Here is a 57,671-nt window from a genome sequence, read left to right as displayed (position 1 = left end):
TCTTTTTCAGAAACCCCAAGCTCGCGTGCAACCGTTTCAACTTCACCTTGGTTAAACCAACCGAGGCGTTTTTTCGACTTACGCAAGTTAAAGAAGAGTTTGCGTTGCGCTTTGGTGGTCGCAATCTTAACGATACGCCAGTTACGCAATACATATTCGTGGATTTCAGCTTTGATCCAGTGAACCGCGAAAGAAACAAGGCGTACCCCAACTTCAGGGTTAAAGCGTTTTACCGCTTTCATCAAACCAATGTTACCTTCTTGAACAAGATCGGCTAAAGGAAGCCCGTAGCCAGAGTAGCCACGTGCCACATGCACGACAAAACGTAAGTGAGATAGAATCAGCTTTTTCGCCGCTTCAATTTCACCTTGGTAATGCAAGCGCTGCGCAAGATCTAGCTCTTCTTCAGCAGTGAGCATTGGGTAGCTATTTACTGAACGGACATAACTGTCTAAGCTGTCTTGAGTAACGACTGGATACATGTTTGACATTAGATTCCTCTTGATTTGCTTATCTACTTTAGATTTTCATCCACTTTTAGATTCTCATCCATTTTAGCACAGGATATTCTGAACCTAATTTTTTCAATCATCAAGACTTGAGAGTAAAATAATATCATCAAGTTCACAAATTTTAAGATTCTTTTACTTGAATTTACAGATCTATCACCCACATGGGAATTATTTGCGAATTTTTCAAGATTAAAATTAAAAAAAATCCCACATGATATGCATGCAGGATCTTCTATTTATATACAGCTATAGCCAAGATAATTGAAGATTTCGGCTATATTAAGCGGGTTCTATTTCTCTAAGATGACGACGCGCCGAAATATTTGCCGCAAACAAAGATAAAAATGCACCAAGCATTATCAATAAAACGCCTTCATTAAAATCTAAGCCGATTAAATTAAACGGACTGTCGTAAAGCGCGGCAAGATCGCGCACCGCATCTTGAACAAAGTAGGCAATTAATAATGTAAAACCCCACGCCATTGCCGACGCGATTAAGCCAATCCAAAACCCTGTATATAAATAAGGGCGTAGAATATAACGATCGGTAGCACCAATAAGCTTCATCACTTGGATTTCATCTTTGTGCGCTAAGATATTAAAACGTAGCGTGTTGCCGACAATTAAGAACACAGAAACCAGCATTAAACTGGCAAATGAGACGGCTACGACATACGCGACTTGTTTAATTGCATCCAAACGCGCAAACCAATCCTCATCCAAACGTACATCCGAGACGCTGTCTTGCTCAGTTAAACGCTGCGCCAGAGCTTGTGCCCCTTGGCTGTCTTGAAACTCAGATTTAGGCGTTACAACTAATACAGGCGGAAGAATATCCGCTTTAATTAAAGACATCGCCTTCATTAAGCCTGAATGCTTACTGATCTCTTCCAAACCTTGTTTAGCAGAAATATAAGTGACCTTATCGACATCTTGCCATGATTCGAGCTCATCTTTTAAGATCATCGTACGCGCTTCTGGCGTCCCTGCTTTAAGATAAACGCTGACCTCAGAGGCAGACTCCATACCATGCGCCACATGCGTCAGGTTTTTACCTGCAATATAAAAAGTTGCCGGCAATGCCAAAGACATAGACAGTACAATTAAAGTTAAAAAAGTACCAAAAGGTCGGCGCAAAAGATTATTAAATGAGTGTTTTGCATGGCGCCAATGGGTTTTAAAAAAACCTTCTGAAACAGGACGTTGTTTCATCGCCCCTTTTTTACTGGCCATAACGCTCTACCTCACTTAAAAAACCTTGATTCAATTCAAAACGACGATACTGCGGACGGCTTTCAACTAAATGTAAGTCATGGGTTGCTAGCAAGATGGATACCCCAGCACGGTTAAACTCTTCAAGCAAATGCAGCACCTGATAGGAGAGATCATGATCTAAGTTACCAGTTGGCTCATCGGCAAGCAGTAGAATTGGACGGTTGACCACAGCGCGTGCAATCCCGACCCTTTGCTGCTCACCACCTGAGAGTTGCATCGGAAAGCATTTGGCTTTGTTGAGTAACCCTACTTTATCTAACGCTGCATTGACGCGACGTTTGATTTCATTTTCATTGGTGCCTTCAATGCGCATTGGCAATGCGACGTTGTCATATACTGTGCGATCCATCAAGAGTCTGTGGTCTTGAAAAATCATGCCTATATTACGGCGTAAAAATGGAATATCACGACGGTGAATACGCGTCACATCATGCCCATTAAAGGACATTTTTCCATCCGTTGGACGCTCAAGCGCACAAATGAGCTTAAGTAATGTACTTTTACCAGCCCCTGAGTGACCGCCAAGAAAAGCCATTTCACCACGGCGTAAATGGAAATCGACTTTCTGTAAGGCTTGGTGTCCACCTCGATAGACCTTACTCACTTGTTGAAATTTTATCACTTGCTTGTCCTCAAATTCCCTGTATTGAACGGCTACGTATCGTCTCGACTAAACAATGCTTCAATAAAATCATGTGCTTCAAATGGACGCAGATCATCAATCCCTTCACCCACACCTATATAACGAATTGGGATCTTAAATTGATCAGCCAATGCGAAGATTACGCCACCTTTGGCTGTACCATCAAGCTTAGTTAGGTTGATCCCAGTAACAGGCGCGACTTCACTAAATAGTTTGGCTTGGCTAATCGCATTTTGTCCGGTTGCCGCATCAAGGGTTAGCATAATTTCATGCGGTGCAGATGCATCAATTTTTTGCATCACGCGCACAATTTTACGCAACTCTTCCATCAAGTTGCTCTTGTTTTGCAAACGCCCTGCAGTATCCGCGATCACAACATCAACATTACGTGCACGCGCCGCTTCAATCGCATCATAAATCACCGATGCGCTATCTGCGCCAGTATGCTGAGCGATCACAGGAACATCATTACGTTGACCCCAAACTTGAAGCTGCTCCACCGCTGCGGCGCGGAAAGTATCGCCCGCTGCAAGCATCACAGATTTACCTTGGCTTTGGAATTGCTTCGCCAGCTTGCCTATGGTTGTAGTTTTACCGACACCATTCACGCCAACCATTAAGATAACATATGGTTTTTTGCTCGTATCAATCACAAATGGTGATTCCACTTCAGCTAAGATATCGGCCATTTCTTGTTTAAGCAGACCATACAAGGCTTCGCCATCTTTTAAGTCTTGACGTGACGCTTTCTCAGTTAAATTTTCGATAATTTTAACCGTTGTATTCATGCCTACGTCAGCAATAAGTAATTGTTCTTCGAGTTCTTCAAAAAGATCCTCGTCAATCTTCTTACCTTTGAATAAACCAAAGAAACCGGCACCAATATTTTGACTTGTGCGTTGCAAGCTACGCTTTAGGCGCACAAAAAAGCTTTCGGTTGGCTTTTCTTGTTCCTTGATTGGCGCAGGCTGAGTTTCAACTTCTTCTGTCTGCGCTTGCGCTTCCACTTGGCTTTCTGATTCAAGCTGTGCTTCTTCTGCAGCTGTTTCTAATTCAGCTTCAATCTCAAGTTCTGATTCAGTGCGTTCTGTCGCCAGTTCATCAACCTCTATATCAGATTGATTTTCTTCAGTTTGTTCTTCTTTTTCTGGCGTTACTGGTGCATCTTGCTGTGCTTGGTTTGATTCTTGCTCTGCTTGGGCAGGCTTTTGCTCTTGGGCTTCTTCTTCACCAAAGCCAAGCCATGAAAGCAAGCCGCCTTTCTTTTTCTCTGTCATTAGAAATCCTAAAAATAGGTAATATAAGGTGTGTATATGTATAAAAATCAGTTCACTGCTTGCCTGAGTATATCAAAACAAATCCATCCATAAAAACGACAAAATATATCCCTTACATAAGTTTAAGGTGCTACAATTTGCCGCAAAATTCTATTTTACCTTATTATTTAATTTCGGTACTTAAAATCTATGCGCAAAGCTTCTTCTAAACAAGGTTCAAAACCTAAATCGTCTCAAGGATTTATCCGCATCATTAGCGGGTTATGGCGCGGCCGTAAATTACCGGTATTCGATGCCGAAGGTTTACGTCCTACGACTGATAGAGTCAAAGAGACCTTATTTAACTGGATTGCGCAAGATGTCGGTCATGCCAAATGCCTCGATCTTTTTGCTGGCTCCGGTGGTTTAGGCTTTGAATGTGCCTCAAGACAAGCTGACAGCGTATTATTAATTGAGAAAAACCCACAAGCTTACAAGCAATTAAACACAAATATCGCAACTCTCAAAGCAAATAATATAAAAGTGCTAAACCAAGATGCGTTAAGTTTTTTAGACACAACTCCCACTGAGTTTGATTTGGTCTTCTTAGATCCACCGTTTCATCAAGGTTTACTCGATGAGGCTTTAGTAAAATTAGAGCAAAATGGATGGCTTGCACCCGAGGCGAAGATTTATATTGAAACAGAAAAAAGCCTCACTCAAATCAATCTGCCATCCCATTGGCAGCTCTTGCGCGAAAAGACCGCGGGTCAAGTCTGCTATCGACTCTATCAAAAGGAAGAAGTATGAAAAAAATATTCTTAATGCTGGCGAAAATCTTCATGCTAGTGGTATGGGGTGTGCTACTGCTTAACCTTATTCAGCCATTTGCCGGTAGCATGCATATTGCCTTGAATGTAATGGGCATTTTTATGCTCTTGATGCACGGCTTACAAGTCTTGATGTTAACTAAACTTTCGGCGGGTCAAATCAGCTTAACCACTAAAGAAAAGCTCTCTATCTGGCTCTTTGGTTCGTTTGCGATGGCTGATCTAAAAGATAAAATAATGCAGCAAATTCAAGCCAAGAGCGCAGACAAAACAGACACCAAATAAAACGGCAGCTTATTTAGCAAAGTAAGGCTCTAAATGGCGCACTAAACTATCCCAATGCACGCTATAAAATATCAGTGCGCCAGCTGTCATCACAAACATCAGTACTAATGCAATCGCCCACACAAAGCGTCCCCCTCTTGGGGTGATTTCTTCTGCACATTCATCGCATAGCGTCAAAAATGCATCTAAGTCATCGAGTTCAAAAGACTCATCATTGGCAAGTTTATTGCGCGTGGTCGCGATATAACGTATATCTTTTAAAATTTTTCGCGGCAGTCTTTCTTCACAACTTGAAATTAACTCGTGTAAACCTTGCCCTTGCGCATGATATTGCTCGCGTAAGATCTTTTCTATATGGCGCGTTCGCAGTACAACCGCTTCAACCTGAGACATAATCCATTCCTCATTTTATACCCAAGCAATCCCACATACAGTCTAAAATGAGATAACTCGGGTATATATCATGGCTAAATAATCACCAAGTAACAAGGTATTTTATCCATGATTACAAAGCTTTACTTAAGTAAAAAATATATCAAATGACCGCAAGAAGCAGACTTTAGAGTGAGCCTCTTGAGGTTATTGAATATAAAACACTAAGGCAATAACCAACGCGTTTTAGGGCTGAGTGAAACCAACCAACTTGTGGTCAATGCACATGCACCACTCACCAAAATCCAAAGTGGGATCATTAGTGCTGGGTGTCCTTGATCTAAACCATAGTTTTTCACCGGCCACAAGAAAAGCGGATGCAAGATATAAATCCCTAAGCTATGGGTACTAATAAAGCCAATGATCTTCATCGCCTTTTCGCTCAAACCTTCGCCGTAATAGCGTCCAAGCATAAATACCATGCTAGCAATCGCCACTGTATTTAAGGTTTTATACGATAACCAGCGGCCAATCGTATATTCCCCCGCTTGTAAGCTGTTATAGGTCACCATACCAATAGTCGCTACAAGACCAATCACTCCGGCAATAACAAAGTATGTCAAAGTTTGTTTAGTATTAGGTGTTTTTTGATATAAAACATAACCTAAGAGTAAATAACCGCTATAAAGATAGTATTGGTTTGACCATGGTCCATCTATCTTGAAGAGGAAGAGTGCAGTGGTGAATAGCCAGATACCAACCAGTGCGTACAAGGCAGTATCATCTACTTTGCGCACCAAAATCTGGAAGAAAGGCACAAGTAGATAGAGCGGGATAAAGTAATAAAAGAAGCCAAGGTGGTAGTAAGTATCATGATGATAACTATTGGCGAGCACATCGCTTGCGACATCGGAATCAAAGCCTTGCGCGCTCCAACCGGACAGATAAGCATAAAACAAAGACCAGACAATAAAAGGGATCAACACCTTACCTAGGCGCCTTTGAACATAGTATTTGAGGTCAAACGGGCGAGTATCACTAAGCAGTAAGGCTCCCGAAATCAAAATAAACACAGGCACTGCCCAACGTGAAGCACCATTGACAGCAACGGCGGTGAACCATTGATCAAAAGGCAGCACACCTAAAGTATCACGATAAGGCGCCAAGACATGAATCGCGATCACTGCCACAGCTGCCACGCAGCGCAGTAAATCAAAAAAGAAGACGCGTTGTTTGGTCATATAAAATCCAAAATAAATAATGTGGTATAAAGGAGAATAAGCTTGTTAGTCGCTTGCAAACTAAGTCAACTAAATTAAATATTAGTTCATACTAATCCTTAACTTGATTATGCAGCAAACTAAATTCTTATTCAGCTTACTTGAATATATTTTGCGCAAGTTTCAAACAAAGTCTAATAAAACAGTGTATACTAAAAATAAGTCACAATGTTTATGTCCAACTAACTGATAATAAAAACAATGAATGATATTGAATCCAATTATAGCCAAGAAGTTAGTCTCGAAAATACACTTTTAAGTGCTGTTGGGCCTTTTTGGCAATCTCGAAACGAAGGCTTTATTCAAGGCGTCGATCAAAAACGCATCTTTTGGGTCTCGATGACCAATCCAAAACACACCAAAGCTCTATTTGTTGTAAACGGTAGAATTGAAAGTGTATGGAAGTATCAAGAGCTATTTTTCGAGTTCTACAAACAAGGTTATGATATCTATTCGTTTGATCATCGCGGACAAGGTTTATCGCAACGTTTGCATTCAGATCCTCACCTTGGACACGTTGAGCGTTTTGAAGATTATATTCAAGATATGCAGTCTGTGTTGGCGCATTTTGACCTATCAGGTTATCAACAACGATTTTTACTCGCTCACTCTATGGGTGGCGCAATCAGCGCAAGATGCCTTGAAACCAATCCAAAAATTCAAGCCCAGTTCGATGCTGTGATCTTCTCCGCGCCTATGTTTGGGATTAGCATGTCTTGGTATTTACGCCCAATTGCATATAAAGTGGCGCGAATTGCATCAAAACTAAGCAAAATACCTACTTATGCACCCGGACAATCAAGCTATAACGAGCGTCCGTTTACAGATAATCACCTCACTCAAAGCCAACCTAGATACCAAGCTTTTCGCGATCTTTACCAACAAATGCCTGAATTACAACTTGGTGGCCCAAGCAGTCATTGGGTTGGAGAGGCAATCAAAGCGGCAAAACTCTGTGTCGATGAAGCCCCTCAGTTAACCATCCCAACTTTATTGCTCCAAGCCCTTGATGACAGCATTGTGGATAACAAAGCACAAATAGCCTTTATGGATAATTTAGGCGCAGAACAATCTAAATTTATTCCTCTTGAATCTTCACGCCATGAAATTTTATTTGAATCAGATACGATTCGAGATATCGCACTGGATCACATTTTTGATTTTTTAGATAAGCAAAATAATCAAGCTCTCACACAGCAAGATGTTATGATGTAGAAAACCATAGTGATTTGATCCGTATTAATAAGTAGAGGCTTTATGTCAAACCTTGCGTTAAACCCTGAGCATATCCACATTGTTGCATCTGATCTAGATGGCACCCTATTACTGCCTAACCATCTCATTGGTGATTTCTCCAAGGAGACGCTCAAAAAACTTCACCAACAAGGGATGATTTTTGCCTTTGCTACTGGTCGTCATTGGGTAGATGTTTCGTCTATGCGTCAAGCAATTGATATTCCTGCTTATATGATCACTTCAAACGGTGCGCGTGTGCACACGCCAGATAACCAAGTTTTATATAGCAAAGACATCCCTGCGCATGTGGTGCAACCTATTATCAATCAACTCAAAGATGATCCGAATCTTCGCCTACATATTTATCGTAGCGATGATTGGCTGACCAACAAAGAAGATTTAATGCTAAGCAAGCACCATCAACAAACTGGTTTTGCTTACTCTATTTTTGATGTTAACAATGCCCCAAGCCAAGATGTTGCCAAGATTTTCTTCACAAATCCTGATCATGACTATCTTGTTGAATATGAAACCAAACTAAATCAAATGTTTGCGGATGATGTGGTGGTTGCTTTCTCAACTCCAACTTGCTTGGAAGTGATGGCAAAAGGTGTATCTAAAGGTGATGCCCTACTCGCGGTTGCGCAAACTTTAGGTAAAGATTTAAGTCACTGCCTTGCTTTTGGTGATGGCATGAATGATGTTGAGATGCTAAGTATGGCAGGCAAAGGTGTGCTGATGAATACTGCGCACTATAAAGTGAAGCAAGCATTGCCAAACACAGAGCAAATTGGCAGTTGCGCAGATGAATCTGTGGCGCACTACTTAGAAAATCAATTACTGAAAAACAATATTTAACCTTATCCATAACGATTTAGCAGCGACTCAAAATAATTCAAGGGTATAGATACTCTGCGCCAAGACAGGGTATACTAATTGCTAAATGAAAGGATATATTTAAAAGGAATCAAGATGAAACCTTCTCTATTGATAAGTGCTTTAAGTGCAAGTGTGATTCTTGCAGGTTGTTCAAGTACACCAGACTCTCCACAAGAACAAGCTACAGCAGGGATCCAACAGTTTGTTTTTCAAGGTCAAGTGACTAAAAATGAACAAGGTTATATGTTTAGCCCGTGTGGCAATAGCGACATTATGCCGCTCACATTTAGCAATGATAATGTGCGTGAAGATATTGAAGAACATATAGCCGATAATAAAGAGAAAGCGAATGGTGATTCTGGCTATTTGACTCAAATTGAAGCCTATATCAAGACTGGCGCAACCTATCAAGATCTTGGCATTACTGAAGATTCAACCGATGCTGACACAGCAGAAACAGCTCAAGAAGACTTAGGCGCTGTAGGCGGTAACATTGATGATACAGGTGAAACCTTTATCGGTGACTTGAATACACCAAATATCCAAGTTGTTGGCGCAGAAATCGCTAACATGAAAGTCGCGCCAAAAATGACTTGTCAGTTTGTGTATGAAGCTCAAAATGAAAATGACGCGCAATTTGTTGGTCAATATCAAGCAAACCTAGCAGCTGCCTCTTCACCAGGCCGCACCATTAGCCTAGCACTCAACCCTGATCATAGTGCAACTATGGTATTTGATTATCAAAACGATGAGCCAAGCATTATCGAAACAGGTTACTGGCAGGCATACACTGATGGTCGCGTAAACTTGATTATGACTAAGCATAACGATCGTAGCCTTGTCTCTGTGCGCACTTTCACCAAAGAAGATCAAACATTAACCGCTTACCAAGAATCGGTAAACGATCAAGTTTATTCATTTGGCTCTGAAGGTCTACACCTGACTGCTGTTGAAGCGGATCCAACTCAGGAACAAGCACCAGAAGGTGTTGCATCTGACAACTCAGCAGAAGATCTAGATACGATAGATGCAATGGAGTCTGATGCAAACGAGTGGGAAGAAACAGATGCATCAAATGATGCTGATGCTAGTGCATGGAAAATGTAGTCTCACATAAACGAAGCCGAGAACAAGCTGAGCCCTGCCCAAATTGCAGGCTCAGTTATCAATGCATTTGTGAACAAATCCCATCTATCTTAAGTGGGCAGGAAATCTTCTTGCTCACTCATCCCAATGAAACCGAGCGTGCCACTAACACTGGGCGCTTGGTCTTAGATTGCCTTGCTAATAGTTATTTTTGTCTGTGGCAAAGAAAACAGATCCCAGAAATTTTAGCCCAAAGACTACAAGATACGGCTTATAAATGTATTTTGGTTTATCCCAGCCCTGACGCGGTGACGATTGACGAGATCTTGCAAGAAACTCTCAGCCTTGAGACGAAAGCTCCAAGCCAAGAGTTAAAAATAGCTTGGATTATTCTAGATGCGACTTGGCAAGAAGCTAAAAAAATCTACAATAAAAGCCCGTGGTTACAAGCTTTACCTCAAGTAAAATTCACCCCTGAAAAAGACTCAAATTATAACTTAAGGCGCAATCAAGCCAGTGGTAATCTCTGCACCTGTGAGATAGTTAGCCATTTATTAGACCAAGTTGGTGAAAACCAAAATGCTCTCGAACTTGATGCTTATATGCAGACTTATTTAAAGCATTTTCAAGCAGATAGAAGTGGGCATCAACTCAAAACTTAAAGCTTATATTTGAGCCTTACACTAGCAATAGATCTTCAAGCTGGCTGATTTCAATATCTGGCAGACTGGTTGCACGGCGCTCGGAAATGCCTTGCACATAAGTTGAAATAAAACATGCGCTCATCCCCATTTGCTTCGCCCCTTGGACATCACTAATTAGATGATCGCCCACATGCAAAACATGTTTGGCAGGCATATCTAATCTTTTCAACGCAGTTTCAAACATATCCGGGTAAGGTTTCATCCGACCATCTTTACCAGCGCTCAACACTAAATCAAAATACGCCCCTAAACCAACCTTCTCAGGATTTAGGTTGCCATTGGTGATCGCAATTAGTGGATACTTAGCTTTTAATTGAGTTAAGACTTGGTGTGTTTTCTCTGGGACTTCTAATTTATGGCGCAGAATCATCACTTGTTGCATGGTTTGCGTGACGATTTCTTGGCAAAGCGAGTCGCTCAAACCAAGTTTTTTTAGCCCTAAATCTAAGCTAGTTTGACGCCACAAAGTCACATTATGTCTAAGCATGGGATCGCTTTGCAGCACTTGAAGTTTATACTCACGCCATTGCTCGGCGTTGATTTGGCTAGTTTGCGGATGCTTTTGCGCAAGCCAAGTTAACACTTCTTGCTCTAAGTTTTGAATAACCGGATGGTTATCATATAAGGTATCATCCAAGTCAAATGTCATGGCTTGGATGTTAGGTAATTGGCGATAAAAAGTAAGGCTCATAAAGGGGAAAACTCGTTTTGATTAAGATGACTTTTTCGCTCGCGGATGAGCCTTATCATAGACTTTAGCTAAATGCTGGAAGTCCAAACTGGTATAGATTTGTGTTGTCGAGATATTCTCATGCCCTAAAAGCTCTTGCACCGCGCGTAAATCTTGGCTCGATTCAAGCATATGGGTCGCAAATGAGTGGCGCAATTTATGTGGACTGATATGGCTCGAAACCCCTTGCTTGATCCCCCATTCTGCCATACGTTTTTGCACGTTACGTTGCGAAATACGCGTGCCAAGTTTTGACACAAACAAACCAGTTTCATCAGATTTTGCTAAACTTTGGCGCGATTTGAGCCAATGTTGCATCCAAATGACAGCTTTTCCAGAAAAAGGCACTTTACGTTCTTTGTTGCCTTTACCTATGACTCGAATTTCCCCTTGGCCAAGTTCGACATCCCTCACATCTAAATCAACCAATTCAGATAAACGCAAACCCGCGCCATACATCAGCTCCATCATGGCGCGATCACGTACGGCAAGTGGATCATCAAGATTAATCTCTAGCAGCTGATCGACTTCATCCACATCTAAGTTTTTTGGCAAGGGACGAGATTTCTTCGGCGCGCTGACCCCTTTTGCAGGATTAGCACTAAGCTCACCAGTTAAAATTAAAAAATCAAAAAAACTGCGTAACGAAGATAACGCAGTCGCAATACTGCTCGCTTTTAGACCCTGACGCATACCCTTGCCTGCCAACTGACGTACCCAAGCAGCATCAACCGATTGCCAGTTTTTAACGCCCATAGCTTGCAACTGCTGCGCCATCGACTCAAGCTGACGTTGATAGTTCTTTTGCGTATGCGCGCTCAAGCCACGCTCATTTTTCAAGTAAGCATAAAAAGCATCTAGCGGATCAGCAAGTTCAGGACATAAATCGTCGGCTTGGCTTGGTTTGGACATGCTACTTTCCTTGTTATCACGAGGTTATTATGTGAATGAATTTAGAGCTATAGCACTTAGAGTGATTGAACACCCGACATACTCGACACTCTTTGAGCCGGTAAGCCAATCTTATTCTGGCTTGCCAATAAATGCTCCAACACATACGCCGTCAAACGCGTCAGCTGCTCTAAAAACAAGGTATCCATACTTGGTCCAAAGTGGCTCGCATTCGGGTTATAAAAGCTCAATAAGCCGGCAAAATTTTCAGAATTTAATGGCAAAATTACACACGAACCTAATGTTTGTGTCGTTTGCATATTCAAACCAAATAACTCTTGCGCATCTTGCTTATTTAAGCGCCCTAAATAGGCATTCTTATCAGAGATCAAGCGCTGCATTACTCTTTGATAACAAAGCTGAGTGATCTGACAAGATTCGGGTAATTCCAAAGAATTTGGTTGTAAAATCTTTAAATGTGCGCTCATTTGCACTGAAGCTGCAAAACTTTGTAAAAGACTCAGCATTTCATCTAAATGACGCGCACTAAGCAAAGACTCTTGAAGTTTCATTAAATCAGCAAAAGTGCGCTCATTTTTACTCGCGATCCCAAGCAGAGCTGTGATCTCTTCTTCCAAATCAGCAATCCGAGATCGTAAGCCTGACATTTGCTTATGGGTTAAAGATGTCACCCCTAACTCCAATTCAGGCTCAAAAGGAGGCAATGCCAAAGTCGTTAGTAACTCAGGATGATGGGTAAAAAAATCCGGATGCTGAGATAAATACTCAGCAACCATTTGTGAATTTAAATCTGAGTTTTTAGATAAAGGATTGATTTTCGACACCTTTAATAATTCCTTTTAACAGCTCAACTGGCCATCATAAACATGTGCAACCGGCCCTGTCATATACAGAGGTTGATCATCACCTTGCCAATGAATTTTTAAATGTCCACCAGGAAGGTCAACTTTCACTTGCTCATCCAGAAGGCCTTGCTTGATCCCAACAGCAACCGCAGCGCAAGCACCAGTGCCGCACGCTTGAGTTTCGCCAACACCACGCTCATACACCCTAAGTTTAATATGGTTTCTGTCTAAAATCTGCATAAAACCAGCATTTACTCGCTCAGGAAAACGTTCATGCGACTCAACTTCCGCGCCAATGCTTTCAACTGGGTAATTGTCCACATCATCGACAACCGTGACACAGTGCGGGTTACCCATACTCACAGCGCCGCAGAACAAGGTGTGTTCACCGGCGCGTAGAATATAAGTTTTCTCAAATTGCTTTGCTTTAAACGGGATTTTGCTCGGTTCAAATTCAGGTTTACCCATTTGTACGCGAACTAAATCAGGGGTTTCGACATTTAAGACGATTTTACCTTTTTTAGTACTAACATTAATTTTGTACTTGTTGGTTAAACCTTTCAGGCGCACAAATTTTGCAAAACAGCGCGCACCATTGCCGCACTGCTCTACTTCACTACCATCAGCATTAAAAATGCGGTAGTGAAAGTCCGTATCCGGATCATAAGGCGCCTCAACCACCAAGAGCTGATCAAAGCCAACCCCTGTGTGGCGATCAGCGAGACGACGGATCAGATCTGGCGAAAAATACACATTCTGGGTGATACAGTCGACCACCATAAAATCATTGCCAAGCCCGTGCATTTTTGAAAAATGGAAGTGCATAATGCCTCATTATTTTTATATTATTCAGGTAATAAACTCTCAAGCGCCCATAAATCTTGTAGCTCTTCACGTTGGCGTACTAGGTGCGTTTGTGAACCATCAACCATGACTTCAGCTACACGCGTACGAGTATTATAATTCGAAGACATCACGAAACCATAGGCACCAGCAGAGCGTACAGCGAGCAAATCATCCGCTTCAATCGCCAATTGACGATCTTTGCCTAAGAAATCACTAGTTTCACAAATAGCGCCGACCACATCATAGGTTTGAGCTTGACCTTGGCGAGGAATAACTGGAATGATTTCCTGCCATGCTTGATAAAGTGCAGGGCGCATTAAGTCATTCATTGCAGCGTCGATGATCGCAAAGTTTTTGTGCTCAGTGTGCTTTAAAAACTCAACACGTGTTAACAACACCCCAGCATTAGCGGCAATCGCACGCCCTGGCTCAAAAATGAGCTCAAGATCTTGGTGATTCTCTAAACGCTCCATTAAAGCGGTCGCGTACTCTGAAGGTTGTGGCGGCTGCTCATCTTTATACACCACGCCTAAACCACCACCGACATCAAGGTGGCGAATATTAATGCCTTGAGATTTTAGGTTATCAATCAGGCTAAGAAGACGATCGGTTGCATCAATAAATGGTGACATATCGGTTAATTGCGAACCGATATGACAGTCAATACCGCGAACCTCTAAGTTATCTAAGCTATGCGCATATTGATACACACTTGGTGCACGCTCAAAACTAATACCAAACTTATTATCACGTAGCCCAGTTGAGATATAGGGGTGAGTTTTTGCATCGACATCTGGATTAATACGTAGAGAAATTGGCGCGATTACACCTAAACTTGCAGCAACTTGGTTTAAACGATCAAGTTCTGGTTCTGATTCAACATTAAAACACTTGATCCCAACTTCAAGGGCACGTTTCATTTCTGCAGGGGTTTTACCTAAACCTGAGAACACAACTTTTTTCGGATCACCGCCCGCGGCAATGACGCGTTCAAGCTCACCACCAGAGACAATATCAAAACCACTCCCAAGACGCGCAAGTACGTTGAGTACGCCGATGTTGGAATTTGCTTTGACGGCAAAACAAATCAAATGAGGGTGATCGGCAACCGAAGAATCAAACGCCTTCCAGTGACGTTCTAGTGTTGCACGTGAATAAACGTAAAGTGGTGTTCCATATTCTTTAGCAATCGCTTGTAATGGCACATCTTCGGCCCATAATTGACCATCTTCCTGATAATTAAAGTAATCCAATGTCTTCCCCTTTTCTTTTTCTTGTCAATTATTCGATATGAACAATGCCATCATCATTGCTTGGTTGCGCCTCTTGCGCAGCTTGAGTGTTGGTTGGTGTTTGCGCAGCGTCTTGGTTCACTTCTACATTTTCTGGTAAATAGAGAGATCCCGTTTGACCACACGCACTTAAAAGGCCTACGCTCAAGATGCATAAAGCTAGAATGTGTTTTTTCATTATCTATCTCGTGATTAATCTTTCAATACCCCATATAATCGCACCACATACAAGAAAAGCAACCATATATGACTGCAAAAAAACATATAACTGCAAAAAGGAAGCACGCACATGAATGATACCCAATTCCACCAACTCGTTGATGCACAAATGCAAGCCATTGAAGAGGCGATTGACGCATCCGGCGCAGATATTGATTATGATATTTCAGGTAATGTGATGACACTCGAGTTTGAAGATCGCAGCCAAATTATTATTAATCGTCAAGAACCTATGCATGAGATTTGGTTGGCATCTAAATCTGGTGGCTTTCATTTTAAACTCACTGATGAGAAATGGACGTGCTCAAAAACTGGCGTAGAATTTTTTGAACTGGTTAAAGCTGAGTGCGAAAAACACGCTGACGAGTCGATTGACTGGGAATAAGCAAAATTAACAATAAGCGCAAATAAAACTTGATTAAAAAATCAACACAAGTAAAATTTTGCGCCTCTTTCAAGACAAGACACACGTTAAACAATCTACAAGGTAAAACATGTTACACGAAACCCCAACTCAAGAATTAGATGCAATCGGACTGCGCTGCCCTGAACCTGTGATGATGGTGCGTAAAACCATGCGTAAGCTTGAGGATGGGGAAGTATTGAAAGTGATTGCTGATGATCCATCCACAACAAGAGATATTCCTAGCTTTTGTTTATTTATGGATCATCAATTACTTGAGGCGCAAACTGAGCAAGTACCTTATTCGTACCTGATCAAGAAAGGTATTTAATAAAATGCAGCAAAAACTGCCAAGAGCACAAAGAGTACCGCGGTAATTTTGTGGATCAAAGCCACTGGCAATTTATCGGCTGAAAGCTTGCCGATAATCACAACCGGTACATTAGCAAGTAGCATCCCGATTGTTGTGCCTAAAATAACCCAAGATAAAGCATCCGGAAATTGCGCGCCTAGCGCTGTGGTCGCCACTTGGGTTTTATCCCCAATCTCTGCAATAAAAAACGCAATAAAGCTCGCCACAAATGGCCCACGACTAGAGATTTCATCATCCTCGTCGAGTTTATCTGGGATCAAAATCCAGCCAGCCATCACTAGAAAGCTCACCACCAGTACCCAACGTAAAATTTCTGGCGTCAGTAGATCGGCAATCGCTACCCCAAGCCAAGCAGCTAACGCATGGTTAACTACAGTTGCAAAGAAAATAGCCGCGATAATCGGCACAGGTTTACGATAGCGACTGGCTAACATTAATGATAGAAGTTGAGTTTTATCGCCAATTTCGGCAAGTGCAACAGTTGCTGCAGAGATAAGTAAAACGCTCACGGCATCCTCTTAATAGGCAGGGAAATAAAAACCAAAAGACAAGCCTCGCTCCCTGCCGTCAGTTCACGATACTTGTCTAAGGTCTTGTCCAGCATATAACTTAAGTTATTGATATGCCTTGAACGCCATGATGATTTTGCATCAAGAATGTTGACGAACAAACTAAAGTGAATGGCTCACTTAGCAGACTACTCCCCAAAGACGCACAAATAGTATATAAATTAACGCTTCAAGGCAAATAAAAAACCCAAGACAGTGCACCATCTTGGGTTTGAAGTTAAATTACTTTGAATCTTATTGGCGTGGGCTGAGGTAAATCTCAACGCGACGGTTTTGCGCGCGGCCTGATTCCGTTGAGTTTGAAGCAATTGGGTTCGCTTCACCACGACCAGTGCTTGATAGACGGTTGCCATCGACACCGGTGCGAACAAGATAGTCACTCACGGCTGCAGCACGAACTTGCGATAAACGTAAGTTATAGTTCTCAGCACCCGTGCTATCTGTGTAACCAAACACATGCACATTAGTTTTTTCGTACTCTTTAAGCACAAGCGCAACACTATTTAACACTTGTTGCGCACGTGAACTAAGGTCTGTTTGATCAACGCCAAATGTCAGCTCGTTTGGCATATTAAGAATAATATCATTCCCTGAACGCGTCACACTTACGCCAGTTGAGCGAAGCTGTTGACGAAGTTTTGTTTCTTGCACATCCATGTAATAGCCAATACCACCACCGAGTGCAGCGCCAACGCCAGCACCGATCAATGCACCTTTGCTATCTCCAGCTAGTGCACCAATTGCTGCGCCGCCTAGTGCGCCAACACCAGTACCAATCGTCGCACCTGATGTTTCTTCTTCACCTGTGTATGGATTCACTGTAGTACAACCAGTCATAATTAAAGCGCCAGCAACCGCAAGGCATAGGCTTGATCTTAGTTTTGATAATTGCATTGTCTTATTTCCTGTGTCAGAGAGTTCCATGAATCTTTTCAATATATAAATATAAGCTTCTAATTTTCTTAAATATATATAATAAGTATGATTAAGTCTAAGGCATACACGACAAATTAGAGTAAAAATTTCTCTTGTTTTTGTAATTTTAAGTAAGGTCTAAATTGATTAGGTATTTTTATAAATTAAAAAAAAGTCGGTTAACCCCTACTCGACCTGTATGCATAAGGGTATACTGACAGGATTCAATAAATTTATTCACCAACAGAAGATTGCGCGAATTAAAACTATGCAAAAATACGACATTAAAACTTTTCAAGGCATGATCCTTGCTCTGCAAGATTATTGGGCCAATGTTGGTTGTACGATTGTTCAACCTTTAGATATGGAAGTCGGTGCAGGCACATCTCACCCTATGACTTGCTTACGTGCACTTGGTCCTGAGCCAATTGCAACGGCATATGTGCAACCTTCGCGCCGTCCAACTGATGGCCGTTATGGCGAAAACCCTAACCGCTTACAGCACTATTATCAATTTCAGGTCATCATCAAACCATCGCCTGATAACATCCAAGAACTTTACCTTGGCTCACTCGAAGCTTTAGGTATTGATACCCAAGTTCACGACATTCGCTTTGTTGAAGATAACTGGGAAAACCCAACGCTTGGTGCTTGGGGTCTGGGCTGGGAAGTTTGGCTAAACGGTATGGAAGTGACTCAGTTTACTTACTTCCAACAAGTTGGTGGCCTTGAGTGTAAACCTGTCACAGGTGAAATCACTTACGGTATCGAGCGTTTGGCTATGTATATCCAAGGCGTTGATTCTGTTTACGATCTTGTTTGGACTGATGGTCAACTTGGTAAAGTGACTTACGGTGATATCTTCCATCAAAATGAAGTTGAGCAATCAACTTATAACTTTGAGCACGCTGATGTGGACTTCCTATTTACCTTCTTTGATCAATGCGAGAAAGAATGTAAAGAGCTACTAGCGCTTGAAAAACCCCTGCCACTGCCTGCTTACGAGCGTATCTTGAAAGCTGGTCACGCATTTAACCTCCTCGATGCACGTAAAGCGATTTCGGTAACTGAGCGTCAGCGTTACATCTTACGCATTCGCGATCTGACTAAATCAGTCGCTGTGGCTTACTATGAAGCGCGTGAAGCTTTAGGTTTCCCTATGTGCCGCAAAGATGAGGAGAAATAAGATGGCGAAGAATTTCCTAATTGAACTTGGCACAGAAGAGTTGCCACCAACGCAGCTGCGCACTCTAGCTCAAAGCTTTGCAGATAACTTTGAAAAAGAGTTAAAAGATGCAGCCCTGACTCACCAAGGTATTGAATGGTTTGCAACCCCGCGTCGCCTAGCGTTAAAAGTAACAGACTTAGTTGAAGCGCAAGCAGACAAAATCGTTGAAAAACGCGGTCCTGCGATTGCTGGCGCATTTGATGCAGACGGCAACCCAACCAAAGCAGCGCTTGGCTGGGCACGTGGTTGTGGCATCGATGTAAGCGAAGCAGATCGCCTTAAGACTGACAAAGGCGAATGGCTACTGTTTAAGCAAGAAGTAAAAGGTGTCGCAACTAGCGAAATCATCACTTCACTTGCAGACAAAGCTTTAGCTAACTTGCCAATCGCAAAACCTATGCGTTGGGCAGACAAAGAAACGCAATTTATTCGTCCAGTTAAAACCCTAACTATGCTTTTTGCTGACGAGTTAATTGAAGGCGAAATTCTTGGCGTAACTTCTGCACGTGTTATTCGTGGTCACCGCTTTATGGGTGAGAGCGAGTTTGAAATTGCGCATGCTGATGAATACCCAGAAATTCTAGAGACGCGCGGTAAAGTTATTGCTGATTATGAGCGTCGTAAAGCTATTATTCTCAAAGATGCGCAAGCTGCGGCAACAGAAGTTGGCGGTGAAGCGGATCTTGAAGATGACTTAGTTGAAGAAGTCACCTCGCTAGTTGAATGGCCAGTTGTACTAACTGCTTCATTTGAACCTGAGTTCTTAAAAGTGCCTTCAGAAGCTTTGGTTTATACCATGAAAGGCGATCAAAAATACTTCCCTGTTTATGATCAAAACAAGCAACTTGTGCCTAAATTTATCTTTGTTTCAAATATTGAATCAAAAGATGTGCGTCACGTGATTGAAGGCAACGAGAAAGTTGTACGTCCGCGTCTAGCTGATGCTGAGTTCTTCTTTAACACTGACCGTAAGAGCAAGCTTATCGATCGCCTACCTCAACTTGAAACGGCTATCTTCCAAAAACAATTGGGTAGCATCAAGGATAAGACTGATCGCATCACAGAACTTGCAGGTTATATTGCACAAGCAATCAATGCAGATGTCGACAAAGCTAAGCGTGCGGGTCTACTTGCTAAATGTGACTTGATGACGTCTATGGTATTTGAATTTACCGACACTCAAGGCGTTATGGGCATGCACTATGCACGTCATGACGGAGAAGATGAAGAAGTTGCAGTAGCGCTAAACGAGCAATATATGCCACGTTTTGCTGGTGATGACTTACCACAATCAGATGTTGCAGCCTCGCTTGCAATGGCTGATAAGCTCGATACGATTGTAGGTATCTTCGGTATTGGTCAAGCGCCAAAAGGCTCTGATCCATTTGCTCTACGTCGTGCATCTTTAGGTGTGCTGCGTATTTTAGTTGAAAAAGGCTACAACCTAGACTTGGTTGACCTGATCGCTAAAGCAAAATCTTTGTTTGGTGACAAGCTAACGAATGCAAATGTTGAAACCGATGTACTTGAGTTTATGCTTGGCCGCTTCCGCGCTTGGTATCAAGATGCTGGCTTTAGCGTTGATATTATCCAAGCTGTACTTGCGCGTCGTCCAACCAAACCTGTTGATTTTGACTTACGCGTTAAAGCGGTTTCTCACTTTAGAAGCTTAGAAGAAGCAGAAGCACTTGCGGCAGCGAACAAGCGTGTGGGTAACATCTTAGCCAAGTTTGAAGGTGAACTACCAGCAAACATTGATGAGTCACTACTTGTTGAAGCGGCTGAGAAAGAACTGGCTCAAAGCTTAAATGCGCTAACAGCTAAAGTTAGCCCTGCATTTGAGCAAGGTGAATATCAAGCAGCGCTTGCTGAGCTTGCAACGCTACGTGGCCCTGTCGATAACTTCTTCGACAATGTAATGGTTATGGCAGATGATGAAGCATTGAAGCAAAACCGCTTAACGATGCTTAGCCAGTTGCGTGAACTATTCTTGAAGACTGCGGATATCTCATTGCTGCAAAAGTAAGCAATTACGAAATCTTAGCTTGAAGATATAGCAAGATAAGACAATAATCTAAGGCTCCACTTGAATCTCGATTCGGTGGAGCTTTTTGTTATCGCTTTATAAAAATAACCAGGCTTATTCTAAAGTTAATCCCAAGTCTGCCACAGAAATTCAAAGCAAAAGGTGTGGTATGTATGGAGAAAAGTGTTAAAAATACAGGATGTATTTTTCCAAGCGACCATGGATGGCTCGAGCGTCTTTTCGTAATACATAGCATTCCTTTTGCCTACCAAGTTATAAAAACAAGGATCAAAAATGTACTCAGCATTTGGAGAAAAATTTAACCGTTATTCAGGTATTACCCAACTTATGGATGATCTCAACGACGGCCTAAGAACCAAAGGCGCGATCATGCTCGGTGGTGGTAACCCAGCGGCAATCCCAGAAATGCTCGAGTATTTTAAACAAGCTAACCTAGAGATGCTTGAAGATGGCAGCATGCTCGATGCGCTTGCCAATTACGACTCACCACAAGGCAAAGATAGCTTTTTAAACTCACTTGCAGACTTATTGAAAGCTCAATATGGTTGGGATATTAGCGCGAAAAACATTAGCCTTTCCAATGGCAGCCAAAGTGCCTTTTTCTCTTTATTTAACCTGCTAGCAGGCACCCAAACCGACGGTTCACACAAGAAAATCTTATTGCCACTCGCGCCTGAATATATTGGCTATAGCGATGCTGGAATTGATGATGATATTTTTGTCTCAGTGCAACCTCAAATCGAGCACTTAGACAACCGCCTGTTTAAGTATCATGTGGATTTTGAAAAGCTGCATATTGATGACTCGATTGCCGCAATCTGCGCGTCACGCCCAACCAACCCAACGGGCAATGTGCTGACCGATGAGGAAATCCAAAAGCTAGATCAAATTGCCCGCGCGAACAATATCCCTTTGATTATTGATAATGCTTACGGCACGCCATTTCCAGATATCATCTTTGAAGAGGTGAAGCCTTTTTGGAATGACAACACAATTTTGTGCATGAGCCTGTCTAAACTTGGCCTGCCTGGCGTACGTTGCGGTATCATCATTGCCAATGAGTCTATTATCCAAGCAATTGCTAACGTCAACGGGATCATCAATCTTGCGCCTGCAAGTGTTGGCCCTGCGCTTGCCAACCATATGATCCAAAAAGGTGATTTATTAAGGCTAAGCAGTGAAGTAATTAAGCCTTTTTATCAACAAAAATCCGAGCAAGCACTCGAGTTATTGCAAGCGCACATCCAAGATCCAAGATTTAGAGTGCATAAACCAGAAGGTGCGATTTTCCTTTGGCTATGGTTTGAAGACTTACCAATTAGCACAATGGAGCTGTATCAAAGACTTAAAGCGCGTGGCGTGTTAGTGGTTCCGGGCGAGTATTTCTTCTTTGGTCTTGAAGATGCAGCCAACTGGCAGCACACCCAAGAATGCTTACGCATGAACTATGTGCAAAGTCATGAAGATATGGAAAAAGGTATTTTGATTATTGCAGAAGAAATAACAAAAGCTTATCAAAAAAATTAAAAATTTTATTAAGCATTAAGCTTAAATTTGCTTTAACATAGAAGGCACATAACCTGTGCTAATAAGAGTTATAACTCTATAGCAAAAGGGAAGTAAACCATGCGTGCTGTAACAGATTGATAGAAACTATTGCTGATAACTTTATGCCTAAAAAGCAGCCACTTTTAACTCAAGCAATAATTTTTATAACTAAGGATTTTTCATGACAGATTCAGTTTTCAGCATGGATACACTGACTCCCTTTTTGTTGATCTTGCTCGCCTGTTACATCCTTAAGTTCTCTTGCGATACCTTTGAGCAAGCAGCAGCTTACCTTGGACGTAACTTCCCCCCCGGCGTGAAAGGGGCAACCGTCAATGCGATCGGCTCAAGCATGCCTGAAATGTTTGTGGTGATCGCCTGTTTGTTCTGGTTTAACGATCCTCAACTTGTAATTGTCGCTTTAGGCGTCACCGCCGGCTCTGCTATTTTTAATGGCTGCGTGATCCCAGCGCTTTCGATTATCATGGCAAAAGATCAGCAAGGCCGCTCAGCACCTAGCATTCAATTAGATAAAAGAGCACTAAGTCGTGATATTTTCTGGGTTTTACTTGCAGAAGTAAGCTTAATTATTTGCCTTGGCTTCTCTAAGTTCACCTTGGGCATGGCACTATTGCTTAACCTTATTTACTTTGGTTATGCGCTGCACTTATATATCGACTCTAAAAAACATCACATCGATGAAGAAGATTATGAATATGAGGAAATCGAAGATAAAGGATTTTTAGGCAATCTAGTCACCTTTAACTTTAATGCGATACTTTTTTCTAATCATAGATTTACCTTAGTTAGAGCTTTAATTGTGCTGATGCTTGCGATTATCGTTATTTCTGGCGCTTCGCATATACTGGTGGAAGGAGTTGTGGGCAGTGCGCAGATTTTAGGTGTACCTGCATTTTTCTCAGGGCTAGTGTTTGGCGCAGCGGCGTCATCTGTGCCAGATCTTATTTTGTCAGTCAAAGATGCACAAAAAGGGGAATATGAAGATGCTGTGGCTAACCCACTCGCATCAAACACCTTCGATACCACAGTTGCCTTTGCTCTGCCTTTGTTGATGTGGTTTTTACTTAATGGTGTCGATAGTTTAACTATGCATCATGAAGGGGATAATCTAGTGATTTTGCGTTGGTCGATTGTTGGCATCACCGCAGCTGTGGCCGCAAGCTTGCTATTTAACTATAAAAATATCACTAAAAAAGTCGCTTACTTCTTACTTGCCATGTTTATTACTTGGGCTGCAAGTATGTATGTATTTATTCAGTAAAAAGTAACTTTAAAACCAATAGATTGAAGCTGCTGTTTGTCTTTACAGCAGCTTCAAGCATATATCAAGAAATTAAAATTAAGCTGATGTCTCGTCTAAATAACTCAAAACCCTTTTACCTGCTGATTGGGGATCTTCGTTAGCCAGTATTTTTAATTGGCGCTTCAGCTTTCCGAGCCCGACTAAACTAGCCATCAAACCTTGATCGCCAAGTCTTTCCCGATCAATTTCAAACCATAGCTCTAAGCTCTCGTTACTACGGTAAGCAATCATCTCAAGATGACGCCAACGACCTAAAAATATACCTTCTACAGGTACAAACTCAAACTCTTGGACAAACGGCAGTTCAAAGCCTGTCGCCGCTTCACATTCTACTTGGCGAATTCGTAAGCCTTCATCTTCAAGCGCAGTCAATACCCCATCAAATAGCGGATCAGGGCGCACTGTCAGCATATCCTTATCTTTAGGGTCGAGTGCATTGGCTATATCTAGGCCAGTTTCTAACCATACTTCAGAGTCGCCAACAGTAGTCGGAGTGTTCCATGGCACTTCTAAATCAACAGGGAAAACCTTGTCTTCACCTGGCTTAATTTCAAACGCATAAGGTAACTCCCAACTGGCAAGAACATAAATCTCTTTAACTTTAGCACTTGGATTTGGGCGATTTTCTTGATTGGTAACTTCAGCTAAATATTGACAGCAGAGCTTCATCTCAATGTTATCTATCTGCTGCGCGCTCGCCCCTCCATAAACATGCACATCAACATGCAAGGATTGGCCAGGCACTAAGGCGTCATGTTTTAAGATGGTATCAACCCTTGCTGCGCCAATGCCAAAGCTTGCTAAGGTTTTTTTGATAAATGACATATTGCCTCCTGCTGTATAAACCACTGAAATAAAACAGCGTATTTTTTTGTGTAAAAAACCGTCAAATTACTCGATCAAATAAATAAAGCACACTATAATAAGTCTTGTCGATATTTTAATCGCAGCTGATCAACACTAAGGAATACAGTGTTTTTTATTTAAAGTCTAGCTTTAACTAAACACCTGTCGATCAGTTTTACAGAGCAACGGAGATGCGCAACAATTTTTAGAGATATGTATGCGCCCAACACCATCAAGATCATTTACCGCTCGTAGCTGTGCTCGTCGTTCAAACGCAGTTTCTGCACCAAAACGCTCTAGCTTGACTGAAACAAATCTGGTTCAATCAAGCACACAAGCGAATTTAAGCGTAGAAACTAAGCTTGCACCACAAGTGCAAACAAGACTGCAAAAAGCAGCAGTTGCAGCTTAATGACTTGCTCTTCTAAAAAGCACAATCCCTCTCACAGGTGTTGTGCTTTTTTTATCTCTCGACATATCAAGCAGTAGTGTAAATTTGCCTATATTCTTTATCCCGCTTACTTAAATTTAGCACAAAAAAAAGCCTTGGGATGAATTTCCATCATACCAAGACTTTATTTATATCGGGTTTAACTATTTATTTCTTTTAGAAAAACTTAGCTTAAACATCCAAGTTTGCGACACGTAAGGCATTATCTTCGATAAACTTACGACGCGGCTCAACTTGGTCACCCATTAGCGTGGTAAATAACTCATCCGATGCTACAGCATCATCAATGGTTACTTGCATCATACGACGGGTTTCAGGATCCATAGTGGTTTCCCAAAGCTGATCTGGGTTCATCTCACCTAGACCTTTGTAGCGCTGTAGCGATAGACCACGGCGTGATTCACGCATTAACCATGCGAGCGCATCTTCAAAGTGACTCACAGCTTGCGTACGTTCACCACGTTTGATGAATGCGCCTTCGCCTAATAAATCATTTAAAGTCTCAGATAAATCAGCTAGTTTCTTGTATTCGCGAGAGTTAAGCAAATCAAGTGAGATCAGATACTCATGCATCACGCCATGGGTACGGACCACAAGCTTCACTAGGTTAATCTCAAGGTCAGCATGCTTCTCAATTTCTAAGCTGTATTGGCTCGCACCAACTTCTTTCGCATTGAGCTGCTCGACCATGCGCTCACCCCAAACTTTCACTTGGGCTTCATCATGGCACATTTCAGCAGTTAGGCGTGGCATATAGATGAACTCACGGATCATCGCATATGGGTAACGACGGCTCATACGGTTCACTAGCTTCATGCCTTCGTTATACTGAGTCACAAGGTTTTCAAGCGCTTCACCAGAAATCGCTGGCGCATCCGCTGTTACATGCAGCGCAGCATTTTCAACCGCCAACGCAGTTTGATAACGCTCCATCGCATCTTCATCTTTAATATATTGCTCTTGCTTGCCTTTTTTCACTTTATAAAGTGGTGGCTGAGCGATATAGATATAACCGCGCTCAATAAGCTCAGGCATTTGACGGTAGAAGAAGGTCAATAGTAGCGTACGAATGTGCGAACCATCGACGTCGGCATCCGTCATGATGATGATGTTGTGATAACGCAGTTTGTCTGGGTTATATTCATCACGTCCGATACCACAACCTAATGCTGTGATAAGGGTTGCCACTTCTTGTGAAGACAGCATTTTATCAAAACGTGCTTTTTCAACGTTTAGGATCTTACCTTTAAGCGGCAAGATAGCTTGGTTCTTACGGTTACGGCCTTGCTTCGCACTACCGCCCGCTGAGTCCCCTTCCACTATGTATAGTTCAGAAAGCGCAGGATCTTTTTCTTGGCAATCTGCAAGTTTACCCGGCAGACCAGCTAAGTCTAATGCGCCTTTACGACGAGTCATTTCGCGAGCTTTACGTGCCGCTTCACGTGCGCGCGCCGCATCGATAATCTTGCCACAAACGATTTTCGCTTCATTTGGATTCTCAACTAAGAACTCAGATAAACGCTCGTTCATTGCTGATTCAACCGCAGATTTCACTTCTGATGAAACTAGCTTGTCTTTGGTTTGGCTTGAGAATTTAGGATCAGGCACTTTCACTGATACAACAGCAGTTAGACCTTCACGCGCATCATCACCCGACGTTGCAGCTTTGGCTTTCTTCGAATAACCCTCTTTATCCATAAAGGTGTTTAAAGTACGAGTTAATGCAGAGCGAAAACCAGCTAAGTGCGTTCCGCCATCACGTTGTGGGATGTTGTTGGTAAAGCAGTAAACGCCTTCTTGGAAACCGTCGTTCCACTGCATGGCAACTTCAACTGTAATGCCGTCTTCTTCACGCGTGTTATCAAAATAGAAAACTTTTTGGTGAATTGGCGTTTTGTTGCGGTTTAAGTGCTCAACGAATGCACGGATACCACCTTCATACATGAAGTGATCAGATTTATCCGCTTCACGCTCATCATTTAACTTGATAGAGACGCCAGAGTTTAGGAAAGAGAGTTCACGTAGGCGCTTCGCTAAGATGTCATAAACAAAGGTAACGTTAGTGAAAGTTTCTTCGCTTGGCCAGAAACGGATTTTAGTCCCTGTTTCTTGTGTATCACCAATCACTGCAAGTGGCGCTTGAGGTTCACCGTGACGATAAGTTTGTTGATAAATATGACCACCACGTTTAATGGTTAGCTCAACTTTCTCAGACAGTGCGTTTACAACCGAAACACCAACACCGTGCAGGCCGCCTGATACTTTATAAGAGTTATCATCGAACTTACCACCGGCGTGAAGGACAGTCATAATAACTTCTGCCGCTGAAACACCTTCTTCTTCGTGCATTTCAGTTGGAATACCACGACCGTCATCGCTAACTGAAACAGAGTTATCTTCATGAATAGTGACGATAATATCATTACAATGACCGGCTAAAGCCTCATCGATTGAGTTATCCACGACCTCAAACACCATGTGGTGTAGGCCGGTACCATCATCTGTATCACCTATGTACATGCCCGGACGCTTACGTACTGCGTCGAGACCTTTTAATACCTTGATACTTGAAGAATCATAGCTATTTTCAGCAGCGGGGTTAGCCGCTTGATTTGTAGAATCGTTATTCGACATGAACTCTATCTCGCCTTAAATTATCCTTGTGCTATTTTGCCATGATCGACATAAAATAGCTTACTATTTTCGCATTGAATCTGAGCAACCTGCTCGCGCGTAATAGCACTAATAAAAACCTGTGCCTGTGCTTTGAGTAAGTAATCACTTAAACACTGGCGACGCATTTCGTCTAACTCTGAGGCAAAGTCATCAATCAAGTAAATACAATCTCGACCTGTGACTTGATGAAAATGCCCGCCTTGCGCAAGTCGTAGCGCACAAACCATTAGCTTGAGCTGCCCACGCGATAACACATCCTCAATTGGAGTTGCGTTTATTTTTAACCTAAGATCAGCTTTATTTGGTCCACTAAATGTAAAACCGAGCTGCCTGTCTCTTTCAAAATTCTTTTCGAGTATTTCTTGATAGGGAATATCTTTTGTCCAGCCTTGATAAATCCCAATTTTCAATTCAAATTCTGGCAAAAAATCTTGCACAATTTGCTCAATAAAAGGCGTCAACTCAGATACATATTCTTGACGCCAGTACGCAATATCTTCCGCCAATTTAGCTAATTCAAGATCCCAATATTTAAGCTCTTGATAACTCTGCGCCGTTTTTAATAACGCATTGCGCTGCTTCATTAAACGGCGAAAGCGATTCCAAGCTTCAAAAAATTGTGGCTGGGTATGAAACACGCCCCAATCAATAAAAGCACGGCGAAACTTAGGGCCTTCAGTCAATAACTCAAAACCTTCGGTATGAATTAATTGCAAAGGCAATACTTGTGCCAATTGCGAAACCTTTTGTCCACCTTGACCTGCAATTTTAACTTCGGTTTGGCCATCGCGTTGTTTTTTAAGCCCAAGCGGTAAATCATCCAATGTTACATCGCCAAATTTAGCGCCTTGTAGCCTTGCATGTACCACCAACTCAGATGCGTCATTTTGGATCACTCGCCCAGTTAAAGAGCTTTTAAATGAGCGCCCGTGTGCCAACATATAAATAGCTTCGAGCAAACTTGTTTTGCCGCTACCGTTGGCGCCCACAAGAAAGTTAAAACTTGGAGATAATGCTAAATCGCAACTTTGAATATTGCGAAAGTTTTGCACCATTAAACGAGTTAACGACATTTGATTATAATCGGATCGGCATCACCACATACATGGCTGAGTCGTCTTGAGTATTTTCAATCAAGGCACTCGCGTTGGCATCCGACATAGAAAAACGCACCGACTCACACTTCAAGGTGTTTAAAACATCTAGCACATAGCTCACGTTAAAGCCGATTTCCAGCGCTTCGCCTTCAAATTCAACATCTAACACTTCTTCTGCTTCTTCTTGCTCTGGGTTATTCGCCGTGATGCGCATTAAGCTGCCATCTAAATTGACGCGCACGCCTCTGAATTTTTCATTCGATAAAATTGCAGCACGTGAAAAAGATTGACGTAAGACATCGCAATCTGCGACTAAAGTCTTGGTTGTCGTTTGCGGCATAACGCGACGATAATCAGGGAAGCGACCATCAACTAACTTAGATGTGAAGGTAAATTGGTTCACATTAGCGCGAATGTTGGATTGGCCGATTTGAATTTCAACTTGCTCATCAGGCTGTTCAAGAAGTTTCATCAACTCTAACACGCCCTTACGTGGCACAATCACTTGTTTTGCTTCAAGTGGCTCAGCAATGCTAGTTTCTGCGACAGACATACGGTGCCCATCGGTGGCAACACTGCGCAACTTGTCGTTTTCAATCTCAAACAACATGCCGTTTAAATAATAACGTACGTCTTGGTTTGCCATTGAGAATTGCGTTTTCTCGATTAAGCGGCGTAATTCGCTTTGTGGCAGAGAAAAATTGCTATCACTTTGCCAATCTTCGATATTTGGAAAGTCATTGGCTGGTAAAGTTGCCAGAGAAAAACGGCTGCGACCTGATTTCATCATTAGACGATCACCAGTTAATTCAACAGAAATCTCGGCGCTGTCTGGTAAGCCGCGGCAAATATCGACAAACTTACGTGATGGTACTGTGACACTACCGGTTTCACAGTCTGCATTAAGTTCAAGTTTACATACGAGTTCAACTTCTAGATCGGTTGCTGTGATAAGGAGGTGATCTTGGGTCACTTCAAGCAATAAGTTGCTTAAAATAGGTAGTGTTGAGCGGCTACCTAAAGCACCAGAAACTTGTTGTAGAGGTTTTAAAAGTTGGCTACGTGGGATCGTAAATTTCATAGTAAACTCAAATAATAGAACTCGAAAAAATGAGTCTCGATTATACCTTAAAATGGCCTTTGTTTACTACTCTTAGCGTGCGAACTTGGAGATTATTGACAGGAAAAATGGGCTTTTTGAGGGATATAAAATAACCCAGCCGAAAAAGTTAAATTTTGCTCCACATCCTTGTGCAAGCTCAGCGTAGAAACGCTTAATTTTATGAAGATAAAGTACGAATCAAGTTAGAATAATCTTCTTTAATATCATGACTTTCTTCTCTTAATTCTTTGATTTTGCGACACGCATGTAAAACCGTCGTGTGATCGCGACCACCAAAGGCATCACCAATCTCTGGCAAACTATGGTTGGTAAGCTCTTTCGATAAAGCCATCGCCAGTTGTCTTGGACGCGCGACACTGCGTGAGCGACGCTTAGATAAGAGATCTGCAACTTTGATTTTATAATACTCAGCAACTGTTTTTTGAATATTATCAATTGTTACTAGCTTTTCTTGCAGCGCAAGTAAATCACGCAGAGCTTCACGCACGAAATCAATCGTAATTGAGCGACCAGTAAAGTTAGCATTCGCAATCACGCGATTCAATGCACCTTCAAGCTCACGTACGTTAGAACGTAGACGCTTAGCGATAAAGAAAGCGACTTCATCGGCTAAAGTGATTTGATGCTCTTCAGCTTTTTTCATCAAAATCGCGACGCGTGTTTCAAGCTCAGGCGGTTCAATCGCAACCGTTAAGCCCCAGCCAAAGCGAGATTTCAAGCGCTCTTCCACGCCGTTAATTTCTTTTGGATAGCAGTCCGAAGTTAAGATAATTTGCTTATTACCTTCAAGCAACGCATTGAAAGTATGGAAAAACTCTTCTTGGGTCTTATCTTTCCCGGCAAAGAATTGAATATCATCAATCAAAAGTGCATCTAGGCCGCGGTAATAACGCTTAAGATCTTCCATCGTGCCTTCATAAGTCGCTTTGACTATATCTTGAACAAAGCGCTCTGAGTGCATATAAGCAATTTGGGCATTCGGGTTATTGTCCACAATCGCATTGCCAATCGCATGCAACAAGTGGGTTTTACCTAAGCCAGTACCGCCATATAAGAATAATGGATTATAAGAAACACCAGGGTTATCTGCTACTTGCCTTGCTGCTGCGAGACCAAGTTGGTTAGATTTACCTTCAACAAAGTTTTTAAACTTATGCTTAGGGTTCACCTTAGAATTATGGTTACGCATAAAAGATGATGCTTGATCAGCTTTATTATTTGCATTATTCGCGTTGTTGCCCATTGGCATTTGACGTGGTGCTGCTGGCGCTGACATGTTTGAGCTTGGCTCAAGCGTAGGTCTAGCTTTTGGCGCAGGTGCAGACGTAGGTTTGCTCCCAACTTCAAAACGTAAGTTAGGAATATCATTACCACTTAATTTGCCTAAGTTTTCGGTAATCAGGTGTAAATATTTATCTTTCACCCAATCCAAGACAAATCGATTCGGCGCAAATAGGGTTAAGGTATTATCGCTAAGCTCAGCTTGAAGTGGTCGAACCCACATACTAAATTCTGTCGCTGGCAGCTCTTCTTGGAGACGTTGCGAACATTGCAACCAAAGTGAAGATGACACGAAAAACCCCATATAAGAAATGATCAAAGAAGATCAATTCTACATCTTTAAATTCAGGATCTCCAGCAATTGATCTCAAAAAAATGCATTTAGAACCGACTTATTCACAGTTTTAAGCCAAGATCCGCGTTTATTCCTCAGGATATCCTTAAAAAACGATCGCTTTTCCCCAAAAGTATTAAGATCCAAGCTCAAATATGTGAATATGATAAAACTTATCCCCAGAGATCTTTGTCGCAATTTAAACGCAAAAGAACTGTCTTTTTCTGTTTAATACTCAAAATCATTGGAGGTGTAGCAAGGCAGCAAGTTGATGAGACCCTGGGAACATATAAAAATATGTGACTAGGGCGACTCAGCGCAGCTAACGAAGCTACAATTTCAAGGATGAAGAGTATATGTTATATGTAATAACTTATAGTTATTAAGGTGCAAAATAGATTTCGCTTATCATACGCAAAAGATTTAAGAGGATATATTTATGAAAAAACTTTTTACCCAAATTTTAAGCGCAAGCATCCTAGCCTTTGGTATCTCAGGCGCTGTGAATGCAGCAGAAGCTGATTCATCGCTACCTAAAGAAATTAAAGTGGGTATGTCTGGCACTTATTATCCTTTTACTTATCAAGAAATGGGTAAGCTACAAGGCTTTGAAGTTGACCTTTGGGATGAAATCGCAAAGCGTAACGATATCAAAGTTGAATATACGACTGCGAACTTCTCAGGACTTTTTGGTCTTCTAGAAACGGGCCGTATCGATACCATTTCAAACCAAATCTCTATTACTAAAGAGCGTACAGATAAATATTACTTCTCAGAACCTTATGTGGTTGATGGGGTGCAAATCACTGTTAAAAAAGGCAATGATTCAATCAAGTCTGTGGATGATCTAGCTGGTAAAACTGTTGCCGTAAACCTTGGCTCTAACTTTGAAAAAGTGCTTCGTGCGTATGATAAAGATAACAAAATCGATATCAAAACTTATGACACTGGGATTGAGCAAGATGTTGTTTTGGGCCGCTCTGATGCGTTCGTGATGGATAGAATCTCAGCCCTAACGCGTATTAAGAAATCAGGCTTGCCACTGCAACTTGCTGGCGAACCTTTTGAAGTTATTGAAAATGCTTGGCCTTTCCTTAAAAATGAAAAAGGTGAGCAACTGCGTAACATGACCAATCAAACATTAGATGCGATGCGTGAAGACGGTACCTTAGCTAAAATCTCTGAGAAGTGGTTTGGCATGGACGTGACCAAGAAGTAATTTCACATCAATATATGTTTAATTCTAAGCCCACTCGTAGTAGTGGGTTTTTTTGTTATATAATCTTCTTTATCGGCATTGGGTGTGCTTAGATTATGGAACAAAGATTACTTGTGCAGGGATGTGCAAGTGATAGCGCTCATGGATGACTTGAGCGTCTTTGTGGAATAACTAAGCATAACCAAAGCAGCACATCACTTAATATAAAAGTAAAATAACTCTATGAATTTCGATTTTAACTACATGATCGCGTTATTTCCCTATCTGTTACCGTATTTAGGGACAACTATCTCCATGGCAATTTTAGGCGGCGTGTTTGCTTTAATTTTAGCGCTCATCATTGCGATGATCCGAGTCGCCAAACTGCCAGTACTAGACCAAGCTTGCCAAGTCTATATAAGCTTTTTCCGTGGCACGCCTTTACTGGTGCAAATGTTCCTACTTTATTATGGCTTACCACAAATTTTCCCAATCTTTACTGGGATTGATGCCTTTAGCGCAGCCGTGATTGGCCTGACGCTGCACTTTGCTTCTTATATGGCTGAAAGTATTCGCGCCTCTATTTTAGGAATCGATCGCAGCCAAATGGAAGCCAGTCTTTCTGTTGGTATGAACCAAATGCAGGCGATGCGCCGAATTATCTTGCCGCAAGCAAGTCGCGTTGCACTACCTTCTTTAGTTAACTACTTTATCGACCTTTTGAAATCGACTTCGCTTGCTTTCACCTTAGGGGTGACAGAAATTATGGCATCGGCGCAAAAAGAAGCCTCATCGAGCTTTAAGTTCTTCGAAGCCTTCCTTGCTGTGGCATTAATTTACTGGTTTATCGTGATTGTGATGACACAAGTGCAAAACCAAGCAGAGAAAAAACTAAATAAGGCCTATACCCGATGATCAAGATTCAAAACATCCACAAATCATTTGCTAATACCCAAGTATTAAAAGGCATAGATCTTGAAATCAAAAAGGGTGAAATTATTGTCGTGATTGGTTCCAGCGGCACAGGTAAATCCACCCTTTTGCGCTGCATTAATTTCTTAGAAACGGCTGATCAAGGCGTGATTGATATCGCTGGCAGCAGTGTGGATTGCAGCAGCGTCAAACCAAATAAGACCAATCGCCCAGATATCCTTGAGCTGCGCCGTAAAACAGGCTTTGTCTTTCAAAACTATGCTTTGTTTGCTCACTTAACAGCGCGTCAAAACATTGCTGAAGGCTTAGTCACGGTGCGCGGTTGGGAGAAAGCTAAAGCCCTTGCTAAGGCGCAGACGATTTTAGAAAGCATAGGTCTTGGGGATAAAGGCGATAGCTACCCTGCTGCGCTTTCAGGTGGTCAGCAGCAACGTGTTGGCATTGGTCGCGCCATGGCTTTTGAGCCTGAGCTGCTGCTCTTTGATGAACCAACCTCTGCGCTTGACCCGCAATGGGTTGGTGAAGTGCTGGCATTAATGAAGCGCCTCGCGCAAGATCACCAAACTATGCTAGTGGTCACCCATGAAATGCAATTTGCTCGTGAAGTGGCTGACCGCGTCATTTATATGGCAGATGGCGTGATTGTCGAACAAGGATCGGCGCAAGATATTTTTGAGACGCCAAAGAGTGAAAAACTCAAACAATTTCTTAATCAAGTGGGCGTGACAACTGCCGTTGAGAACATGAATATATAAAAGATCCTCAAGGATCATTGCACTTGATCTTAATTTGAGTATAATTCGCACCCATATTTATACATGTAATCGTTGACTAATCGCTCGTCAATGATTACAATTCCGCCTCTTTGCTTAAAGTTGGCTGAATAAGTTTTAGCTTGAGCTAGAGTTTATTCTTCATCTTTAAGATGCAAAGAACCTATAAACTACTGATCAGTAAAGGTAATTAACATGAAACGTACTTTTCAACCTTCGGTTCTAAAGCGCAAGCGTAGTCACGGTTTCCGTTCACGCATGGCGACTAAGAACGGTCGTAAAGTAATTAATGCACGTCGTGCAAAAGGCCGTAAGCGCCTTTCAAAATAATCTAGATTATTTTGATTAAGTGTACATTTAATCGGGAGTTACGTTTGTTAACTCCCGAACATTATCAACATGTCTTCCAGCAGGCTCACAGAGCAGGCTCTCCTCATTTCACCATTATTGCCCGAAACAACACGCTTTCTCATCCTCGCCTTGGATTAGCCGTTCCCAAAAAACAAATCAAAACCGCCGTTGGCCGCAACAGATTTAAACGTCTTGCTCGTGAGAGTTTCCGTTTGCATCAGCATCAACTGCCAAATAAAGATTTTGTTGTGATCGCGAAAAAAAGCGCGCAAGATTTGAGCAATGAAGAAATTTTTGAGCTATTTGATAAATTATGGCAGCGCCTATCTCGCCCCTATCGTGGTTAGCTATCGGCTTGGTTTACTTCTATCGTGGAGTAATTAGCCCCATTCTCGGTCCTAAGTGTCGATTTACACCATCATGTTCTGAATATGCGATTGAAGCAATAAAAGAGCACGGTTTTGTAAAAGGGTGTTGGTTATCTGGCAAACGTCTATTAAAATGTCATCCTTTACATGCTGGTGGATATGACCCTGTCCCACCTAAGCCTAATAAAAACGATAGAGATAAATAACAATGGATTCTCAACGCAATATCCTGTTAATCGCTTTCGTGTTTGTTTCTTTCCTTTTGTTCCAAGCGTGGAGCACAAAGGATGTTGAACCAACACCACAAGCGAGTGTGCAGCAAACACAGCAAGACACAAGTCTTCCTTCGGATGGCAATAACAATAATAGCTTAGATCCACTAGGCTCATCTGAGGCACCAGCAACAACTGCCTCGCAAAATCTTATCACTGTAAACACTGACGTATTGACGCTTTCGATCAATCCTGTGGGTGGTGATATTATTGAAGCTAAGCTAAATCAATATAACAACACGCTTGATTCTAAAGACCCCTTCATCCTTCTTAAAAACCAACCTGATCACACTTTCATTGCGCAAAGTGGTTTAGTTGGTCCTCAAGGTGTGGATGTATCAAGCTCTGAGCGTCCAACTTATCAAGTGGCTCAAACCGAGTTTAATTTAGCAGATGGTCAAGATTCACTTGTGATCCCTATGACTTACACTAAAGATGGCATCGAATATACCAAGACTTTCACGCTAAAACGCGACAACTACGCGGTTGACGTTAGCTATGACGTGAAAAACAACTCTGGTAAAACAGCGCAAGTTGGTATGTATGCTCACCTTCGTCAAAACATTCTTGATGACGGCGGCAACCTAGCTATGCCAACTTACCGTGGTGGTGCTTACTCAAGCGAAGACACTCGCTATAAAAAATATAGCTTTGACGACATGCAAGAAAAAGGCCTTAACATCCAATTAAAAGATGGTGAAGGTTGGGCTGGTATGATTCAGCACTATTTCGCTTCTGCATGGATCCCACGTCAAGCGCCGAATACAACCATTTACTCGCGTACTGTTGGTTCAAACCTTGCTGACATCGGTATTCGCCTACCAAACATCCAAGTTGCTGATGGCGCTGATGGCCAAATCAAAGCAACGCTTTGGGTCGGTCCTAAACTTCAAGATCAAATGGCTGCAACAGCAGAGCACTTAGAGCTTTCTGTTGACTACGGTTGGTTATGGTTTATCGCAAAACCACTGCACATGCTGCTTTCATTTATTCACTCTATTGTGGGTAACTGGGGCTTCTCTATCATGATGCTAACCTTTATCGTTCGTGGTGCTATGTACCCACTAACACGCGCGCAATACACCTCAATGGCGAAAATGCGTATGCTGCAACCTAAGATTGCTGCGATGCGTGAACGTCTAGGTGATGACCGTCAACGTATTAGCCAAGAAATGATGGAAATGTATAAGAAAGAAAAAGTAAACCCACTTGGTGGCTGTTTACCTATCTTCCTACAAATGCCTATCTTCATCGCACTATACTGGTCATTGATGGAATCGGTTGAATTGCGTCACGCGCCATTCTTCGGTTGGATTCAAGATTTATCAGCGCAAGACCCTTACTATGTATTGCCATTGCTTATGGGTGTGACTATGTTCTTCATCCAACGCATGAGCCCAACAACAGTAACGGATCCTATGCAGCAGAAGATCATGACATTTATGCCTGTCATGTTTACTTTCTTCTTCCTATGGTTCCCATCTGGTCTAGTTCTATACTGGTTGGTATCTAACATTGTAACTCTTATCCAACAAACTCTTATTTATAAAGGGCTTGAGAAGAAAGGCTTACATACGAAGAAAAGCTAGCAAAAGCTAATTAAGCTCTTTTCTGAGTAAAATCTAAAAACGATCATCAAGCTTGGTGGTCGTTTTTTTATTCTCAGGATTTACTTACAAAGATAATAGGATATATATCAGCGAAGCAAAGGTCTGAGGCACATGGATGTGCCGAATAAAGTGCCCATGGATGGCTTGAACGCCTTTGCGGAGTCGATATATACCTATTATCTCGGCACAAAACTAAGTTACAATATTAAAAAGACTCCATAATTCTCTAGGTTAAAATATGTCAGATACAATCGTCGCTCAAGCAACAGCGCCCGGCCGTGGTGGTGTAGGGATCATTCGCGTCTCTGGTAAACTCGCAGACTTAGTCGCGCAGCAAGTTCTCGGTCAAAGCATCAAACCACGTTATGCACATTACCTGCCTTTTATGGATGAGCACAACAAACAACTGGATCAAGGGATAGCGCTATACTTCCCTAACCCACATTCCTTTACTGGCGAAGACGTACTTGAACTTCAAGGACACGGTGGCCCTGTCGTGATGGACATGCTGATCAAACGTATCCTAAAAATTGATGGCGTGCGTGCAGCCCGCGCCGGTGAGTTCTCTGAGCGCGCTTTCTTAAATGACAAAATCGACCTTGCGCAAGCTGAAGCGATTGCCGACCTGATTGAAGCTAGCTCAGAAGAAGCCGCCAAATCAGCCTTAAACTCGCTTCAAGGTGAATTTTCAAACCGTATTCATAGCTTAGTGGAGTCCGTGATTGCGCTACGCATTTATGTGGAAGCTGCAATTGATTTTCCTGAAGAAGAAATCGACTTCTTATCCGATGGCAAAGTTGGTGGCGATCTAAATGCGATTATCGACAACTTAGCTGCGGTACGTCGTGAAGCGAACCAAGGTGCGATTATTCGTGAAGGCATGAAAGTAGTCATTGCTGGCCGCCCAAATGCAGGTAAATCTAGCCTGTTAAATGCTTTGTCTGGTAAAGAATCTGCGATCGTCACAGACATTGCAGGTACGACTCGTGACGTATTACGTGAGCATATTCATATTGACGGCATGCCGCTGCATATTATTGATACTGCAGGTTTACGAGAAGCTTCAGATGAAGTTGAAAAAATCGGTATCGAGCGTGCATGGGAAGAAATTGAGCAAGCTGATCGCGTCTTATTTATGGTTGATGGCACGACTACCGATGCAACCGATCCGCGTGAAATTTGGCCTGATTTTGTTGATCGCCTGCCAGAAGATATCGGCATGACAGTGATCCGCAATAAAGCCGATCAAACAGGTGAAACGCTTGGCATTTGCCATGTCAACAACCCGACTCTTATCCGACTGTCAGCGAAAACAGGTGAAGGTGTTGAAGCGCTGCGTGAGCACTTAAAAGAATGTATGGGCTTTGCTGGTGGCAGTGAAGGCAGCTTTATGGCTCGACGTCGTCACTTAGAAGCGCTTGAACAAGCAGCCACTCATTTAGAAATCGGCAAAGAGCAGCTTGAAGGATATATGGCTGGCGAGATCTTGGCAGAAGAGCTTCGCATCGCGCAGCAGCATCTCAACGAAATCACAGGTGAGTTTAGCTCGGATGATTTACTTGGGCGCATCTTCTCATCTTTCTGTATCGGTAAATAAATACCCTTCATCCTTGAAGCTTAAAAACTGTATATAGTAAAAAGCCCCACTTCAACTCCTGTGCCTGACGGCAGACTGAGTGAAAGCGGGGCTTTCGTTTTTTAGCTATTTGGTTTTAGCTATCTAGTGATTTTTTGTTATTTCTTAAGTTTAAAGGCAAGCACATAATCGCCAATATCAGTGCCGATAGAGCCATGACCACCAGCCACAATCACTACCATTTGCTCACCTTGTGAGTTCAGATAAGTCATTGGGGTAGCTTGTCCACCTGCTGGCAGGCGACCTTTCCATAACTCTTCCCCTGATGTGAGATCATAAGCACGTAGATAGTTATCTACTGATGCGCCCATAAAGACAACGCCAGAATCAGTGATGATTGGACCACCAATGCCAGGAACACCCATCTTAAATGGAATAGGTAGCGGCGTCATATCATGCACAGTACCGTTTTTATGTTTCCATGCAATCTCACCAGTGGTTAAGTCTGCACCCGCGACATAGCCCCAAGGTGGCGCTTGGCAAGGCACACCAATTGGCGATAGGAAAGGTTTTAGCTCAACCGCATAAGGCGCGCCTTTGTTTTCACTTAAACCATGCTCACCAAGGTTGGTTTCTGCAGTCTTAAACTTCTCATCTTCTTTATCCACAACCGTTGAGATAAAGGCAAGATTTAGCGGCATGCCAAACATCACCTGACGTTTAGGATCAACCGCAATACCGCCCCAGTTAAAGACACCAAAGTTACCCGGATAAACGATTGAGCCTTCTTTTGATGGTGGCGTATAACGACCTTCATAACGCAGTTTATTAAACTCGATACGACAGATCATTTGATCAATCAAGCTTGCGCCCCACATGTCTTTTTCAGTCAGCGCGGGTGGGTTAAAGCTTAATGCTGAGCTTGGTTGAGTTGGCGAAGTAAAGTCACCTTCCATTGCGCCTTGTGGCGCGCTCTCTTCAGTAATATCTAAGATAGGCTCGCCAGTTTCACGGTTAAGCACATAGACATCACCTTGCTTGGTTGGCACAACCAGTGCAGGCTCAAGCCCTTTGTCAGTATTTAAATCAACAAGAGTTGGTTGCGCAGGCGTATCCATATCCCATAAGTCATGGTGCACGAATTGCTGCACCCAACGCGCTTTACCTGTATGAATATCTAACGCAACCACAGAGCTTGAATACTTCTCTTCGGCTTCGTTACGATACATACCCAGTTGGTCTGGCGTGCGGTTACCCATAGGTAAATACACAAGGCCTAGTTTTTCATCGGCGCTTGCAACCGACCAGCTATTAGGTGAGCTTACTGCGTAAACTTCATCACCTGTTAGCGGCGCAGTTTTATCCGGGTTAGCACTATCCCAGTTCCATTTTAGCTCACCAGTTGTCGCATCAAAGCCGCGGATAACCCCTGATGGCGAGTTGATGTCATAGTTATCATTAACCGCACCAGCAACCACGATAATGCCATTTGAAACGACAGGTGGTGAGGTTGAGTAGTAATAACCTGATTGGGTATAAGGCATGTGCTGCATTAAGTCGAGTTCACCATTTTTAGCAAACTCTTCACAACGTGCACCTGTTTTTGGATCGATAGCAATTAAACGTGCATCCGATGTTGGCAGGTAAAGTTTGGCATCACATTGCACTGGCGCAAGATCTTGCGTCGCTAGGTTTGGCGTGTCCGCAGTGGTCAGTTCAAAATCTTGTGCGCTAGAAGATCCTGGGTAGAAAGACACCCCACGGCAAGTTTGGTGCTGACGCTGACTTTCTGCTGGCACTTTCGCATCAAAGATCCAACGCTTTTCACCTGTGTCTGCATCAAGCGCTACGACCCAGTTATGCGGCGTACAGATATACAGCGTATTGCCAAGTTTAAGTGGCGTCGCTTGATATGTGGTTTCACCTACATCTTTTGGCCCTTTCACATCGCCCGTTTGGATTTGCCAAGCAAGCTCAAGCTCAGATGCATTGTCTGGCGTGATTTGAGTTAATGGCGAGAAACGTTGTCCATAGTTGGTGCCGCCATAGCTTGACCATTCATGACCATAAGTATTGCCTAGATCAGGCGAGCTATTGCGCACTGTGGTATTTAGCTCACCTTCAATCTTATGTTGATCAAGGAAAATAGAGCCAAGTACAGCAACTGCGCCAATCGCAACGATAAGGCCCAGAGCAGAAATAGAAACAGAGCTGGCTTTTTTATAGCCAATAAATAGCGCAAGACCGAAAATAAGCGGTAAACCTGTGCGCGCAGCAAGTGGCCACCAGTCGAGACCGACTTCGGTATATGCCCAAATTAAAGTTGCCGCTAGACCTAAAGCATAGATAAGGTAGGCGCTGGCATTTTTTTGACGAAAGATAAGAAAGCTAGTAATTAGCCAAATAAGACCTATCCCAAGGTAAGCTATCGAACCGCCAAGACTGGCGAGATAACCTCCTCCGATAGTAAGAATAAGGCCGAGAAGGCCTAAGAGTAGTCCAATGATTCGCATAATGTCATCCTATTGACGCGTGCTAACGCTTATTATGAATAATACCTATCTCAGCCGAGATAAATATCAACTGCTTAAACATGTAAATAACTTGTTACATTCTTATACTAGTATTTACGTCACAGTTTCACTTGTCAAAAGATTTCTATGCAAATAACAATTATTTAACTTATATACAAATAAACAACAGGTAACAAAAAAGGCAACCACTTGGGCTGCCCTTTGTCTTTTCTTTGCGCGTTGCTTAACGACGATGCAATTGCTTGGTTAGCTCGATCACTCGAAGCTGTGCAAGGGCTTTCGCCAAATCACTTGTCGCTTGGGCATAGTCGATATCGCCATGCTGATTCTGGATATTCTCCTCAGCTTTGCGTTTCGCTTCTTCTGCTTTCGCTGCATCTAGGTCTTGACCACGGATTGCAGTATCAGCTAGAACGGTCGCCGTTCCCGGCTGAACCTCAAGCATACCACCAGACACATAAACGATTTCTTCTTCGCCATGTTGTTTAGTAATACGCACCATACCCGGCTTTATCGCACTGAGAAGCGGAGCGTGTCCAGGGTGGATACCCAGTTCACCTTCGCTACCGGTCACCATGAAAGACTCAACCGTGCCAGCAAATAATTTGCCTTCAGCACTTACTACGTCTAGGTGAAAGGTCATTGCCATATTGCCTCCTCAAAAAGCCTTATAGCTTCTTCGCTTTCTCGATTGCGTCTTCAATGCTACCGCAGTACATGAAGGCTTGCTCTGGAATATCATCGTATTCACCAGCAAGTAGGCCTTTAAAGCTGCGCAGAGTATCTTTAAGTGGAACATAGATACCTGGGTCGCCAGTAAAGACTTCCGCAACGTGATAAGGTTGAGTTAGGAAACGCTCAATCTTACGTGCACGAGATACAACTTGCTTATCTTCTTCAGATAATTCGTCCATACCTAGGATTGCAATGATATCTTTAAGTTCTTTATAGCGTTGCAATGTAGTTTGAACGTTTTGTGCAATGTCATAGTGCTCTTGACCAACCACTAGTGGATCAAGCATACGAGATGTTGAGTCTAGTGGGTCGATTGCAGGGTATAGACCCATAGCAGCGATGTTACGGCTAAGTACAACCGTTGCATCCAAGTGCGCAAATGTTGTTGCTGGAGATGGGTCAGTCAAGTCATCCGCAGGTACATAAACCGCCTGAACCGATGTGATCGAGCCAGTACGAGTTGATGTAATACGTTCTTGAAGCACACCCATTTCTTCTGCAAGTGTTGGCTGATAACCTACCGCAGATGGCATACGACCTAGAAGTGCTGATACTTCTGTCCCTGCTAGGGTATAACGATAGATGTTATCGATAAATAGCAGTACGTCACGGCCTTCATCACGGAATTTCTCCGCCATAGTTAGACCTGTTAGTGCAACACGTAGACGGTTACCTGGTGGCTCGTTCATCTGGCCATAAACCATTGCTACTTTAGATTCTTCAGGATTTTCGATGTTTACAACACCTGCTTCCTGCATCTCATAGTAGAAGTCATTACCTTCACGAGTACGCTCACCAACACCAGCAAACACAGACAGACCTGAGTGCTGAAGTGCGATGTTGTTGATAAGTTCCATCATGTTTACGGTTTTACCTACACCGGCACCACCGAACAAACCGATTTTACCACCTTTAGCAAATGGACAAATCAAGTCGATAACTTTAACACCTGTCTCTAGAAGTTCAGTCGCATTTGACTGCTCTTCATAGCTTGGCGCTGCACGGTGAATGGCATAAGTTTCCTCTGCACCTACATCACCACGCTCATCAATCGCGTCACCTAGTACGTTCATAATACGACCTAGGGTTTGCTTACCTACTGGAACTGAGATTGGAGCACCTGTGTTTGATACTTCCAAACCACGACGTAAACCATCAGAACTACCCATAGCGATGGTACGAACTACACCACCACCTAGTTGTTGTTGAACTTCAAGAACCAAACGGCTCTCGATGCCTGCAACATTTAGGGCATCGTATACACGAGGTACACTGTCTTGTGGAAATTCTACGTCGACTACTGCACCGATGATCTGTACGATCTTACCTGTAGCCATCGTTAATCCTCTAAACTTATTAATTTACCTAAGCGAAAAACTAAAACTAAACCGCTGCTGCACCTGAAACGATTTCAGATAGTTCTTGCGTAATCGCCGTTTGACGGGCTTTGTTATACACAAGTTCTAAATCATCAATCAGGTTACTCGCATTGTCTGTCGCCGCTTGCATTGCAATCATACGCGCCGCCATTTCGCATGCGAGATTCTCCACAACACCTTGATAAACTTGTGATTCAACATAGCGAATCAACAGAGTATCAAGAAGCTGCTTTGGCTCTGGCTCATAGAGATAATCCCATGAGTGAACACGCTGCATGTCTTCGTCATCTGATTTTGGCAAAGGTAGCAATTGATCGATCTTTGGTTCTTGAACCATAGTATTGACAAACTTATTTGAAACTACGTAAAGGCGATCTAGTTCGCCTTCATCGTATTTCTTAAGCATCACACCGACACTACCGATGAGCGCTTCAAGGCTAGGGTTATCCCCAAGACCTGAGATTTGCGCTGCAACTTTAGCACCAGTGTGTTTAAAGAATGCAGTGGCTTTCGTGCCAATAACGGCTAACTCAACCCCTGCACCTTTTTCAGACCATGATTTCATATCGTTTAGGGCAGTTTTAAACAAGTTAATGTTCAAACCGCCACATAAACCACGGTCAGTCGATACTATGATGTAACCAACTTTTTTAGCCTCACGTTCCTCAAGATAAGGATGCTTATACTCAAGGTTAGCGTTGGCTACATGACCGATCACTTTACGCATTGTCTTAGCATATGGTCGCGATGCTTCCATTGCGTCTTGCGTACGACGCATTTTAGAAGCGGCAACCATTTTCATTGCTTTCGTAATCTTTTGTGTACTTTTAACACTACTGATTTTAGTACGAATTTCTTTTGCGCCGGCCATTGTTATTCTCCATTCATGGACTTGGGGATATTACCAAGTTTGAGTCGCAACAAAGTCATCCATCAAAGCTTTTAGTTTCGCTTCGATATCATCGTTATATGCGCCAGTCTTGTTAATTTCAGCCACAAGCTCAGCATGTTTAGAACGAGCATAAGATAACAATGCCGCTTCAAAATCTGCTAGTTTGTTTAAAGCAACATCAGCAAGATAGTTACGCTCTGCTGCATAGATCACGATAGATTGATCAAATACAGACATAGGTGCGTATTGCTTTTGCTTCATCAACTCAGTAACTTTTTCACCGTGGTCAAGCTGCTTCTTAGTCGCTTCATCTAGGTCAGATGAGAACTGAGAGAAGGCTGCCAATTCACGATATTGTGCAAGTGCTGTACGAATACCACCAGAAAGTTTCTTCATGATTTTCGTTTGTGCACTACCACCAACACGCGATACAGAGATACCTGGGTCAACCGCAGGACGTACGCCGGCATTAAACAGCTCAGTCTGTAGGAAGATCTGACCATCTGTGATCGAGATTACGTTGGTTGGTACGAACGCTGAAACGTCACCCGCTTGAGTTTCGATGATAGGCAATGCAGTTAAAGAACCTGTTTTACCTTTCACTTCACCTTTCGTGAACTCTTCAACATAGTGAGCGTTTACACGCGCAGCACGTTCTAGTAGACGTGAGTGAAGATAGAAAACATCCCCTGGGAATGCTTCACGGCCTGGTGGACGTTTTAGAAGAAGTGAGATCTGACGATAAGCAACCGCTTGTTTTGATAGATCATCATAAACAATCAGTGCATCTTCACCGCGGTCGCGGAAGTATTCACCCATCGCACAACCAGCATATGGCGCAAGATATTGCAGCGCAGCTGATTCAGATGCTGATGCAACCACAACGATAGTGTTTGCAAGTGCACCGTGCTCTTCAAGCTTACGTACTACGTTTGCAATTGTTGACGCTTTTTGGCCAATCGCAACATAGATAGAGTAAATACCAGAATCTTTTTGGTTAATGATTGCATCGATCGCCATTGCTGTTTTACCAGTTTGACGGTCACCGATGATCAGCTCACGCTGGCCACGGCCGATTGGAATCATTGAGTCGACTGACTTATAACCAGTTTGTACTGGCTGATCAACTGATTGACGAGCGATAACGCCCGGTGCAATCACTTCGATTGGCGAAGTCAGTTTCGCTTCGATAGGACCTTTACCATCGATTGGCTCACCAAGTGTGTTCACAACACGACCTAGTAATTCAGGACCTACAGGTACTTCAAGGATACGGCCAGTACCTGTTACTTTCATGCCTTCTTGAAGGTCGGCATAAGGACCCATAACTACCGCACCTACTGAGTCACGCTCAAGGTTCAAAGCGAGCGCATAACGGCCGCCTGGTAGTTCAATCATTTCACCTTGCATCACGTCGGCTAAGCCGTGGATGCGGATGATACCATCACTTACAGATACAATTGTACCTTCATTGCGTGCTTCACTAACAACTTCGAAAGATTCGATACGCTGTTTGATCAGATCGCTAATTTCTGTGGAATTAAGTTGCATGCTCCAATCCCCATTAAGACTTTAATGTATCGCTTAGGCGGTTTAAACGGCCGCGCATAGAGTCGTCGATAATCAAGTCTCCGGCTCGAATAATAACTCCACTAAGTAGAGTCGCATCTACACTGCAATTCAGCTTCACTTTTCGGTCAAAGCGAGTCGCTAGTTTGCTACTGATTTTCTCTTGTTGCTCAGAGGTTAGCTCTTGCGCTGAAATCACTTCAACATCAATCACTTTCTCAAGCTCTTGGCGCATTTTCATAAACGCTTCAAGAATATCAGGTAGGGCCTTTAGGCGGCCATTTTGGGCTAAAACTTTAATGAAGTTCTTGCCGTACTCATCAAACTCGCTACAAACTGAAACAAATATGCTTGCCATTTTTTCCGGCGCATAGGATTGATTAAATAGACTAATCATTGTTTCATCGCTTGCAACAGCGGCTGCAAAAGTTAGCATTTCAGACCATTGGTCTAATGCGTTCTTCTCAACCGAAAACTCAAATGCTGCTTTAGCATAGGGGCGTGCTATGGTAGTCAAATCAGACATGTGCTGCCCCTCTTGTTAAAGTTTTGCAGTAATATCATCAAGAATATCTTGGTGCGCTTTCTTATCGATAGAGCGCTCCAGAATTTTCTCTGCACCGGCGACAGCCAATACAGCCACTTGCTGACGAAGTTCATCACGAACACGATTACGTTCAGTTTCAATCTCTGCATGCGCTTGATCTAAGATCTTTTGGCGCTCTGCTTGAGCCTCAGTTTGAGCCTCGTCTAAGATTTGACCTTTACGTTTGTTCGCTGAATCAATAATTTCAGCGGCTGCTTGTTTCGCTTCTTTTAATTTATCAGAAGCGTTTGCTTGTGCCAGGTTTAAGTCTTTAGCTGCGCGGTCAGCGGCTGCTAAACCATCAGAAATATCTTTCTGACGTTTCTCGATTGCTGCCATTAGTGGCGGCCATACATACTTCATGCAGAACCACACAAATAGCACAAACGATATCGCTTGACCTAACAGAGTTGCGTTCATATTCACCGCACACTCTCCTTTGTTTGCTAATTAAAAACCAATACTGAAGTAAGTAATAACTTACCCAGCCACCGCAAACATCACATACAAGCCTAAACCTACGGCGATCATAGGGATCGCATCCACAAGACCCATTACAATGAAGAATTGAGTACGTAGAAGAGGGATTAGATCAGGTTGGCGAGCTGCACCTTCTAGGAATTTACCACCTAGCATACCGATACCGATTGCGGCACCGATTGCTGCCAGACCCATCATAATAGCTGCAGCGATGTACAGCAGATCCATGTTTAAAGCTTCCATTGATAACTCCAATTTCTATCTAAGTTAATTATTTAAGTTTGCTAATATCATCTAAATGTTTGATTTTGAACACTTAGAAAATGATATGATTAATGCTCTTCCGATGCCTGAGATAGGTATACAATCGTCAGAATCATAAAGATAAATGCTTGTAGGGTAATAACCAAAATATGGAAAATTGCCCAAGGTAGCGAAAGTACCCATTGTGACCACCACGGTAGTAACGCTGCGATCAGAATGAAAATTAGCTCACCTGCATACATATTTCCGAACAAACGCAAGCCAAGTGAAACAGGTTTTGCAAGTAAAGTAACACCTTCTAGCACTAGGTTGATCGGAATGAACGCCCAGTGGTTGAAAGGTTGCAAACCTAATTCTTTAGCAAAGCCTTTGATCCCTTTAATCTTGATGCTGTAATACAAGATCAAGATAAATACGCCAATTGCCATCGACAATGTAATACTTACATCAGCCGTTGGAACCGCACGTAAATGGGTAATACCAAGACCTGCCGCAGCTGCGGGTAGGAAATCAACAGGAATTAAATCCATTAAGTTCATTAGGAAAACCCATCCGAAGACAGTTAACGCTAATGGAGCAACTAATGCATTTTTCCCATGAAAAATATCTTTAACAGAGGCATCAACAAATTCCACGACCAATTCAACAAAACACTGGAACTTCCCTGGAACACCGCTAGTTGCAGTTGTTGCAACGCGATAAAGACCCCACATCATCAATGCACCAAGTGCAAATGAAATGACGAGTGAGTCAATATTAAATGTCCAAAAACCGGAACCTGCAGAAAGGTTTGTTAAATGGTGTGAGATATAAGCCTGAGGAGTCAGAGCTTCACCTGTACCAGCCATTAGATATCCTATCAGTTACGTTTATTAATACCAAATGACAACATGCATTGCACGGCATAAGCTGCGATATAGCCTAAAAAGAATGTTAGCAAATGTACTTGTTTGAATTTAAAGATATAAACAAACAAAGCCACGCTTACTAGCAACTTATAGACAAAGCCGATATAAGCTTTCATCACTACTTTTGCAGCCGAATCAGCGCCAGGTTTATTTAAATACAAACCTACCAGCCAATTGGGCAGGCAATACACCATCCCCCCGAAGATAACAGACCAAGCTGCTACTTCATTGTCCACATGCAACATCACAAAGCTAAGCAAAGCTATGATCAAGCATTGAGATAAACCAATCTTTAACAACTTTATTACCTAATACTTATATAGCTTTCAAGCTAGTTACACGTGCAACACATACTACACTTTTGTCTAAGCAAAATGCTAGAGCAGAAAAGATGTAATACGATCCTTTTTCATAATCTGCTAGTTGTTTTGCGATATTAAGACACCAGAGTTAATTTTTACTCAGTTTTGTGTTAAGCATCGCTTCAAGTTCTTGCAGATTATCAAAATCCATTGTCAGCTTAGTTTTACCGTTTTCTTGCTGACGAATCTTCACTTTCGCACCCAACATTTTAGTCAGTTTTTTCTCAAGTGACTCATGCTTAACCACTTTTGGTTTATGGTTAATTTCTGTTGGATTTTGTCGATTATGTACTAAAGTTTCAGTTTGGCGAACTGTCAACTGTTTAGCAATAACAATTTTTGCAATTTCAATTTGCTGTTCCGAAGTTAGAGAAACCAAGGCTCTAGCATGACCCATATCAATTTGGGCGGAAATTAAACATTTCTTCACATAGTCATCAAGTTGGTTTAAGCGAAGTAAATTAGTTACAGAAGAACGTGACATACCTACTAATTGTGCCACTTCTTGATGGGTTAATTCAAACTCATTTTTTATACTTAACAAAGAGTTAGATTGCTCGATTGGGTTTAAATCAGCACGCTGAATATTTTCAATTAACGCCATCGCAATCGCGGCTTTATTTTCAACACTTTTTACCAAGCAAGGAACATACTTCAAACCGGCCAATTTTGCTGCTCGAAAACGGCGTTCACCCGCGATAATTTCGTAACAAACTGTGTCAGAGTTTAAATTAGTCTGTCCTGAATCACAAGACAATGATTTTTCTATGGATTTTTTGTCTAATTTGCGAACGATAATTGGCTGAATAATCCCTTGCGAACGGATAGAATCCGCCAGCTCTTGCAGGGATTCTTCTTGCATATCGACACGTGGTTGATACTTTCCTGCTCGCAATTGGCTAATTTTTAGCTCGCATAACTCACCTTGCATCGACATCGCTTCGCTGTCAGCAATCGCTTGACGCTTTTCATTCGCACGCGAGCTGGTGGCAAGAAGTGCATCTAAACCTTTTCCTAAACCACGTTTTGACATCAAAAACTTTCCTTTTACTAAAGACTGATTCGAATAAATTAAGAGTCGGCAGCGATCAGCTCGTGCGCGAGCGCAACATAAGATTTAGAGCCTAATGCATACTTATCATAAAAAATTGCCGCAACCCCATGACTTGGCGCTTCAGCTAAACGAACATTACGAGGGATAACGGTGCGATAGAGTTTATCTTGAAAATGCGCTTTAAGTTGCTGTGATACCTCATTTGCGAGGCGATTACGCGCATCAAACATAGTGCGTAAAAGGCCTTCAATCTGCAACGATGGGTTCACCGCAGCCGCAAGCTTGTCTATGGTATCAATCAGCGCTGTTAGCCCTTCAAGTGCAAAGTATTCGCACTGCATTGGGATGATAACACTATCAGATGCAGATAATGCATTGACAGTTAAGAGGTTTAAAGCTGGAGGACAATCAATGAGAATATATTCATAATCATCAGAAATTGAACTAAGGGAGTTTTTAAGACGCATTTCACGGGCAAAAAATTCAGCAAGTTTGACTTCGGCTGCAGTCAGATCACCATTGGCTGGCAATAAACATAGGCGACCTGTAATTTGCTCTGGAAGATCTGGAGAAAGATCCAATATAACGTCTGTTGCGGGCATTTCATCAATCAATAAATCATAAGCAGACAAGTTTAAGTCATACTTATCAATGCCACAGGAAGTTGTCGCATTGCCTTGAGGGTCAAGATCAATAAGTAATACTCGCTTGCCTGCTTGTGCTAATGCAGCAGCAAGGTTAACACTCGTGGTCGTTTTACCAACCCCTCCCTTTTGATTGGCGATTGAAATAATCTTAGCCACGATAACTCTCCGTATTATTGAATGTTTTTCAATGTCACTAAATGACGATGGCCTTCTAATTCAGGGACGCTCAGCTGATCTATTTTCTCAACTGTAACCTTGTCTTTAATTTGCTCAAGCTCATCATCTGGGCGTAGACCTTTGAGCGCATAAAACACACCAGTTTGAGGCTTAGGCAAATGATGACACCAAGACACCATATCATCAATGGATGCAAATGCACGACTAATCACACCATCAAAACCGCCTTCAGGGTCGTATTCTTCAACACGACTTTGAACAGCTTCAACATTGTTAATTTTCAGCTCATGCAAAACTTGCTTGATAAAACGGATCCTTTTACCAAGACTATCTAAAAGTACAAACTTATACTCAGGGTTCATGATCGCAAGCGGGATCCCAGGAAGTCCAGGGCCAGTGCCGACATCAATAAAACGAGAGCCTTGTAAGTAAGGACTCACCACTATGCTATCTAAAATATGACGGACCAGCATTTGCATCGGATCGCGCACAGAAGTTAGATTATATGCTTTGTTCCACTTATCTAAAAGCATCACATAGCCAACAAGTTGTTGTTTTTGCACAGCGCTGACCTTGAGCTCAGTTTGCTCAAGAAGATTATCAAGTTTTTGCGCTAGTTTGCTTTGTAGATCAGACATTCGCAACTTCACCTTTCTTTAATTGGCCTGTTTTTTTCAAATGTACAAGCAAAATAGAAATCGCCGCAGGTGTGATGCCTGAAATACGTGACGCAATGCCAATCGTTTCAGGTTTTGCTTGATTTAGTTTAGAAACCACTTCATTTGAAAGACCTTTAACATCAGAGTAATCAAGCTCAAATGGTAATTTGGTATTTTCATGACGCAAAGATTTTTCGATTTCTTCTTTTTGACGCAGAATATAGCCTTCGTATTTGACTTGGATCTCAACTTGCTCAGCCGCTTGTGCATCTGTAAGCTCAGATTTAAATTGCTCTAATTGAACCAATTTATCATAAGTCATTTCAGGGCGACGTAAAAGATCTTCACCGCTCGCTTCACGTACTAATGGCGTTTTTAGCATAGCGTTGATCGCGTCAATATTGACTGATTTAGGATTGACCCAATTTTCTTTCAAACGTTGGCGTTCAAGCTCCATGTTTTCAACTTTTTGATTGAAACGAGCCCATCGCGCATCATCAACCAAACCAAGTTCACGACCTTTTGCGGTTAAACGTAAGTCTGCGTTATCTTCGCGTAGCAACAAGCGATATTCCGCGCGTGAAGTAAACATGCGATAAGGTTCTTTGGTTCCCATAGTGGAAAGATCGTCGATCAATACCCCCATATAAGCTTCATCACGACGTGGATTCCAGCCTTCTTTTTCTTGGGTATATAAACTCGCGTTTAAGCCTGCCATCAAACCTTGCGCTGCCGCTTCTTCATAGCCAGTCGTACCGTTAATTTGACCCGCAAAGAACAAACCATCGATAAATTTAGTTTCATAGGTTTGTTTTAAATCACGCGGATCAAAGAAATCATACTCTATCGCATAACCAGGACGCATAATTTGCGCATTTTCAAAGCCATTCATTGATTGCACAATTTTTACTTGTACATCAAAAGGTAAACTGGTTGAAATGCCATTTGGATAAAGCTCATGCGTGGTTAAACCTTCTGGCTCAATGAAGATCTGATGGCTGTTTTTATCTGCAAAACGCATGATCTTATCTTCGATCGACGGACAATAGCGCGGCCCTGTACCTTCGATTACGCCAGAATACATAGGGCTACGATCAAGGTTATTACGGATCACATCATGCGTTTTTTCATTGGTATGGGTGATAAAACAAGGTATTTGTCTTGGCTGCTCAGAGCGATTACCCATAAATGAAAATACAGGTGTAGGATCATCACCAAATTGTTTTTCAAGCGATTCAAGATCAACGGTACGCGCATCGATACGTGGTGGTGTACCTGTTTTTAAGCGATCAACACGAAATGGTAAATCACGTAAGCGATCAGCCAAAGCGATCGATGGGGGATCCCCTGCGCGACCGCCTGAAAAGTTTTCAAGACCGATGTGGATCTTGCCGCCAAGGAAGGTTCCGACGGTCAGGACCACAGCTTTGGCTTTAAATTTTAGACCCATTTGGGTCACAACGCCGCAAGCCTTGTCATTTTCAACTATTAAATCATCAACTGATTGCTGAAAAAGAGTTAAATTAGGTTGATTTTCAAGAGCATAGCGAATTGCAGCTTTGTACAAAGCACGATCAGCTTGCGCACGTGTGGCACGCACTGCAGGTCCTTTTGAAGCATTTAAAGTTCGAAATTGAATTCCTGATTTATCAATAGCTTGTGCCATGATTCCGCCAAGTGTATCAACTTCTTTAACTAGGTGACCTTTGCCGATCCCACCAATTGCTGGGTTACATGACATCTGTCCTAGGGTATCAATATTATGGGTCAGAAGTAGGGTTTTTTGCCCTGTTCTTGCTGATGCTAGTGCAGCTTCCGTTCCAGCATGACCACCACCTACGACGATGACGTCAAAGTTTTCGTGATAAAACATGACAGACCTCAAGAGTTCAATTTAGTACATATTCCTCATGCAAATTATGGATCAAATGATTCAAAAATGAGCAGGAGTGAAGAAAAGGAGCGTTATTCTACCTTGTTTCAAAGGCTCTGAGAAATGATTTATTGCTTTTAATTTAACACCCTGGCTTCCATAATATTTATAAGATCTTTATATAGATCTTTTTTATTATTACTACTATTAGGGAAGCAGGATCTTGTGGATAAGGGATAAATGATCCTAAAGATCATAGAGTTTAGAGCGATCAATTCTTGTGATCTAGCTTGGATCAAGTCAGGTAGAAGCTGGGATCAAAATGCCTACTTATACACAGATCATTTAATTAACAAAGTTATTCAGTGGATAAACATGCTAAGATCACAGGGTAAAAGGTTACTTATACACAGCTCGATTGCTTGTTTTTTGTTCAGTCTAAGTCGTTTTTTTCTATTTTTATTTCAATCTATACTCAAAATCAGCCAAAACTTAGCCATAAAACAAGTCTATTTGTTGATGATCATCTGACGTTTTACGGTTACTGCTATTATTTTGAGTATAGATGGAAGAAATTTACTGAAGATCTTCTATTTAAAGCTCTCTATATGTTGCGTGAGCCAATCTTGGGCTGCATCTTCTGGCACACTTTGCGCAAGAATGTCTATTTCTAAGTGCTCACACAACTCAGTCGCACCTATATCAAGTAATGTTTCCCTTGCATCACGTCCAGCGCCACAAAAAGTATCATAACTCGAGTCACCAATCGCAATTACAGCAAAACGCACATCACTCATTTTAGGTGGCGTATCTTTTAAGCTCTGGATAAAAGGTGCAATGCTATCTGGATAGTCCCCTGCGCCATGGGTTGAGGTAATGATCAGCCAGATACCTTGGGCTGGAACATTGTCTAAGTTAGCAAAGTTATGGATATTGGTTTCAATCCCTTCTTTATTTAGTAATTCACTAAGATGATCGCCTACATATTCCGCTCCACCTAGCGTGCTACCTGTGATGATCTCTACCATATTCAATTCCCTAATAAAATGTGAGTAATGTGTGCTTATCTTTAAGATCTTGTCTGATTGTAAAACTTTTCCACTTTGGATAAAAGCTGAATAAGCTGCTGATAAGATTTTTAAGATCTTTAAAACTATAAGATCTTTATTTGTTTTTAGATCTTGGATAAATGATCAAGTTACACACAAGTTTAAGCAGCATGAAAATGTGGAAAATGTTAAACTAAACGAATTAATCGTCTCATATCGTTTGGGATATAAAGCTTATCTTCACTTATAAAGGATGAATCAAATGAAATTCAGCGCTGTGATCCTTGCTGCGGGTAAAGGCACTCGTATGTACTCTCAAAAACCTAAGGTTTTGCACACATTGGCAGGACGTCCGATGGCAAAGCATGTGATTGATACTTGCCAAGGTCTTGATGTGGCAAATATCCATCTTGTTTACGGCCACGGTGGTGAACAAATGAAGCAAACTTTAGGCAATGAAGCAGTGAATTGGGTTTTACAAGCTGAGCAACTCGGCACAGGCCATGCGGTTGCACAAGCGGCAAGTGAATTTGCAGATGATGAAAAAGTATTGGTTCTTTATGGTGACGTGCCACTGATTAGTGCGCAAACACTTGAAGCATTACTTGAGGCTCAGCCTGAAGGCGGAATTGGTCTATTAACAGTTGTGTTAGATAATCCAACAGGTTACGGACGTATTATTCGTGAAAATGATTCAGTGGTTGCGATTGTTGAACAAAAAGATGCAACCCCAGAGCAGCTAAAGGTTTGTGAAGTGAATACTGGTGTTATGGTTGCAACGGGTGTTGATTTCAAACGTTGGCTTGCAGGTTTAGATAATAACAATGCCCAAGGTGAGTATTATCTAACGGATGTGATTGCCAGTGCGCACAAAGAAGGTCGCACTATTACTGCTGTTCACCCTGTTTCACCAATTGAAGTTGAAGGGGTTAATGATCGCGTTCAGCTTGCTAAATTGGAACGTGCTTTTCAAGCGATGCAAGCGGATGAGTTGTTACGTCAAGGCGTGATGCTGCGCGATCCAAGTCGTTTTGATCTTCGCGGCACGCTTCAAGTTGGTCAAGATGTTGAAATTGATCCGAATGTGATCATTGAAGGCGATGTGACGTTAGGAGCAAATGTACAAATTGGCGCAGGTTGTGTGCTGAAAAACTGTGAAATTGATGACAATACTATTGTTCGTCCGTATTCAATTATTGAAGATGCAACCGTTGGTGAAGATTGCACCGTTGGGCCATATGCGCGTTTACGCCCTGGTGCTGAGCTGAAAAATGATGCTCACGTGGGTAACTTTGTAGAAGTTAAAAAAGCAGTGATTGGCAGTGGTTCAAAAGCCAACCACTTAACTTATGTTGGTGATGCAACAATAGGTGAGCGCGTGAATCTTGGTGCTGGCACTATTACTTGTAACTATGATGGTGCGAATAAGCATCAAACCATTATTGAAGATGATGTGTTTGTTGGCTCTGATACCCAATTGGTTGCCCCTGTTAAAATTGCCAAAGGCGTAACTATCGGTGCAGGCTCAACCATTACGCGTGATGTAAATAATGAAAATGCTCTTGTGATCACTCGCACCCCTGCACGTACTATTGAAAATTGGCAGCGCCCTGTCAAAAAATAGTCACCTCTCTTGTATAGTCTTATAACCGTCAGCGGGATGTTGACGGTTTTTTTACTTAAAACCCTCCCATGATTGTCAAATTAGCCTAAGTTTATAAATGTAAAGTTGAGTAAAAATCTGAACTAGGTGGTTTAAATTGTTTCTGATTATTAATCATTTTAAGTCTTAAGTAACTTACTTGAGTTTATGTATATATATGAAATAATTCACTTTAATTATTATTTGAATCTTTTCTCCTAATTGGCTGTCACATTTTATGGTCAATCTAGTGAGCTTGTTATAAATATTACCCAAATGTATAGTATTTTTTTGTTTCTTAAATGTTAGGGAATGTCATTTTTAGGAATTCTTATGTCATCATCGAAAGTTCTTCAGCCTTTATTTATTGCGTGTTTAATTGGATCACTTATAGGTTTAAGTGGTTGTGATCAAACCGATACCCCAGCCGCTCAGCAGCAAGCTGCGCAAGCGCTCCCTGTCAAGGTGAGTGAAATGCAACCCCAATCGATTTATTTATCGAATGATTTACCTGGACGTGTGACGCCTTATCGTCTTGCTCAAGTACGTCCACAAGTCAGTGGGATCGTTCGAGAGCGTCTTTTTGAAGAAGGTAGTGATGTTGAAAAAGGTGACGTGCTCTATCAAATCGAACCTTCTACTTACCAAGCTGCGGTAAATAACGCTAAAGCACAATTAGCCAAAGCGCAGGCTGATGAGGCGTTAGCGCGTAAAACTAAGAATCGTTATGCGACTTTGGTTACGCGTAAGGTATTGAGTCAACAAGAATTTGATAATGCGCAAGGTGAATGGCAACAAGCTGTCGCTGCAGTCAAGGTTGCGCAAGCGACACTTGAAGCTGCGCAAATCGACTTAAATTATACTAAGGTGCGCGCACCGATTTCTGGCCGTATTGGGATTTCACAAATCACTGAAGGTGCGTTAGTGACTAATGGCCAAGCAAACTACCTCACTACCATTCAGCAGCTTGATCCTATTTATGTTGATATGACGCAAGCATCGAATCAAATGTCCGGGATCTTAATTGATCAAAACAATGCCCCAAGCGTGAGCGTTAAATTAAGTAACGGCAAAGATTATGAGCATCAAGGTAAGATTGCTTTCTCTGATATTTCGGTCGACCAAACAACTGGCAGCCAAACCATTCGCGCCTTAATGCCAAACCCTGAACATAAGCTATTGCCTGGAATGTATGTGCGCGCTAAGTTTGATAATACTCAAGCATTACAAGCCTTCTTGATTCCGCAAGAAAGTGTGCAACGTGACACTTTAGGCAAAGCCTTTGTTTATCTAGTTGATAACAATAACAAAGTTGTTAAAAAATCGGTTGAACTTGGCGAGCAATATAATCAAGATTGGATTGTCTTATCTGGTTTAGAGCAAGGAGATAAGGTGATTCGCTCAAACCTTCTAAAAGTGAAGCCTGATATGATGGTCAAAGCTGAAGTTGTGTCAGAGAATGCAGCAAAAGAGAAGACGACAGCTGAGGCGACGACTGGAAGCTCTGAGTCAGCAGCTCCACAAGCTGATACTCCAGCTCAACAAGTCGAGGGCTAAATTATGGCGGGATTTTTTATTCAACGCCCAATATTTGCTTGGGTTATCTCTATTATTATTATGCTAGCTGGCGGGCTTGCGATCACGCAATTACCCGTAGCCCAGTACCCGACTATCGCACCACCTTCGATAACTGTCTCGGCAAACTATCCAGGTGCATCAGCGAAAACAGTTGAAGATAGTGTCGTGCAGGTTATCGAGCAAAGCATGACGGGCTTAGATAATCTTTTATATATGTCTTCGACTAGTGATTCATCTGGTAGCGCATCTACCACCTTGACCTTTGAGGCAGGTACAGATGCAGATATAGCTCAAGTTCAGGTGCAAAATAACCTGCAACGTGCAACCAGTCAGTTGCCAACAGAAGTGCAGCAACAAGGGATCAACGTGCGTAAGTCCTCTTCTGGATTTATGTCGGTATTTGCCTTTGTTTCAACTGATGGCAGCATGACCTCACAAGACATCCAAGATTATGTCGGTTCACACCTTGAAGAGCCTATTAGCCGTGTGAATGGGGTTGGTGATGTGCGCGTGTTTGGTAGTCAGTATGCAATGCGTATTTGGCTTGATCCAAATAAGTTGTATAGCTTTCAGATGACGCCAACCGATGTTGTGGCGGCGATTAAATCACAGAACACCCAAGTGACCGTCGGCCAAATTGGTGGCGCGCCTTCACTAAAAGGCCAAGTGATTAACGCTACCATCACGGCGCGTAACCGCCTTGAAACAGTGAAAGAATTTGAAAATATCTTGCTGCGCGTGAATCAAGATGGTTCACAAGTGAGAGTGAAGGATATTGCTAAAGT

Annotated in this window: 58 protein-coding genes (2 of these 58 only partly in view); 24 read left to right on the top strand and 34 right to left on the bottom strand. The window is 42.3% G+C overall.

The window, feature by feature from the left end:
- The 4 genes from rpoH to ftsY form a co-directional block, all read right to left on the bottom strand.
- A protein-coding gene (rpoH, locus tag AC2VOY_RS06975) for an RNA polymerase sigma factor RpoH (protein ID WP_491830572.1) crosses the window boundary here: on the bottom strand, window positions 1-491 show its 5' portion. It extends 355 nt beyond the left edge of the window; 491 of the gene's 846 nt are visible here — the first part of the coding sequence; the start codon lies at window positions 489-491; the stop codon falls past the left edge of the window.
- A gap of 300 nt (window positions 492-791) precedes the next feature.
- The gene (gene ftsX / locus AC2VOY_RS06970; protein WP_491830571.1) at window positions 792-1,745 is read right to left on the bottom strand and encodes a permease-like cell division protein FtsX; all 954 of its coding nucleotides are present in this window, start codon (window positions 1,743-1,745) and stop codon (window positions 792-794) included.
- A complete protein-coding gene (ftsE, locus tag AC2VOY_RS06965; protein WP_491830570.1) occupies window positions 1,735-2,409 on the bottom strand; it encodes a cell division ATP-binding protein FtsE in 675 nt (224 codons plus the stop codon). Before ftsE ends, ftsX begins: the two co-directional genes overlap by 11 nt.
- Before the next feature lie 32 nt (window positions 2,410-2,441).
- On the bottom strand, window positions 2,442-3,707 hold the full coding sequence (ftsY, locus tag AC2VOY_RS06960; protein WP_491830569.1) for a signal recognition particle-docking protein FtsY: 1,266 nt from the start codon (window positions 3,705-3,707) through the stop codon (window positions 2,442-2,444).
- A gap of 189 nt (window positions 3,708-3,896) precedes the next feature.
- Here ftsY and rsmD point away from each other — a divergent pair, with 189 nt between their 5' ends.
- A complete protein-coding gene (gene rsmD / locus AC2VOY_RS06955; RefSeq protein WP_491830568.1) occupies window positions 3,897-4,496 on the top strand; it encodes a 16S rRNA (guanine(966)-N(2))-methyltransferase RsmD in 600 nt (199 codons plus the stop codon).
- Window positions 4,493-4,801 (top strand): DUF1145 domain-containing protein, encoded by a 309-nt coding sequence (locus tag AC2VOY_RS06950; RefSeq protein WP_491830567.1) that lies wholly within the window; start codon window positions 4,493-4,495, stop codon window positions 4,799-4,801. Before rsmD ends, AC2VOY_RS06950 begins: the two co-directional genes overlap by 4 nt.
- Window positions 4,802-4,810: 9 nt before the next feature.
- Here the strand turns inward: AC2VOY_RS06950 and AC2VOY_RS06945 are convergent, their stop codons facing one another.
- Window positions 4,811-5,194 carry a DUF4145 domain-containing protein gene (locus AC2VOY_RS06945; RefSeq protein WP_491830566.1) on the bottom strand — a complete coding sequence of 128 codons (384 nt, stop codon included), beginning with the start codon at window positions 5,192-5,194 and terminating at the stop codon, window positions 4,811-4,813.
- Between the two features lie 203 nt (window positions 5,195-5,397).
- Window positions 5,398-6,414 (bottom strand): acyltransferase, encoded by a 1,017-nt coding sequence (locus AC2VOY_RS06940; RefSeq protein ID WP_491830565.1) that lies wholly within the window; start codon window positions 6,412-6,414, stop codon window positions 5,398-5,400.
- A gap of 240 nt (window positions 6,415-6,654) precedes the next feature.
- Between AC2VOY_RS06940 and AC2VOY_RS06935 the strand changes: the two genes are divergently transcribed.
- The 4 genes from AC2VOY_RS06935 to AC2VOY_RS06920 all read left to right on the top strand — a co-directional run bounded on the left by AC2VOY_RS06935 (window position 6,655) and on the right by AC2VOY_RS06920 (window position 10,316).
- A complete protein-coding gene (locus AC2VOY_RS06935; RefSeq protein WP_491830564.1) occupies window positions 6,655-7,668 on the top strand; it encodes an alpha/beta fold hydrolase in 1,014 nt (337 codons plus the stop codon).
- A gap of 42 nt (window positions 7,669-7,710) precedes the next feature.
- Window positions 7,711-8,547 carry a Cof-type HAD-IIB family hydrolase gene (locus tag AC2VOY_RS06930; RefSeq protein WP_491830563.1) on the top strand — a complete coding sequence of 279 codons (837 nt, stop codon included), beginning with the start codon at window positions 7,711-7,713 and terminating at the stop codon, window positions 8,545-8,547.
- A 114-nt stretch (window positions 8,548-8,661) separates the two neighbouring features.
- Window positions 8,662-9,675, top strand: coding sequence for a COG3650 family protein (locus AC2VOY_RS06925; RefSeq protein ID WP_491830562.1), 1,014 nt, complete (start codon window positions 8,662-8,664; stop codon window positions 9,673-9,675).
- Entirely contained in the window at window positions 9,663-10,316 is a 654-nt protein-coding gene (locus AC2VOY_RS06920; RefSeq protein WP_491830561.1) for a tRNA-uridine aminocarboxypropyltransferase, read from the top strand. The genes AC2VOY_RS06925 and AC2VOY_RS06920 overlap by 13 nt, the downstream gene beginning before the upstream one ends.
- A 16-nt stretch (window positions 10,317-10,332) precedes the next feature.
- On the opposite strand, the gene yigB is transcribed toward AC2VOY_RS06920, so the two are convergent.
- The 6 genes from yigB to lptM are packed head-to-tail and all read right to left on the bottom strand — an operon-like array spanning window position 10,333 to window position 15,161.
- A complete protein-coding gene (gene yigB, locus AC2VOY_RS06915; RefSeq protein ID WP_491830560.1) occupies window positions 10,333-11,049 on the bottom strand; it encodes a 5-amino-6-(5-phospho-D-ribitylamino)uracil phosphatase YigB in 717 nt (238 codons plus the stop codon).
- A gap of 21 nt (window positions 11,050-11,070) precedes the next feature.
- A complete protein-coding gene (xerC, locus tag AC2VOY_RS06910) occupies window positions 11,071-12,000 on the bottom strand; it encodes a tyrosine recombinase XerC (protein ID WP_491830559.1) in 930 nt (309 codons plus the stop codon).
- A 56-nt stretch (window positions 12,001-12,056) separates the two neighbouring features.
- Entirely contained in the window at window positions 12,057-12,824 is a 768-nt protein-coding gene (locus AC2VOY_RS06905) for a DUF484 family protein (protein WP_491830558.1), read from the bottom strand.
- A 15-nt stretch (window positions 12,825-12,839) separates the two neighbouring features.
- Window positions 12,840-13,670: a diaminopimelate epimerase gene (gene dapF, locus AC2VOY_RS06900; protein WP_491830557.1), complete on the bottom strand. Its 831-nt coding sequence runs from the start codon at window positions 13,668-13,670 to the stop codon at window positions 12,840-12,842.
- 20 nt (window positions 13,671-13,690) lie between these two features.
- Complete coding sequence (gene lysA, locus AC2VOY_RS06895; RefSeq protein ID WP_491830555.1) at window positions 13,691-14,944, bottom strand: diaminopimelate decarboxylase; 1,254 nt, start codon at window positions 14,942-14,944, stop codon at window positions 13,691-13,693.
- Between the two features lie 28 nt (window positions 14,945-14,972).
- Window positions 14,973-15,161, bottom strand: a complete 189-nt coding sequence (gene lptM, locus AC2VOY_RS06890) for an LPS translocon maturation chaperone LptM (protein WP_491830554.1) — start codon at window positions 15,159-15,161, stop codon at window positions 14,973-14,975.
- Window positions 15,162-15,272: 111 nt separating this feature from the next.
- Here lptM and cyaY point away from each other — a divergent pair, with 111 nt between their 5' ends.
- Complete coding sequence (cyaY, locus tag AC2VOY_RS06885; protein WP_491830553.1) at window positions 15,273-15,587, top strand: iron donor protein CyaY; 315 nt, start codon at window positions 15,273-15,275, stop codon at window positions 15,585-15,587.
- 109 nt (window positions 15,588-15,696) lie between these two features.
- A complete protein-coding gene (tusA, locus tag AC2VOY_RS06880; protein ID WP_491830552.1) occupies window positions 15,697-15,936 on the top strand; it encodes a sulfurtransferase TusA in 240 nt (79 codons plus the stop codon).
- Here tusA and AC2VOY_RS06875 read toward each other — a convergent pair.
- Complete coding sequence (locus AC2VOY_RS06875) at window positions 15,933-16,487, bottom strand: TMEM165/GDT1 family protein (protein ID WP_491830551.1); 555 nt, start codon at window positions 16,485-16,487, stop codon at window positions 15,933-15,935. The genes tusA and AC2VOY_RS06875 overlap by 4 nt on opposite strands.
- A 294-nt stretch (window positions 16,488-16,781) precedes the next feature.
- Window positions 16,782-17,441 carry a YiaD family glycine zipper/OmpA-like lipoprotein gene (locus AC2VOY_RS06870; protein ID WP_491830549.1) on the bottom strand — a complete coding sequence of 220 codons (660 nt, stop codon included), beginning with the start codon at window positions 17,439-17,441 and terminating at the stop codon, window positions 16,782-16,784.
- Window positions 17,442-17,730: 289 nt separating this feature from the next.
- Here AC2VOY_RS06870 and glyQ point away from each other — a divergent pair, with 289 nt between their 5' ends.
- The 4 genes from glyQ (at window position 17,731) to AC2VOY_RS06850 (ending at window position 23,567) form a co-directional block, all read left to right on the top strand.
- Window positions 17,731-18,648 (top strand): glycine--tRNA ligase subunit alpha, encoded by a 918-nt coding sequence (glyQ, locus tag AC2VOY_RS06865; protein ID WP_491830547.1) that lies wholly within the window; start codon window positions 17,731-17,733, stop codon window positions 18,646-18,648.
- A 1-nt stretch (window position 18,649) separates the two neighbouring features.
- On the top strand, window positions 18,650-20,716 hold the full coding sequence (gene glyS, locus AC2VOY_RS06860) for a glycine--tRNA ligase subunit beta (RefSeq protein ID WP_491830546.1): 2,067 nt from the start codon (window positions 18,650-18,652) through the stop codon (window positions 20,714-20,716).
- Window positions 20,717-21,010: 294 nt separating this feature from the next.
- Window positions 21,011-22,264, top strand: a complete 1,254-nt coding sequence (locus AC2VOY_RS06855) for a valine--pyruvate transaminase (RefSeq protein ID WP_491830545.1) — start codon at window positions 21,011-21,013, stop codon at window positions 22,262-22,264.
- 202 nt (window positions 22,265-22,466) lie between these two features.
- On the top strand, window positions 22,467-23,567 hold the full coding sequence (locus AC2VOY_RS06850) for a sodium:calcium antiporter (RefSeq protein ID WP_491830544.1): 1,101 nt from the start codon (window positions 22,467-22,469) through the stop codon (window positions 23,565-23,567).
- Between the two features lie 78 nt (window positions 23,568-23,645).
- Here AC2VOY_RS06850 and AC2VOY_RS06845 read toward each other — a convergent pair whose 3' ends face one another.
- Window positions 23,646-24,434 (bottom strand): sporulation protein, encoded by a 789-nt coding sequence (locus AC2VOY_RS06845; protein ID WP_491830543.1) that lies wholly within the window; start codon window positions 24,432-24,434, stop codon window positions 23,646-23,648.
- A gap of 238 nt (window positions 24,435-24,672) precedes the next feature.
- Between AC2VOY_RS06845 and AC2VOY_RS06840 the strand changes: the two genes are divergently transcribed.
- On the top strand, window positions 24,673-24,867 hold the full coding sequence (locus tag AC2VOY_RS06840) for a hypothetical protein (protein WP_491830542.1): 195 nt from the start codon (window positions 24,673-24,675) through the stop codon (window positions 24,865-24,867).
- A gap of 210 nt (window positions 24,868-25,077) precedes the next feature.
- Here AC2VOY_RS06840 and gyrB read toward each other — a convergent pair whose 3' ends face one another.
- The 4 genes from gyrB to dnaA form a co-directional block, all read right to left on the bottom strand.
- Window positions 25,078-27,540, bottom strand: a complete 2,463-nt coding sequence (gene gyrB / locus AC2VOY_RS06835; RefSeq protein WP_491830541.1) for a DNA topoisomerase (ATP-hydrolyzing) subunit B — start codon at window positions 27,538-27,540, stop codon at window positions 25,078-25,080.
- A 20-nt stretch (window positions 27,541-27,560) separates the two neighbouring features.
- On the bottom strand, window positions 27,561-28,655 hold the full coding sequence (gene recF / locus AC2VOY_RS06830) for a DNA replication/repair protein RecF (RefSeq protein WP_491830539.1): 1,095 nt from the start codon (window positions 28,653-28,655) through the stop codon (window positions 27,561-27,563).
- 4 nt (window positions 28,656-28,659) lie between these two features.
- Complete coding sequence (gene dnaN / locus AC2VOY_RS06825) at window positions 28,660-29,760, bottom strand: DNA polymerase III subunit beta (RefSeq protein WP_491830538.1); 1,101 nt, start codon at window positions 29,758-29,760, stop codon at window positions 28,660-28,662.
- Between the two features lie 199 nt (window positions 29,761-29,959).
- Window positions 29,960-31,375, bottom strand: a complete 1,416-nt coding sequence (dnaA, locus tag AC2VOY_RS06820; protein WP_491830537.1) for a chromosomal replication initiator protein DnaA — start codon at window positions 31,373-31,375, stop codon at window positions 29,960-29,962.
- 481 nt (window positions 31,376-31,856) lie between these two features.
- Between dnaA and AC2VOY_RS06815 the strand changes: the two genes are divergently transcribed.
- From AC2VOY_RS06815 to mnmE, 8 genes are all read left to right on the top strand, one after another.
- A complete protein-coding gene (locus AC2VOY_RS06815; RefSeq protein ID WP_491830536.1) occupies window positions 31,857-32,636 on the top strand; it encodes an amino acid ABC transporter substrate-binding protein in 780 nt (259 codons plus the stop codon).
- A 222-nt stretch (window positions 32,637-32,858) separates the two neighbouring features.
- On the top strand, window positions 32,859-33,530 hold the full coding sequence (locus AC2VOY_RS06810) for an amino acid ABC transporter permease (protein WP_491830535.1): 672 nt from the start codon (window positions 32,859-32,861) through the stop codon (window positions 33,528-33,530).
- On the top strand, window positions 33,527-34,303 hold the full coding sequence (locus AC2VOY_RS06805) for an amino acid ABC transporter ATP-binding protein (protein ID WP_491830533.1): 777 nt from the start codon (window positions 33,527-33,529) through the stop codon (window positions 34,301-34,303). The genes AC2VOY_RS06810 and AC2VOY_RS06805 overlap by 4 nt, the downstream gene beginning before the upstream one ends.
- 213 nt (window positions 34,304-34,516) lie before the next feature.
- Window positions 34,517-34,651 (top strand): 50S ribosomal protein L34, encoded by a 135-nt coding sequence (rpmH, locus tag AC2VOY_RS06800; RefSeq protein ID WP_491830532.1) that lies wholly within the window; start codon window positions 34,517-34,519, stop codon window positions 34,649-34,651.
- Between the two features lie 44 nt (window positions 34,652-34,695).
- Window positions 34,696-35,019 (top strand): ribonuclease P protein component, encoded by a 324-nt coding sequence (gene rnpA, locus AC2VOY_RS06795; protein WP_491830531.1) that lies wholly within the window; start codon window positions 34,696-34,698, stop codon window positions 35,017-35,019.
- Complete coding sequence (yidD, locus tag AC2VOY_RS06790; RefSeq protein WP_491830530.1) at window positions 34,986-35,246, top strand: membrane protein insertion efficiency factor YidD; 261 nt, start codon at window positions 34,986-34,988, stop codon at window positions 35,244-35,246. The genes rnpA and yidD overlap by 34 nt, the downstream gene beginning before the upstream one ends.
- A gap of 2 nt (window positions 35,247-35,248) precedes the next feature.
- On the top strand, window positions 35,249-36,901 hold the full coding sequence (gene yidC / locus AC2VOY_RS06785) for a membrane protein insertase YidC (RefSeq protein ID WP_491830529.1): 1,653 nt from the start codon (window positions 35,249-35,251) through the stop codon (window positions 36,899-36,901).
- Between the two features lie 259 nt (window positions 36,902-37,160).
- Entirely contained in the window at window positions 37,161-38,519 is a 1,359-nt protein-coding gene (gene mnmE / locus AC2VOY_RS06780) for a tRNA uridine-5-carboxymethylaminomethyl(34) synthesis GTPase MnmE (protein WP_491830528.1), read from the top strand.
- A 137-nt stretch (window positions 38,520-38,656) separates the two neighbouring features.
- On the opposite strand, the gene AC2VOY_RS06775 is transcribed toward mnmE, so the two are convergent.
- The 15 genes from AC2VOY_RS06775 to mioC all read right to left on the bottom strand — a co-directional run bounded on the left by AC2VOY_RS06775 (window position 38,657) and on the right by mioC (window position 53,645).
- Complete coding sequence (locus AC2VOY_RS06775) at window positions 38,657-41,011, bottom strand: glucose/quinate/shikimate family membrane-bound PQQ-dependent dehydrogenase (RefSeq protein WP_491830527.1); 2,355 nt, start codon at window positions 41,009-41,011, stop codon at window positions 38,657-38,659.
- Between the two features lie 244 nt (window positions 41,012-41,255).
- A complete protein-coding gene (locus AC2VOY_RS06770; RefSeq protein WP_491830526.1) occupies window positions 41,256-41,681 on the bottom strand; it encodes a F0F1 ATP synthase subunit epsilon in 426 nt (141 codons plus the stop codon).
- Between the two features lie 19 nt (window positions 41,682-41,700).
- Window positions 41,701-43,104, bottom strand: coding sequence for a F0F1 ATP synthase subunit beta (gene atpD / locus AC2VOY_RS06765; RefSeq protein ID WP_491830525.1), 1,404 nt, complete (start codon window positions 43,102-43,104; stop codon window positions 41,701-41,703).
- A gap of 46 nt (window positions 43,105-43,150) precedes the next feature.
- Window positions 43,151-44,017 carry a F0F1 ATP synthase subunit gamma gene (gene atpG / locus AC2VOY_RS06760; protein WP_491830524.1) on the bottom strand — a complete coding sequence of 289 codons (867 nt, stop codon included), beginning with the start codon at window positions 44,015-44,017 and terminating at the stop codon, window positions 43,151-43,153.
- Window positions 44,018-44,047: 30 nt separating this feature from the next.
- A complete protein-coding gene (atpA, locus tag AC2VOY_RS06755) occupies window positions 44,048-45,589 on the bottom strand; it encodes a F0F1 ATP synthase subunit alpha (RefSeq protein ID WP_491830523.1) in 1,542 nt (513 codons plus the stop codon).
- Between the two features lie 13 nt (window positions 45,590-45,602).
- Entirely contained in the window at window positions 45,603-46,133 is a 531-nt protein-coding gene (gene atpH, locus AC2VOY_RS06750; protein WP_491830522.1) for a F0F1 ATP synthase subunit delta, read from the bottom strand.
- A 15-nt stretch (window positions 46,134-46,148) separates the two neighbouring features.
- The gene (atpF, locus tag AC2VOY_RS06745; RefSeq protein WP_491830521.1) at window positions 46,149-46,619 is read right to left on the bottom strand and encodes a F0F1 ATP synthase subunit B; all 471 of its coding nucleotides are present in this window, start codon (window positions 46,617-46,619) and stop codon (window positions 46,149-46,151) included.
- A 54-nt stretch (window positions 46,620-46,673) separates the two neighbouring features.
- Window positions 46,674-46,916, bottom strand: a complete 243-nt coding sequence (atpE, locus tag AC2VOY_RS06740; RefSeq protein ID WP_491830520.1) for a F0F1 ATP synthase subunit C — start codon at window positions 46,914-46,916, stop codon at window positions 46,674-46,676.
- An 89-nt stretch (window positions 46,917-47,005) separates the two neighbouring features.
- Window positions 47,006-47,785: a F0F1 ATP synthase subunit A gene (gene atpB / locus AC2VOY_RS06735; RefSeq protein ID WP_491830519.1), complete on the bottom strand. Its 780-nt coding sequence runs from the start codon at window positions 47,783-47,785 to the stop codon at window positions 47,006-47,008.
- 11 nt (window positions 47,786-47,796) lie between these two features.
- On the bottom strand, window positions 47,797-48,144 hold the full coding sequence (locus AC2VOY_RS06730) for an ATP synthase subunit I (RefSeq protein WP_491830518.1): 348 nt from the start codon (window positions 48,142-48,144) through the stop codon (window positions 47,797-47,799).
- A 151-nt stretch (window positions 48,145-48,295) separates the two neighbouring features.
- On the bottom strand, window positions 48,296-49,240 hold the full coding sequence (locus AC2VOY_RS06725; protein ID WP_491830516.1) for a ParB/RepB/Spo0J family partition protein: 945 nt from the start codon (window positions 49,238-49,240) through the stop codon (window positions 48,296-48,298).
- A gap of 38 nt (window positions 49,241-49,278) precedes the next feature.
- Window positions 49,279-50,064, bottom strand: coding sequence for a ParA family protein (locus AC2VOY_RS06720; RefSeq protein WP_491830515.1), 786 nt, complete (start codon window positions 50,062-50,064; stop codon window positions 49,279-49,281).
- 14 nt (window positions 50,065-50,078) lie between these two features.
- Window positions 50,079-50,723, bottom strand: coding sequence for a 16S rRNA (guanine(527)-N(7))-methyltransferase RsmG (gene rsmG / locus AC2VOY_RS06715; protein ID WP_491830514.1), 645 nt, complete (start codon window positions 50,721-50,723; stop codon window positions 50,079-50,081).
- On the bottom strand, window positions 50,716-52,617 hold the full coding sequence (mnmG, locus tag AC2VOY_RS06710) for a tRNA uridine-5-carboxymethylaminomethyl(34) synthesis enzyme MnmG (RefSeq protein ID WP_491830513.1): 1,902 nt from the start codon (window positions 52,615-52,617) through the stop codon (window positions 50,716-50,718). The genes rsmG and mnmG overlap by 8 nt, the downstream gene beginning before the upstream one ends.
- A 590-nt stretch (window positions 52,618-53,207) precedes the next feature.
- On the bottom strand, window positions 53,208-53,645 hold the full coding sequence (mioC, locus tag AC2VOY_RS06705) for an FMN-binding protein MioC (RefSeq protein ID WP_491830511.1): 438 nt from the start codon (window positions 53,643-53,645) through the stop codon (window positions 53,208-53,210).
- Between the two features lie 283 nt (window positions 53,646-53,928).
- Between mioC and glmU the strand changes: the two genes are divergently transcribed.
- From glmU to AC2VOY_RS06690, 3 genes are all read left to right on the top strand, one after another.
- Window positions 53,929-55,290 (top strand): bifunctional UDP-N-acetylglucosamine diphosphorylase/glucosamine-1-phosphate N-acetyltransferase GlmU, encoded by a 1,362-nt coding sequence (gene glmU / locus AC2VOY_RS06700; RefSeq protein WP_491830510.1) that lies wholly within the window; start codon window positions 53,929-53,931, stop codon window positions 55,288-55,290.
- 351 nt (window positions 55,291-55,641) lie between these two features.
- Window positions 55,642-56,865, top strand: coding sequence for an efflux RND transporter periplasmic adaptor subunit (locus tag AC2VOY_RS06695; RefSeq protein ID WP_491830509.1), 1,224 nt, complete (start codon window positions 55,642-55,644; stop codon window positions 56,863-56,865).
- 3 nt (window positions 56,866-56,868) lie between these two features.
- A protein-coding gene (locus AC2VOY_RS06690; RefSeq protein ID WP_491830508.1) for an efflux RND transporter permease subunit crosses the window boundary here: on the top strand, window positions 56,869-57,671 show its start. 2,341 nt of this gene lie beyond the right edge of the window; 803 of the gene's 3,144 nt are visible here — the first part of the coding sequence; its start codon is at window positions 56,869-56,871; the stop codon falls past the right edge of the window.

It is taken from the genome of Vibrio sp. KMM 9700 (assembly GCF_058545285.1).
Note: the sequence above shows the minus strand (reverse complement) of the source record. Positions and strands in the feature narration are given on the sequence as shown.

Coding starts and splice junctions, on each gene's coding strand:
- ftsX (WP_491830571.1), bottom strand. CDS start 1,745: ATGGCCAGTAAAAAAGGGGCGATGAAACAACGTCCTGTTTCAGAAGGT.
- atpH (WP_491830522.1), bottom strand. CDS start 46,133: ATGTCTGATTTGACTACCATAGCACGCCCCTATGCTAAAGCAGCATTT.
- glyS (WP_491830546.1), top strand. CDS start 18,650: ATGGCGAAGAATTTCCTAATTGAACTTGGCACAGAAGAGTTGCCACCA.
- dnaN (WP_491830538.1), bottom strand. CDS start 29,760: ATGAAATTTACGATCCCACGTAGCCAACTTTTAAAACCTCTACAACAA.
- yigB (WP_491830560.1), bottom strand. CDS start 11,049: ATGAGCCTTACTTTTTATCGCCAATTACCTAACATCCAAGCCATGACA.
- AC2VOY_RS06940 (WP_491830565.1), bottom strand. CDS start 6,414: ATGACCAAACAACGCGTCTTCTTTTTTGATTTACTGCGCTGCGTGGCA.
- AC2VOY_RS06950 (WP_491830567.1), top strand. CDS start 4,493: ATGAAAAAAATATTCTTAATGCTGGCGAAAATCTTCATGCTAGTGGTA.
- atpA (WP_491830523.1), bottom strand. CDS start 45,589: ATGCAACTTAATTCCACAGAAATTAGCGATCTGATCAAACAGCGTATC.
- mnmE (WP_491830528.1), top strand. CDS start 37,161: ATGTCAGATACAATCGTCGCTCAAGCAACAGCGCCCGGCCGTGGTGGT.
- AC2VOY_RS06945 (WP_491830566.1), bottom strand. CDS start 5,194: ATGTCTCAGGTTGAAGCGGTTGTACTGCGAACGCGCCATATAGAAAAG.
- AC2VOY_RS06855 (WP_491830545.1), top strand. CDS start 21,011: ATGTACTCAGCATTTGGAGAAAAATTTAACCGTTATTCAGGTATTACC.
- glmU (WP_491830510.1), top strand. CDS start 53,929: ATGAAATTCAGCGCTGTGATCCTTGCTGCGGGTAAAGGCACTCGTATG.
- AC2VOY_RS06935 (WP_491830564.1), top strand. CDS start 6,655: ATGAATGATATTGAATCCAATTATAGCCAAGAAGTTAGTCTCGAAAAT.
- rsmD (WP_491830568.1), top strand. CDS start 3,897: ATGCGCAAAGCTTCTTCTAAACAAGGTTCAAAACCTAAATCGTCTCAA.
- AC2VOY_RS06845 (WP_491830543.1), bottom strand. CDS start 24,434: ATGTCATTTATCAAAAAAACCTTAGCAAGCTTTGGCATTGGCGCAGCA.
- gyrB (WP_491830541.1), bottom strand. CDS start 27,540: ATGTCGAATAACGATTCTACAAATCAAGCGGCTAACCCCGCTGCTGAA.
- atpG (WP_491830524.1), bottom strand. CDS start 44,017: ATGGCCGGCGCAAAAGAAATTCGTACTAAAATCAGTAGTGTTAAAAGT.
- cyaY (WP_491830553.1), top strand. CDS start 15,273: ATGAATGATACCCAATTCCACCAACTCGTTGATGCACAAATGCAAGCC.
- AC2VOY_RS06815 (WP_491830536.1), top strand. CDS start 31,857: ATGAAAAAACTTTTTACCCAAATTTTAAGCGCAAGCATCCTAGCCTTT.
- dapF (WP_491830557.1), bottom strand. CDS start 13,670: ATGCACTTCCATTTTTCAAAAATGCACGGGCTTGGCAATGATTTTATG.
- rpmH (WP_491830532.1), top strand. CDS start 34,517: ATGAAACGTACTTTTCAACCTTCGGTTCTAAAGCGCAAGCGTAGTCAC.
- AC2VOY_RS06695 (WP_491830509.1), top strand. CDS start 55,642: ATGTCATCATCGAAAGTTCTTCAGCCTTTATTTATTGCGTGTTTAATT.
- recF (WP_491830539.1), bottom strand. CDS start 28,655: ATGTCGTTAACTCGTTTAATGGTGCAAAACTTTCGCAATATTCAAAGT.
- atpB (WP_491830519.1), bottom strand. CDS start 47,785: ATGGCTGGTACAGGTGAAGCTCTGACTCCTCAGGCTTATATCTCACAC.
- atpD (WP_491830525.1), bottom strand. CDS start 43,104: ATGGCTACAGGTAAGATCGTACAGATCATCGGTGCAGTAGTCGACGTA.
- AC2VOY_RS06930 (WP_491830563.1), top strand. CDS start 7,711: ATGTCAAACCTTGCGTTAAACCCTGAGCATATCCACATTGTTGCATCT.
- mioC (WP_491830511.1), bottom strand. CDS start 53,645: ATGGTAGAGATCATCACAGGTAGCACGCTAGGTGGAGCGGAATATGTA.
- AC2VOY_RS06840 (WP_491830542.1), top strand. CDS start 24,673: ATGCGCCCAACACCATCAAGATCATTTACCGCTCGTAGCTGTGCTCGT.
- AC2VOY_RS06770 (WP_491830526.1), bottom strand. CDS start 41,681: ATGGCAATGACCTTTCACCTAGACGTAGTAAGTGCTGAAGGCAAATTA.
- AC2VOY_RS06775 (WP_491830527.1), bottom strand. CDS start 41,011: ATGCGAATCATTGGACTACTCTTAGGCCTTCTCGGCCTTATTCTTACT.
- mnmG (WP_491830513.1), bottom strand. CDS start 52,617: ATGTTTTATCACGAAAACTTTGACGTCATCGTCGTAGGTGGTGGTCAT.
- rsmG (WP_491830514.1), bottom strand. CDS start 50,723: ATGTCTGATCTACAAAGCAAACTAGCGCAAAAACTTGATAATCTTCTT.
- AC2VOY_RS06725 (WP_491830516.1), bottom strand. CDS start 49,240: ATGTCAAAACGTGGTTTAGGAAAAGGTTTAGATGCACTTCTTGCCACC.
- AC2VOY_RS06810 (WP_491830535.1), top strand. CDS start 32,859: ATGAATTTCGATTTTAACTACATGATCGCGTTATTTCCCTATCTGTTA.
- tusA (WP_491830552.1), top strand. CDS start 15,697: ATGTTACACGAAACCCCAACTCAAGAATTAGATGCAATCGGACTGCGC.
- atpE (WP_491830520.1), bottom strand. CDS start 46,916: ATGGAAGCTTTAAACATGGATCTGCTGTACATCGCTGCAGCTATTATG.
- yidD (WP_491830530.1), top strand. CDS start 34,986: ATGGCAGCGCCTATCTCGCCCCTATCGTGGTTAGCTATCGGCTTGGTT.
- ftsY (WP_491830569.1), bottom strand. CDS start 3,707: ATGACAGAGAAAAAGAAAGGCGGCTTGCTTTCATGGCTTGGCTTTGGT.
- AC2VOY_RS06850 (WP_491830544.1), top strand. CDS start 22,467: ATGACAGATTCAGTTTTCAGCATGGATACACTGACTCCCTTTTTGTTG.
- AC2VOY_RS06870 (WP_491830549.1), bottom strand. CDS start 17,441: ATGCAATTATCAAAACTAAGATCAAGCCTATGCCTTGCGGTTGCTGGC.
- glyQ (WP_491830547.1), top strand. CDS start 17,731: ATGCAAAAATACGACATTAAAACTTTTCAAGGCATGATCCTTGCTCTG.
- AC2VOY_RS06920 (WP_491830561.1), top strand. CDS start 9,663: ATGGAAAATGTAGTCTCACATAAACGAAGCCGAGAACAAGCTGAGCCC.
- lptM (WP_491830554.1), bottom strand. CDS start 15,161: ATGAAAAAACACATTCTAGCTTTATGCATCTTGAGCGTAGGCCTTTTA.
- yidC (WP_491830529.1), top strand. CDS start 35,249: ATGGATTCTCAACGCAATATCCTGTTAATCGCTTTCGTGTTTGTTTCT.
- AC2VOY_RS06805 (WP_491830533.1), top strand. CDS start 33,527: ATGATCAAGATTCAAAACATCCACAAATCATTTGCTAATACCCAAGTA.
- xerC (WP_491830559.1), bottom strand. CDS start 12,000: ATGTCCAAACCAAGCCAAGCCGACGATTTATGTCCTGAACTTGCTGAT.
- AC2VOY_RS06925 (WP_491830562.1), top strand. CDS start 8,662: ATGAAACCTTCTCTATTGATAAGTGCTTTAAGTGCAAGTGTGATTCTT.